At 68.1% G+C, this 57,183-nt stretch carries 52 protein-coding genes and 2 pseudogenes (2 of these 54 cut by a window edge); 26 read left to right on the forward strand and 28 right to left on the reverse strand.

Going from position 1 to position 57,183, the window contains the following annotated elements:
- Positions 1 to 153, reverse strand: the 5' portion of a protein-coding gene (locus ACFXHE_RS37505; protein ID WP_354848500.1) for an argininosuccinate synthase. It extends 1,050 nt beyond the left edge of the window; only the first 153 of its 1,203 coding nucleotides appear in the window; its start codon is at positions 151 to 153; its stop codon lies beyond the left edge, outside the window.
- 253 nt (positions 154 to 406) lie between these two features.
- Between ACFXHE_RS37505 and ACFXHE_RS37510 the strand changes: the two genes are divergently transcribed.
- Both ACFXHE_RS37510 and ACFXHE_RS37515 read left to right on the forward strand, forming a co-directional pair.
- Entirely contained in the window at positions 407 to 1,174 is a 768-nt protein-coding gene (locus ACFXHE_RS37510; protein ID WP_379389453.1) for a trans-aconitate 2-methyltransferase, read from the forward strand.
- Positions 1,175 to 1,322: 148 nt separating this feature from the next.
- Positions 1,323 to 1,475 (forward strand): hypothetical protein, encoded by a 153-nt coding sequence (locus tag ACFXHE_RS37515; protein ID WP_379389455.1) that lies wholly within the window; start codon positions 1,323 to 1,325, stop codon positions 1,473 to 1,475.
- Here the strand turns inward: ACFXHE_RS37515 and ACFXHE_RS37520 are convergent.
- The 7 genes from ACFXHE_RS37520 to argC form a co-directional block, all read right to left on the reverse strand.
- Positions 1,468 to 2,169 (reverse strand): hypothetical protein, encoded by a 702-nt coding sequence (locus tag ACFXHE_RS37520; RefSeq protein WP_379389457.1) that lies wholly within the window; start codon positions 2,167 to 2,169, stop codon positions 1,468 to 1,470. The genes ACFXHE_RS37515 and ACFXHE_RS37520 overlap by 8 nt on opposite strands.
- Before the next feature lie 90 nt (positions 2,170 to 2,259).
- On the reverse strand, positions 2,260 to 2,757 hold the full coding sequence (locus ACFXHE_RS37525; RefSeq protein WP_379389542.1) for an arginine repressor: 498 nt from the start codon (positions 2,755 to 2,757) through the stop codon (positions 2,260 to 2,262).
- Positions 2,758 to 2,786: 29 nt separating this feature from the next.
- A complete protein-coding gene (gene argF, locus ACFXHE_RS37530; protein WP_379389459.1) occupies positions 2,787 to 3,731 on the reverse strand; it encodes an ornithine carbamoyltransferase in 945 nt (314 codons plus the stop codon).
- Positions 3,728 to 4,921: an acetylornithine transaminase gene (locus ACFXHE_RS37535; protein ID WP_379389461.1), complete on the reverse strand. Its 1,194-nt coding sequence runs from the start codon at positions 4,919 to 4,921 to the stop codon at positions 3,728 to 3,730. Before ACFXHE_RS37535 ends, argF begins: the two co-directional genes overlap by 4 nt.
- Complete coding sequence (gene argB, locus ACFXHE_RS37540; RefSeq protein WP_379389463.1) at positions 4,918 to 5,817, reverse strand: acetylglutamate kinase; 900 nt, start codon at positions 5,815 to 5,817, stop codon at positions 4,918 to 4,920. The genes ACFXHE_RS37535 and argB overlap by 4 nt, the downstream gene beginning before the upstream one ends.
- Positions 5,814 to 7,022 (reverse strand): bifunctional glutamate N-acetyltransferase/amino-acid acetyltransferase ArgJ, encoded by a 1,209-nt coding sequence (argJ, locus tag ACFXHE_RS37545; protein WP_379389465.1) that lies wholly within the window; start codon positions 7,020 to 7,022, stop codon positions 5,814 to 5,816. Before argJ ends, argB begins: the two co-directional genes overlap by 4 nt.
- Positions 7,019 to 8,080 (reverse strand): N-acetyl-gamma-glutamyl-phosphate reductase, encoded by a 1,062-nt coding sequence (gene argC / locus ACFXHE_RS37550; protein ID WP_379389467.1) that lies wholly within the window; start codon positions 8,078 to 8,080, stop codon positions 7,019 to 7,021. Before argC ends, argJ begins: the two co-directional genes overlap by 4 nt.
- 13 nt (positions 8,081 to 8,093) lie before the next feature.
- On the opposite strand from argC, the gene ACFXHE_RS37555 reads away from it, so the two are divergent.
- Positions 8,094 to 9,902, forward strand: coding sequence for an LCP family protein (locus tag ACFXHE_RS37555; protein ID WP_379389469.1), 1,809 nt, complete (start codon positions 8,094 to 8,096; stop codon positions 9,900 to 9,902).
- 55 nt (positions 9,903 to 9,957) lie between these two features.
- Here ACFXHE_RS37555 and ACFXHE_RS37560 read toward each other — a convergent pair whose 3' ends face one another.
- The gene (locus tag ACFXHE_RS37560) at positions 9,958 to 10,836 is read right to left on the reverse strand and encodes an RNA polymerase sigma-70 factor (RefSeq protein WP_379389544.1); all 879 of its coding nucleotides are present in this window, start codon (positions 10,834 to 10,836) and stop codon (positions 9,958 to 9,960) included.
- Positions 10,837 to 10,982: 146 nt separating this feature from the next.
- Here ACFXHE_RS37560 and ACFXHE_RS37565 point away from each other — a divergent pair, with 146 nt between their 5' ends.
- The 9 genes and pseudogenes from ACFXHE_RS37565 to ACFXHE_RS37605 all read left to right on the forward strand — a co-directional run bounded on the left by ACFXHE_RS37565 (position 10,983) and on the right by ACFXHE_RS37605 (position 18,753).
- On the forward strand, positions 10,983 to 11,501 hold the full coding sequence (locus tag ACFXHE_RS37565) for a nitroreductase/quinone reductase family protein (protein ID WP_379389471.1): 519 nt from the start codon (positions 10,983 to 10,985) through the stop codon (positions 11,499 to 11,501).
- A 94-nt stretch (positions 11,502 to 11,595) separates the two neighbouring features.
- On the forward strand, positions 11,596 to 12,126 hold the full coding sequence (locus ACFXHE_RS37570) for a TetR/AcrR family transcriptional regulator (RefSeq protein ID WP_379389473.1): 531 nt from the start codon (positions 11,596 to 11,598) through the stop codon (positions 12,124 to 12,126).
- Positions 12,081 to 12,773 (forward strand): annotated as a pseudogene (locus tag ACFXHE_RS37575) (SDR family NAD(P)-dependent oxidoreductase); the annotation flags it as partial. The gene ACFXHE_RS37570 and the pseudogene ACFXHE_RS37575, both read left to right, overlap by 46 nt.
- Positions 12,763 to 13,359 carry an AMP-binding protein gene (locus tag ACFXHE_RS37580; RefSeq protein WP_379389475.1) on the forward strand — a complete coding sequence of 199 codons (597 nt, stop codon included), beginning with the start codon at positions 12,763 to 12,765 and terminating at the stop codon, positions 13,357 to 13,359. The pseudogene ACFXHE_RS37575 and the gene ACFXHE_RS37580, both read left to right, overlap by 11 nt.
- A 186-nt stretch (positions 13,360 to 13,545) precedes the next feature.
- The gene (locus ACFXHE_RS37585; RefSeq protein WP_379389477.1) at positions 13,546 to 13,995 is read left to right on the forward strand and encodes a hypothetical protein; all 450 of its coding nucleotides are present in this window, start codon (positions 13,546 to 13,548) and stop codon (positions 13,993 to 13,995) included.
- 189 nt (positions 13,996 to 14,184) lie between these two features.
- Positions 14,185 to 14,925 carry an alpha/beta hydrolase gene (locus ACFXHE_RS37590; RefSeq protein WP_379389546.1) on the forward strand — a complete coding sequence of 247 codons (741 nt, stop codon included), beginning with the start codon at positions 14,185 to 14,187 and terminating at the stop codon, positions 14,923 to 14,925.
- Positions 14,926 to 15,085: 160 nt separating this feature from the next.
- Complete coding sequence (locus tag ACFXHE_RS37595; RefSeq protein ID WP_379389479.1) at positions 15,086 to 16,645, forward strand: FAD-dependent monooxygenase; 1,560 nt, start codon at positions 15,086 to 15,088, stop codon at positions 16,643 to 16,645.
- Positions 16,646 to 16,765: 120 nt separating this feature from the next.
- Entirely contained in the window at positions 16,766 to 17,641 is an 876-nt protein-coding gene (locus tag ACFXHE_RS37600) for an alpha/beta fold hydrolase (protein ID WP_379389480.1), read from the forward strand.
- Positions 17,642 to 17,643: 2 nt separating this feature from the next.
- On the forward strand, positions 17,644 to 18,753 hold the full coding sequence (locus tag ACFXHE_RS37605; RefSeq protein ID WP_379389482.1) for a GlxA family transcriptional regulator: 1,110 nt from the start codon (positions 17,644 to 17,646) through the stop codon (positions 18,751 to 18,753).
- Here the strand turns inward: ACFXHE_RS37605 and ACFXHE_RS37610 are convergent.
- From ACFXHE_RS37610 to ACFXHE_RS37630, 5 genes are all read right to left on the reverse strand, one after another.
- Entirely contained in the window at positions 18,729 to 19,451 is a 723-nt protein-coding gene (locus tag ACFXHE_RS37610; RefSeq protein ID WP_379389484.1) for a helix-turn-helix domain-containing protein, read from the reverse strand. The two genes, ACFXHE_RS37605 and ACFXHE_RS37610, sit on opposite strands and share 25 nt — an antisense overlap.
- A gap of 361 nt (positions 19,452 to 19,812) precedes the next feature.
- A complete protein-coding gene (locus ACFXHE_RS37615) occupies positions 19,813 to 21,315 on the reverse strand; it encodes an amino acid deaminase (RefSeq protein WP_379389486.1) in 1,503 nt (500 codons plus the stop codon).
- Between the two features lie 99 nt (positions 21,316 to 21,414).
- Positions 21,415 to 21,843, reverse strand: a complete 429-nt coding sequence (locus ACFXHE_RS37620; protein ID WP_379389488.1) for a hypothetical protein — start codon at positions 21,841 to 21,843, stop codon at positions 21,415 to 21,417.
- 126 nt (positions 21,844 to 21,969) lie between these two features.
- Entirely contained in the window at positions 21,970 to 23,022 is a 1,053-nt protein-coding gene (locus ACFXHE_RS37625; protein WP_379389490.1) for a hypothetical protein, read from the reverse strand.
- Between the two features lie 34 nt (positions 23,023 to 23,056).
- Positions 23,057 to 23,566, reverse strand: coding sequence for a PspA/IM30 family protein (locus ACFXHE_RS37630; RefSeq protein ID WP_379389492.1), 510 nt, complete (start codon positions 23,564 to 23,566; stop codon positions 23,057 to 23,059).
- A gap of 389 nt (positions 23,567 to 23,955) precedes the next feature.
- On the opposite strand from ACFXHE_RS37630, the pseudogene rho reads away from it, so the two are divergent.
- Positions 23,956 to 25,062: pseudogene (gene rho / locus ACFXHE_RS37635) on the forward strand (transcription termination factor Rho); the annotation flags it as partial.
- Here rho and ACFXHE_RS37640 read toward each other — a convergent pair.
- The gene (locus tag ACFXHE_RS37640) at positions 25,049 to 25,834 is read right to left on the reverse strand and encodes an alpha/beta hydrolase (protein ID WP_379389494.1); all 786 of its coding nucleotides are present in this window, start codon (positions 25,832 to 25,834) and stop codon (positions 25,049 to 25,051) included. The pseudogene rho and the gene ACFXHE_RS37640 overlap by 14 nt on opposite strands.
- Positions 25,835 to 25,975: 141 nt before the next feature.
- Here ACFXHE_RS37640 and ACFXHE_RS37645 point away from each other — a divergent pair, with 141 nt between their 5' ends.
- On the forward strand, positions 25,976 to 26,125 hold the full coding sequence (locus tag ACFXHE_RS37645) for a hypothetical protein (RefSeq protein WP_379389496.1): 150 nt from the start codon (positions 25,976 to 25,978) through the stop codon (positions 26,123 to 26,125).
- A gap of 353 nt (positions 26,126 to 26,478) precedes the next feature.
- Complete coding sequence (locus tag ACFXHE_RS37650; RefSeq protein WP_379389498.1) at positions 26,479 to 27,930, forward strand: DUF222 domain-containing protein; 1,452 nt, start codon at positions 26,479 to 26,481, stop codon at positions 27,928 to 27,930.
- A 974-nt stretch (positions 27,931 to 28,904) separates the two neighbouring features.
- On the opposite strand, the gene pheT is transcribed toward ACFXHE_RS37650, so the two are convergent.
- Positions 28,905 to 31,406, reverse strand: a complete 2,502-nt coding sequence (gene pheT, locus ACFXHE_RS37655; RefSeq protein ID WP_379389500.1) for a phenylalanine--tRNA ligase subunit beta — start codon at positions 31,404 to 31,406, stop codon at positions 28,905 to 28,907.
- A gap of 32 nt (positions 31,407 to 31,438) precedes the next feature.
- Positions 31,439 to 32,497, reverse strand: a complete 1,059-nt coding sequence (gene pheS / locus ACFXHE_RS37660; protein WP_354848582.1) for a phenylalanine--tRNA ligase subunit alpha — start codon at positions 32,495 to 32,497, stop codon at positions 31,439 to 31,441.
- 186 nt (positions 32,498 to 32,683) lie between these two features.
- Between pheS and lipB the strand changes: the two genes are divergently transcribed.
- The gene (lipB, locus tag ACFXHE_RS37665; protein WP_379389502.1) at positions 32,684 to 33,355 is read left to right on the forward strand and encodes a lipoyl(octanoyl) transferase LipB; all 672 of its coding nucleotides are present in this window, start codon (positions 32,684 to 32,686) and stop codon (positions 33,353 to 33,355) included.
- Positions 33,356 to 33,440: 85 nt separating this feature from the next.
- Here the strand turns inward: lipB and ACFXHE_RS37670 are convergent, their stop codons facing one another.
- Positions 33,441 to 33,665, reverse strand: coding sequence for a hypothetical protein (locus ACFXHE_RS37670; protein ID WP_379389504.1), 225 nt, complete (start codon positions 33,663 to 33,665; stop codon positions 33,441 to 33,443).
- A gap of 28 nt (positions 33,666 to 33,693) precedes the next feature.
- Positions 33,694 to 35,148: an MFS transporter gene (locus ACFXHE_RS37675; protein ID WP_379389505.1), complete on the reverse strand. Its 1,455-nt coding sequence runs from the start codon at positions 35,146 to 35,148 to the stop codon at positions 33,694 to 33,696.
- Positions 35,149 to 35,249: 101 nt separating this feature from the next.
- Here ACFXHE_RS37675 and ACFXHE_RS37680 point away from each other — a divergent pair, with 101 nt between their 5' ends.
- Entirely contained in the window at positions 35,250 to 35,825 is a 576-nt protein-coding gene (locus ACFXHE_RS37680; RefSeq protein ID WP_379389507.1) for a TetR/AcrR family transcriptional regulator, read from the forward strand.
- A 74-nt stretch (positions 35,826 to 35,899) separates the two neighbouring features.
- Here ACFXHE_RS37680 and ACFXHE_RS37685 read toward each other — a convergent pair whose 3' ends face one another.
- The 4 genes from ACFXHE_RS37685 to infC form a co-directional block, all read right to left on the reverse strand.
- Positions 35,900 to 36,724, reverse strand: a complete 825-nt coding sequence (locus tag ACFXHE_RS37685; protein ID WP_379389509.1) for a TrmH family RNA methyltransferase — start codon at positions 36,722 to 36,724, stop codon at positions 35,900 to 35,902.
- 10 nt (positions 36,725 to 36,734) lie between these two features.
- The gene (rplT, locus tag ACFXHE_RS37690) at positions 36,735 to 37,115 is read right to left on the reverse strand and encodes a 50S ribosomal protein L20 (protein ID WP_040807291.1); all 381 of its coding nucleotides are present in this window, start codon (positions 37,113 to 37,115) and stop codon (positions 36,735 to 36,737) included.
- 118 nt (positions 37,116 to 37,233) lie between these two features.
- The gene (gene rpmI, locus ACFXHE_RS37695; protein ID WP_040856904.1) at positions 37,234 to 37,428 is read right to left on the reverse strand and encodes a 50S ribosomal protein L35; all 195 of its coding nucleotides are present in this window, start codon (positions 37,426 to 37,428) and stop codon (positions 37,234 to 37,236) included.
- A 60-nt stretch (positions 37,429 to 37,488) separates the two neighbouring features.
- The gene (gene infC / locus ACFXHE_RS37700; RefSeq protein ID WP_379389548.1) at positions 37,489 to 38,175 is read right to left on the reverse strand and encodes a translation initiation factor IF-3; all 687 of its coding nucleotides are present in this window, start codon (positions 38,173 to 38,175) and stop codon (positions 37,489 to 37,491) included.
- Between the two features lie 330 nt (positions 38,176 to 38,505).
- On the opposite strand from infC, the gene ACFXHE_RS37705 reads away from it, so the two are divergent.
- Positions 38,506 to 38,874 (forward strand): DUF1844 domain-containing protein, encoded by a 369-nt coding sequence (locus tag ACFXHE_RS37705; protein WP_364619634.1) that lies wholly within the window; start codon positions 38,506 to 38,508, stop codon positions 38,872 to 38,874.
- A gap of 61 nt (positions 38,875 to 38,935) precedes the next feature.
- Positions 38,936 to 40,453 carry a hypothetical protein gene (locus ACFXHE_RS37710; protein WP_379389511.1) on the forward strand — a complete coding sequence of 506 codons (1,518 nt, stop codon included), beginning with the start codon at positions 38,936 to 38,938 and terminating at the stop codon, positions 40,451 to 40,453.
- Positions 40,454 to 40,571: 118 nt separating this feature from the next.
- Here the strand turns inward: ACFXHE_RS37710 and ACFXHE_RS37715 are convergent, their stop codons facing one another.
- Positions 40,572 to 41,189: a TetR/AcrR family transcriptional regulator gene (locus tag ACFXHE_RS37715; RefSeq protein ID WP_379389513.1), complete on the reverse strand. Its 618-nt coding sequence runs from the start codon at positions 41,187 to 41,189 to the stop codon at positions 40,572 to 40,574.
- Positions 41,190 to 41,195: 6 nt separating this feature from the next.
- A complete protein-coding gene (locus ACFXHE_RS37720) occupies positions 41,196 to 42,032 on the reverse strand; it encodes a class I SAM-dependent methyltransferase (protein WP_379389515.1) in 837 nt (278 codons plus the stop codon).
- A gap of 127 nt (positions 42,033 to 42,159) precedes the next feature.
- Between ACFXHE_RS37720 and ACFXHE_RS37725 the strand changes: the two genes are divergently transcribed.
- From ACFXHE_RS37725 to ACFXHE_RS37745, 5 genes are all read left to right on the forward strand, one after another.
- Positions 42,160 to 42,861, forward strand: a complete 702-nt coding sequence (locus ACFXHE_RS37725; RefSeq protein ID WP_379389517.1) for an alpha/beta fold hydrolase — start codon at positions 42,160 to 42,162, stop codon at positions 42,859 to 42,861.
- A 329-nt stretch (positions 42,862 to 43,190) separates the two neighbouring features.
- A complete protein-coding gene (locus ACFXHE_RS37730; RefSeq protein ID WP_379389519.1) occupies positions 43,191 to 44,021 on the forward strand; it encodes an LppX_LprAFG lipoprotein in 831 nt (276 codons plus the stop codon).
- Between the two features lie 377 nt (positions 44,022 to 44,398).
- Positions 44,399 to 45,808 carry a fatty acid desaturase gene (locus ACFXHE_RS37735; RefSeq protein ID WP_379389550.1) on the forward strand — a complete coding sequence of 470 codons (1,410 nt, stop codon included), beginning with the start codon at positions 44,399 to 44,401 and terminating at the stop codon, positions 45,806 to 45,808.
- A 137-nt stretch (positions 45,809 to 45,945) separates the two neighbouring features.
- Positions 45,946 to 47,112, forward strand: coding sequence for a type III polyketide synthase (locus ACFXHE_RS37740; protein ID WP_379389552.1), 1,167 nt, complete (start codon positions 45,946 to 45,948; stop codon positions 47,110 to 47,112).
- Positions 47,113 to 47,148: 36 nt separating this feature from the next.
- Positions 47,149 to 49,071, forward strand: a complete 1,923-nt coding sequence (locus ACFXHE_RS37745) for an ATP-binding cassette domain-containing protein (RefSeq protein WP_379389521.1) — start codon at positions 47,149 to 47,151, stop codon at positions 49,069 to 49,071.
- A 154-nt stretch (positions 49,072 to 49,225) separates the two neighbouring features.
- Here ACFXHE_RS37745 and uvrA read toward each other — a convergent pair whose 3' ends face one another.
- Together uvrA and ACFXHE_RS37755 are read right to left on the reverse strand one after the other, a co-directional pair.
- The gene (gene uvrA, locus ACFXHE_RS37750) at positions 49,226 to 52,225 is read right to left on the reverse strand and encodes an excinuclease ABC subunit UvrA (protein WP_379389523.1); all 3,000 of its coding nucleotides are present in this window, start codon (positions 52,223 to 52,225) and stop codon (positions 49,226 to 49,228) included.
- Between the two features lie 202 nt (positions 52,226 to 52,427).
- On the reverse strand, positions 52,428 to 53,261 hold the full coding sequence (locus ACFXHE_RS37755; protein ID WP_379389525.1) for a sigma 54 modulation/S30EA ribosomal C-terminal domain-containing protein: 834 nt from the start codon (positions 53,259 to 53,261) through the stop codon (positions 52,428 to 52,430).
- Between the two features lie 254 nt (positions 53,262 to 53,515).
- On the opposite strand from ACFXHE_RS37755, the gene ACFXHE_RS37760 reads away from it, so the two are divergent.
- Together ACFXHE_RS37760 and ACFXHE_RS37765 are read left to right on the forward strand one after the other, a co-directional pair.
- A complete protein-coding gene (locus ACFXHE_RS37760; protein WP_354846173.1) occupies positions 53,516 to 54,163 on the forward strand; it encodes a response regulator transcription factor in 648 nt (215 codons plus the stop codon).
- A 72-nt stretch (positions 54,164 to 54,235) separates the two neighbouring features.
- Positions 54,236 to 55,966: a GAF domain-containing sensor histidine kinase gene (locus ACFXHE_RS37765; protein WP_379389527.1), complete on the forward strand. Its 1,731-nt coding sequence runs from the start codon at positions 54,236 to 54,238 to the stop codon at positions 55,964 to 55,966.
- 46 nt (positions 55,967 to 56,012) lie between these two features.
- Here the strand turns inward: ACFXHE_RS37765 and ACFXHE_RS37770 are convergent, their stop codons facing one another.
- Positions 56,013 to 57,183, reverse strand: the 3' portion of a protein-coding gene (locus ACFXHE_RS37770) for a beta-ketoacyl synthase N-terminal-like domain-containing protein (RefSeq protein ID WP_379389529.1). The gene runs 26 nt beyond the window's last position; 1,171 of the gene's 1,197 nt are visible here — the last part of the coding sequence; the start codon falls outside the window, past its right edge; it ends in the stop codon at positions 56,013 to 56,015.

Consider the following 57,183-nt stretch of genomic DNA (forward strand, 5'->3'; position numbering starts at 1 on the left):
CGCGCGCTGGCGCACGTCGTTCATGTCCTCGCCACCCTGGCCGAGGTCGATGGCGACGGCGACGACCTCCGCGCCGGTCTCCTTACCGATCCAGCTGATGGCGACTGAGGTGTCCAGCCCGCCGGAGTAGGCGAGTACGACGCGCTTGGTCATAGTCCGTGTGCTCCTCGATTGTTCGTATAGGCCCTCGACCGGTGTGCTGCCCCGCGGTCCCGTCCCGGTCCCTCTGGCGCGCTCCGTCGTCCTGCAAATGATTATGCATGACGATGCAATCCCATTCATAACCGGGGCCCTCGCCTGCATGGATCCGGCCGCCGGTGACCGTCACATCCTTGCACCGGAACCCACCGAGGAATACAGTACGAACGTACGGTTTGGGAAATTCGACGTTCATACGGAGGGGCCCATGTGGGATCCGGACAAGTACCTCGCCTTCGACGACCTGCGCGCGCGACCGTTCTTCGACCTGGTCGGGCGGATCGGCGCGGACAAACCCCGGCGGGTGGCCGATGTCGGCTGCGGCCCGGGCAATCTCACCGCGGCACTCGCGACCAGGTGGCCGGGGGCGGCCCTCGAGGCGTTCGACTCCTCGCCCGAAATGGTCGCCGCGGCAAGGGAACACGGCATCGACGCAACTGTCGCTGAGGTCCGCGACTGGCGGCCCGCACCGGACACCGACGTGGTGGTGACCAATGCGGTACTGCAGTGGGTACCGGATCATCTTGCGCTGCTGCCGGATTGGGTGGCGGCCCTGCCGGACGGCGCCTGGCTGGCGATTCAGGTGCCCGGGAACTTCGATGCGCCTTCACATCTCGCGATCCGGGAGCTCGCGTCGTCGCCGCGGTGGCGGGAGCGACTGGGGGCGGCGGGGATTCTGGATCGGCAGGCGGTGCCCGATCCCGCCGGATACGCCGGGGTGCTGACCGCGGCCGGATGCCGGGTGGATGCCTGGGAGACCACCTATCTGCAGCCGCTGACCGGGGATGATCCGGTACTGGAATGGGTGACCGGAACCGCACTGCGTCCGGTCCGCGACGCGCTCGACGATGCCGCGTGGCAGGACTTCCGGGCCGAGCTCGCGCCACTGCTGCGATCGGCCTATCCGCAGCAGCCGGACGGTGTCACCTGGTTGCCGTTCCGTCGCGTGTTCGCGGTCGCGCACAAGCCGGAGTGAGAGGAACCGGTCACCCCTCAGAGCGGCCAGTCGGCACCGAATCCGGCAAATGCCCGAAACCCACCCTTCGATGCGATTCACGATCACGGCGTACGCCGCTGTGCCACGCTGGAAGTCGACACTTCCGGGTCAACCGAAGGATTCCGCCATGTTCTCGACACTCGCTCAGATCGTAGGCACCCTCGGCCGCGACATCCTGTCCATCGGAGGAGCGGCACTGCAGCTCGTCCAGGATCTCATCTCCTCCGGCGCACAGGGCCAGGGCGGCGCGGTTCCGCCCGGCCAGTACCCGTTCAACTGATCTCGATCGGCATCAGCACCCCGTCGGTGGCGGCATCCTCGCGATGCTGCCACCGATTTCTCTGTCCGCGAGGCTTTCCCCGGTGAGCATCGCGCACGCAGTAGCCCGCATCGTCGGCGAGCCGCACAACCTGGGGCTCACGCACCGGCAGGCGCAATCCGGCGCGATCCAGGCCACGCGGGTCGGGTGGGCGCAGGCGGGCGGCGCGGCCGCCGGGCTCCAGGGGTGGGGTGGGCGGCTGCGGGGGTCGGTCCGGCAGCCGAACCGGTTGCGGCACAGTGATATCCGACCAGGTGATCACGGTCTGGCGTTCGGCGCGGAAGAGCAGGCCGCCGCGAATCCAGTGCGAGGCCAGGATCCGCCCGGAGAGCGCGACCTCGAGGACGGTGAAGCGGCCGCCGTAGGGTTCCGGTGCGGCTTCGGATACGGCGTGGAAACCGCAGCTGCAGTCCTCGTCCGGCACCGCGTGACTCCGGCCGCGCCGGCACTCGGCGATCGCGTCACGCGGGTAGGGCGCGCCGCCGGTCGCCGGAATGAACCGATCCCCGTCGATGTGCCGGGCCACCTTGCGGGCCATGACCACCCAGACCCCGTCGTCGGTCCGGCGCAGGCTGGGCCGGACCACCTCGGGAACGTGAGGCCGCTCCCGCGTCCCGGCTTCGAAGGATCCGATCAGTCCATAGCCTTCGCACATGTGCGTTCCTTGCTCGGGGATGTCCTTCCTACCGAGCGTACGCCCGCACTCGCACCCCAATACCGCAATTATCCTGCGGCACAGTCCGATTCAGGCCAGCTGTTCGATCTTGGCAGCCAGTTCCGCGCCGGTCATGGGCTCGCGGGCGATGACGGCGATGGTGTCGTCGCCCGCGATGGTGCCGACCACCTCGGGCAGGGCAGCGCGGTCGAGGGCGCTGGCCAGGAAGTGCGCGGCGCCCGGCGGGGTGCGCAGGACGGCGATATTGCCGCTGGCGTCGGTGGAGACCAGCAGGTCGCCGAGCAGTTTCGAGAGGCGTTCGGTGCCGCCGGTGACGCCACGGACGGGGCTGCCGTCCTCGGGGACCACGTACACGCCGGCGCCGCCGTCGGCCGCGCGGAGCTTGACCGCGCCGAGTTCGTCGAGGTCGCGGGACAGTGTCGCCTGGGTGGTCTCGATGCCCTCGGAGGAGAGCAACACGGCCAGTTCCGACTGGCTGCGCACCTCGTGCTGGGAGAGGATGGCGACGATGCGGGCCTGCCGGCCGGCGCGGGTGCGGGCGATGGCCGCACCGGACTTGCTCGACACCGGCGCGGCCGTGCGACGTTCGCCGCTGCTCACCTCTCGCCTCGCTGGTATCGCTCCAGCAGCCACACCAGCAGCGCCTTCTGCGCGTGCAGGCGGTTCTCGGCCTCGTCCCAGACCGCGCTGTGCGGGCCGTCGATGACCTCGTCGGTGATCTCCTCACCGCGGTGCGCCGGAAGGCAGTGCAGCACGGTCACATCCGCGGCCGCTCGGGCCAGCAGCCCGGCATTGACCTGGAAGGGGCGGAACGGGGCGACCCGGTCGCGGCCGTCGTTCTCCTGGCCCATGGAGGTCCAGGCGTCGGTGACCAGCGCGTCCGCGCCCTCGGACGCGGCCTGCGGGTCGTGGGTGATGGTGATGGTCGCGCCGGTCTCGGCGGCCCGCTTCTGGGCGGCGTCGACGATCCAGCCGAACGGCTCGAAACCCTCGGGGGCGGCGATGGTCACGTTCATGCCCGCGGTGACGCCGCCGAGCATGAGCGAGTGCGCCATATTGTTCGCGCCGTCGCCGAGATAGGTGAGGTTGCGGCCGCTCAGGTCGGAGCCCTTGCGCTCCTTCAGCGTCTGCAGATCCGCCAGCACCTGGCAGGGGTGGAACTCGTTGGACAGCGCATTGACGACGGGAACCGTTGCGGCGCCGGCCATCTCGTCCAGGCGTGCCTGCTCGAAGGTGCGCCAGACGATGGCGTCCACATACCGAGACAGCACGCGGCCGGTGTCGGCGAGGGTCTCCTCGCGTCCCAGCTGGGTGTCGCGGCCGTCGACCACGACGGCGTGCCCGCCGAGCTGGGCGATGCCCATCTCGAAGGAGAACCGGGTGCGGGTGGAGTTCTTCTCGAACATGACCGCGACGCCGCGCGGGCCCTCCAGCGGCCGCCGCGACTGCGGTGCGGCCTTCAGTTCCGCTGCCAGCGCGAGGATCTCGGCCTGCTCGGCGGGGGTGACGTCGTCGTCACGCAGGAAATGCCGGATGGTCACTTGTTCTCCTTCTGGGCCTGGGCGGCATCGAGGATGCCGGGCAGGTCGGACAGGAAGTTCTCCGCCTGGGTCTCGGTGAGCACCAGGGGCGGAGCGAGGCGAATCACATTGGGCTTGGCCGGATTCAGCAGGTACCCGGCCTCCCGGGCGGCCAGCTCCACGTCCGTGGAGGCATCGGCGGTCAGCTGGATGCCGATGAGCAGACCGGCACCGCGCACGTGGTCGACCAGCGGGTGGCCGAGGTTCTCGATCCCGTCGACGAGGATCTTGCCCACCGTCTCCACGTGCGAGAGCAGGCCGTCTTCGTCGATGGTCCGCAGCACGGCCAGTGCCGCCGCCGCGCACACCGGATTGCCGCCGAAGGTGGTGCCGTGCATGCCCGGCTGCAGCAGCTCCGCGGCCGGGCCCTGAGCCAGCACGGCGCCGATGGGCAGGCCGCCGCCCAGGCCCTTGGCCAGGGTGATGACATCGGGCACGATGCCCGCGGCCTGGTGCGCGTAGAACGCGCCGGTGCGGCCGATGCCGGTCTGCACCTCGTCCAGGATCAGCAGCGCGCCTTGCTCTTTGGTGATGGCGCGGGCCTTGGCCAGGTAGTCGGCCGGGGGCACCACGACGCCGCTCTCCCCCATGATGGGTTCCAGGAACACCGCGGCGGTGTCCTTGTCGACGGCGGCGGCCAGCGCCAGCACGTCGCCGTAGGGCACGTGGATGACGCCGGGCGGCATGGGCTCGAACGGTTCCCGCTTCGAGGGCTGGCCGGTCAGTGCTAGCGCGCCCATGGTGCGGCCGTGGAATGCCTCCTCGCAGGCGATGATCTTCCGGCGCCCGGTGAGCCGCGCCATCTTGAAGGCGGCCTCGTTGGCCTCGGTGCCGGAGTTGCAGAAGAACGCCTTGCCGTGCCCGTCGCCGAAGTGCGCGAGCAGCCGCTCGGCCAGCTCGATGACCGGTTCGCTGGCATACAGATTCGAGACGTGGCCCAGGGTGCCGAGCTGCTGGGTGACCGCGGACAGGATGGCCGGGTGCGCGTGGCCGAGGCTGTTGACCGCGATGCCGCCCAGGAAGTCGAGGTAGCGCTTGCCGTCGGCGTCGTAGACGACCGCGCCGGCGCCGCGCACCAGCGCCACCTTGGGGGTGCCGTAGTTGTTCATCAGCGCGGTGGTCCACCGCTGCTGGATGTCGGCTGTGCTCATGAGATCTCCTGTGCGGGGGTGACCATCGTGCCGATGCCTTCCCCGGTGAACAGTTCCAGCAGGACCGAGTGGGCGACGCGCCCGTCGATCACGTGCGCGGTCGGGACGCCGCCCGCCACGGCGCGCAGGCAGGCTTCCATCTTGGGCACCATGCCCTCATCCAGCGACGGCAGCAACTTGGCCAGCTCGTCGGTGTCGATGCGGCTGGTCAGCGAGGACCGGTCGGGCCAATTCGTGTACAGGCCCTCGACATCGGTGAGGATGACCAGCTTCTCCGCGCCGATGCCCTGGGCCAGCGCGGCCGCCGCGGTGTCGGCATTGATGTTGTGCACCACGCCGTCGGCGTCCGGGGCGATGGTGGAGACCACCGGAATCCGGCCCGCCGCAATGAGATCCAGCACAGCGTCGGGATTCACCTCGGTGACGTCGCCGACCAGGCCTATATCGGTGGCCGCACCGTCGACCTGCACGGTACGGCGGGTGGCGGTGAACAGCCGGGCGTCCTCGCCGGAGATGCCGACCGCGTACGGGCCGTGGGCATTGATGAGCCCCACCAGCTCCCGGCCGACCTGACCGAACAGCACCATGCGCACGACGTCCATGACCTCGGGCGTGGTGACGCGGAAGCCGCCGCGGAATTCGCCCGTCATGCCGAGCTTCTTCAGCATGGCGCTGATCTGCGGGCCGCCGCCGTGCACCACCACCGGGTGCACGCCGACGGTGCGCAGGAACGCCATGTCGGCCGCGAAGGCGCGCTTGAGCTCGTCGTCGATCATGGCGTTGCCGCCGTACTTCACGACCACGATCTTGTCGCGGAACTTCTGCAGCCACGGCAGCGCGTCGGCGAGGATGTGCGCCTTGTCGAGGGCCGAAAGCTGTTTCACCACATCGCTCATGAGCTGTAGGCCGAGTTCTCTTCGACGTAGCCGTGCGAGAGGTCGGTGGTGCGGACGGTGGCCGCGCCGTCGCCCAGACCCAGCTCCACCAGGACCTGGATGTCGGGGCCGGACAGGTCGACCTCGCGGGCGCCCGGCGCGCCCGCGCCGTCGATGCACACCGGAGATCCGTTGAACGACACCGAGACCCGGTTCGGATCCAGTTCGATGGGCGCGATGCCGATGGACGCCAGCACCCGGCCCCAGTTCGGGTCGGAACCGAAGAAGGCGGTCTTGACCAGGCTGTCGCGGGCCAGCGCTCGCGCTCCGATGAGCGCTTCCTCTTCGCTGACCGCGCCCTGCACGGTGATGTGCACGCGCTTGGTGACGCCCTCGGCGTCGGACATGAGCTGCTCGGCCAGGTCGTCGCAGACCGCGAGCACGGCCGCGTTCAGATCCGCCTGGCTGGGGGTGACGCCCGAGGCGCCGTTGGCCAGCAGCAGCACGGTGTCGTTGGTGGAGCAGGAGCCGTCCACGTCGAGCCGGTCGAAGGTGTACTTCGTGGCATTGCGCAACGCCTCGTCCAGCTGCTGCGGGGTGGCGACCACATCGGTGGTGAGCACCACTAGCATGGTGGCCAGCGACGGCGCGAGCATGCCCGCACCCTTGGCCATGCCGCCCACGTTCCACTTGTCCCGGTGGTGGAAGGCGGTTTCCTTCGGCACGGTGTCGGTGGTCATGATGGCCCGCGCGGCCTCGGCGCCGCCGGACAGGCCGCCGCCCATCTCGTGCACGATCTCGGTGACGGCCGGGATGAGTTTGTCCATGGGCAGCCGGTCGCCGATCAAACCGGTGGAGCAGACCGCGATCTCGCCCGCGCCGGTCTCGGTTCCCCAGTTGCTCAACGCCTTTGCCAGTTCCTCGGCGGTGGCGTGGGTGTCCTGGAAGCCGCCCGGGCCGGTGCACGCGTTGGCGCCACCGGAATTCAGGATGACCGCGCGCAGCCGGCCGCCGGTCAGCACCTGCTGCGACCACAGCACCGGCGCGGCCTTGACCTTGTTGCGGGTGAACACGCCGGCGGCCGCGTACTCCGGGCCCTCGTTGAACACCAGCGCCAGGTCCGGCTTGCCGCTCTTCTTGATGCCGGCGGCGATGCCCGCGGCCCGGAAGCCCAGCGGTGCGGTGACGCCCTGGGTCCGCACCAGCTTGCCGTTGTCGATCGTCACGGTGCCACTCCTACGGTGGAAAGTCCTGCGGTCTCGTCGATTCCGAGAGCCAGATTCATCGATTGCACCGCGGCGCCCGCGGTGCCCTTGGTCAGGTTGTCGATCGCGCCGATGACCACCAGCAGCCCGGCGTCGGTGTCCACGGTGACCTGGAGGGTGACGGCATTGGAGCCGAGCACCGAACCGGTCTGCGGCAGTACGCCTTCCGGCAGCAGGTGCACGAAAGGCTCGTCGGCGTAGGCCTTCTCGTAGACGGCGCGGGCGGTCGCGGCGTCCACGGTGGTGGGGGCGGTGCAGGTGGCCAGGATGCCGCGCGGCAGCGGGGCCAGCACCGGGGTGAACGACACGCTCACGTCGGCGCCGGATCCGGTGGCGGCCTTCAGGTTCTGCACGATCTCGGGGGTGTGCCGGTGCGCGCCCGCGATGCCGTAGGCCCGCAGCGAGCCCATCACCTCCGAGCCCAGCAGGCCCACATCGAGTTTGCGGCCCGCGCCCGACGTGCCGCTCACCGCAACCACATTCACGCGCGGTTCGATGATCCCGGCCGCGACGGCCGGCGCCAGCGCCAGGCTCGACACGGTCGGGTAGCAGCCGGGGACGGCGATCCGGGTGGCGCCGCGCAGCTTCTCGCGCCCGCCGGGCAGCTCGGGCAACCCGTAGGGCCAGCTGCCGGCGTGCGGGGTGCCGTAATACTTCTCCCACGCCGCCGGATCGGTCAGCCGGAAGTCGGCGCCGCAGTCGATGATGATCGTGGATTCCGGCAACGCCGTGGCGATCGCCGCGGACTGCCCGTGCGGCAGGCCCAGGAAGACCACATCGTGGCCGGAGAGCTCCTCGACGGTGGTGGGCGCGAGCACCCGATCGGCCAGCGGCAGCAGATGTGGCTGCAGCTCACCCAGGGTGGTACCGGCATTGGACCCCGCGGTCAGCGCCCCGATCTCGAGGCGCCCGCTTCGGTAGGCTGGATGACCGAGCAGCAGGCGCAGGACTTCACCGCCCGCGTACCCGCTCGCACCAGCTACCGCGACCCGCAGGGGCCCGTTCGAGGTATCCACCATGTGATGATTATGCATGACTGTGCAAGCTCATTCACAACCGGGCGGAAATCTGACAGAGAGCGCCGCTTACGGCACACTCGACAGCGCCATGTACGACGACGCCACCCAACCGTTGCCGGTCGTCGGCCCCCAGCCGGGCCGCACCCGCCGGGCACCGGAGACGCCAAACCCGACTCCCCGCCGTTCCCGGCGTGCCGAGGCGGACTCCACCAGCCGGCGCGCGGACAAGCGGCGCACCGCTGGTAAGCGTGATGACACCGATGGCAAGCGCGATCGCAGCGGCGGCAAGCCCGAGCGCACCGCGGCCCAGCGCGAGCGCGACAAGCGCCTGCGCCTCGCCGGACGCGGCATCACGGCCCTTGTAGCCGCGGGTGTGATCGGCGTAACAGGTCTGGTCTGGTACGGCCGCAACGACTTCGATTCCGGCTTCGTCCGCTCGGGCGCGATCGCGCCGGAGGACGTCAATCTCGACGGCGACATCAATATGCTGCTGATCGGCCTGGACACCCGGAAAGACCTGAACGGCAACGATCTACCCAAGGAGATCCTCGACCAGCTGCACGCCGGTGACGGCTCGGAGGGCGGCTACAACGCCAATTCGCTGATCCTGGTGCACATTCCGAAGGATCTGAAGCACATCATCGCGTTCTCCATCCCGCGCGACGACTACGTTCCGGTGCAGGGCATTCCGGGTTACGACCACGCCAAGATCAAGGAGTCCTACGGCCTCAAGAAGTACACGGTCGAGGAGAAGCTCAAGGCGAAGGGCATGGCCGACGGGCCCGACCTGGAGCGTCAGGGCCGGGAAGCGGGACGCGCCAGCATCGTTCAGACTGTGAAAGCGCTCACAGGCGTGCCCATCAACCGGTTCGCGGAGATCTCCCTGGCCGGCTTCTACGACCTCGCGACCGCGCTCGGCGGCGTCGACGTGTGCCTCAATCACGCCGTGGACGACAGCTACTACTCCGGCGCGCAGTTCCCCGCCGGACCCCAGCACCTGGACGGCTCCGACGCGCTGGCGTTCGTGCGGCAGCGGCACGGGCTGGAGAACGGCGACCTCGACCGCACCCACCGGCAGCAGGCATTCCTGACCTCGGTGGCCAATTCCATGAAGAGCTCGGGCACGCTGGCCAACCCGGGCCGGCTCAAGGCGCTGATGGATGTGGCGCACAAGGACGTGGTGCTGTCGGACGGCTGGAGCCTCACCGATTTCGCCACCACGCTGGGCCGCGCGGAGAACCCGACAGTGGAGTTCCGCACGCTGCCGGTGCTGCGCTACGACACGGTCGACGGCCAGGACGTGAACGTCATCGATCCGGTGGCGATCAAGAAGACGGTGCGCGAGGCGTTCGGCGTCTCCACCCCGGCTGCGCCCAGCGCGCCGGCCACCACGCCCACCTCGACGCTGGACGTGGCCAATGCCAGCGGCACGCCCGGCCAGGCCGCCAAGGTGTCGAAGTTGCTGACCGCCAAGGGATTCCCGGCCGGTGACGTCGCCAACGCCACCTACGCCGACGGCACCACCTCGACCGTCTACTACGGCACCGGCGCCGATACCGACGCCAAACAGCTGTCGGAGATGTTCGGCGGGATCCCGGTGAGCCCGTCCACCGAGGTGTCCAGCGGGCACGTGAAGCTGGTCGTCGGCGCGGATCTCGAGATTCCGGCGTCGCTGGACCCGACCGCCGCCACCACCAGCCCGACCACCACCGCGGGCGGCTCCTCGACCAGCGCCGCGGCCACCGACACCACCACGGACGCACCCGATTCCGGCAAGCCCGTCACCACCCAGATCGGTTCGAAGATCCCCTGCGTGAACTGATCCACCTGCGGCCGGTCGCCGAAATCCCCAGTCACACAACGGTTCAGCGGCCGGGTCACCGTTCCAGGGCGCGGGTCAGTTCAGCGGTCCCCAGCTTGTCCGGGTTGCGGATGGCGTACAGACCGGTGATGCGGTCGCCGGAGGTCTCGATCAACTCGACGGTGTCGAGGCGTCCGTCGGCGGTGCGCAGCAGCAGGGCGGGCAGTGCGTTGTAGGTGCCGACCTCGACGGTCATGTCCGCCATGGCTTTCCGGCTCAGCCCGATCAGATAGTGCGCGACACGCTCCGCGCCGATGACCGGGCGGCGCGCCGCACTCACCTTGCCGCCGCCGTCGGAGATCTGGACGACATCGGGGGCCAGCACATCCATGAGGGTCTGCAGATCACCGGTTTGCGTGGCCCGCAGGAACCGGTCGATCACCTCGCGGCTGGTCTCGGAGTCGGGTTCGAAGCGCTTGCGCCGGGACCGCACGTGCGCGCGGGCCCGATGCGCGATCTGACGCACGGTGGCATCGGATTTGCCGACCATGCCGGCGATGTCGACGAGGCTGTGGCCGAACACCTCCGACAGCACGAACACGGCGCGTTCGGTGGGTCCGAGGGTCTCGAGCACCAGCAGCATGGCCATCGAGACCGATTCGGCCAGCAGCACATCGTGACTGGCGTCGGATTCGGTGCGGATGGGCTCGGGCAGCCAGCTGCCGATGTAGTCCTCGCGGCGGCGGCGCACGGCACGCAGGTGGTTGAGCGACTGCCGGGTGACGATGGTGGTGAGGTAGGCGCGCGGATGCTCGATCCGCGCCGGATCGGTCTCGCGCCAGCGAAGATAGCTGTCCTGCAACACATCCTCGGCGTCGGCGGCGCTGCCGAGCAGCTCGTAGGCGATGGTGAACAGCAGCGGCCGCAGCCGATCGAACGCGTCCACCCCGCTCATCGGTCCGGTGTCAGCGCCGATGCTCATATCCGAAGCCTAATCACGAAGCGGGCGAGCACGACACCATCCTTCAGGAGCCACTACGTCAACTCACTGGACACCATGTACATTGAGCCCGTACGACCGCCGACCCGAGGGGACCCCCAATGCCCGGCACCGATTCCGGCCCGCTGACCCTGGCGGGTCGCTTCAACTACTACTCCAGCACCCACCTCGGCGCGGTCGCCCGCTTCTACGCCCGCCTGCACCGCCGCCTCTTCGACCGCTTCGGCGGCACCCGCTTCGCCACCCTCTTCGGCCACCCGGTCCTCGAATTGACCGTCCCTGGCCGCAAATCCGGCCAACCCCGCCCCGTCATGCTCATGCTGGTCCGCTCCGGCGACACCCTCCTGGTCTGCGGCTCCAACGGCGGCAACCCCGGCGCCCCCAACTGGTGGAAAAACCTCCTGGCCGCCGACCACGCCGAGGTCCGCATCGGCCGCGAAACCTTCCCGGTCACCACCCGCGTAGTCACCGACGACACCGAATACGCCACCCACTGGCAAACCCTCACCGCCGCCTACCCCCACTTCACCACCTACCGAGCCCTCAGCCCCCGCCACTTCCCCATCGCCGTCCTCGCCCGCGCCGACGCCCGAACCAACGACCTGGGCGGTAACGGCTGATAATCAGTTCTTGAATCTGGTTCAAAAAGTTGGCTGGGCTGCGGGGGTAGCCGAAGTTGAACGGGGTTCAAAAAGTGGGGCCCGGGCGGTTCAGGTGAATCGGCGGGGGCGGGAGTCTCGGGCGGCGTTGCTGGAGGCGGGGCGGAGGGCGTTCTCGGACCGGCGCTACGAGGAGGTGTCGATCGCGGAGATCGCGGCGGCGGCGGGGGCCGCTGTGGGGTCGATCGGATATCACTTCGGGGGGAAGTACGAGTTGTATCTGGCGGTGCACGAGGCCGTGTTCGAGGACTTCTGGGATCGGCTGCAGGAGTTGCGGGGGTCCGCGATGGAGCGGCTGACGCTGGGGTTCGGGATCTATCTGGATTTCGTGCAGCAGCACGGGACCGCGCTGATCATGACGCCGCGCGCGGGGGCCGACGAGCGGTTGCTGGCGCAGCACGAGCGGCATCGGGACCGGCTGGTGGCGGCGCTGCTCACCGAAATCGTCTCCGCGGGTGAGAGTTCCGCCATCCGGATCGCCATGGACGGGTGGCTGGCTTTCGTGGAGGGCGCCACGGCGCGCTGGCTCACCGAGCCGGAGCCGGATCGCGCTCAGCTGCAGAGCCTGGTGCTCGCCGCCGCCTGAATCTGGCCGAGCCGGAATCGATCTCGGCCTTCGCCGAGGACATTCTCGCCCGCTTCGACCATGTCGACTATCTGATTCACAACGCGGGCAAGTCATTACGCCGCTCGATCCACCTGTCCTACGACCGGCCGAAGGATCTCACCGCCACCTCGACCGCCAACTACCTCGGCCCGATCAGCCTCACGCTGGCCCTGCTGCCGAGCATGCGGGCGCGCCGCAGCGGCCACATCGTGAACATCTCCACGGTCGGCGTGCTCTTTCCGGTGGTCCCGAAGTGGGGTTTCTACCTGTCCTCCAAGGCCGCCTTCGATGTGTGGATGCGCGCGGTGGGTATGGAGGCGCGGCCGGACGGGGTCACCCTCACCACCATCTACGCCGGGCTCATGCACACCCGGATGAGCGCGCCCAGCCGCTGGATGTCCGCGATGCCGGGCCAGTCCCCCGCCGAGGCCGCCACGGGCGTGGCGCGGGCGCTGATCACCAAGCCGCGCATGATGATTCCCGCCTACGGGTATGCGACCTCGATACTCACCCCGATCCTGCGCGTGCCACTGGAGATCGCCTTCACCGCCGTCTACCAGCGGCTCGGCGACACCGACGCCGCTCTCCGCGCGGTGCACGGTAAGGGCACTGGCGATGCGCACTAGTACGCTCTTCGATTGGGGCACGGCCCTTTCCGCGATCACCACCTCCGGCGCACTGCACCCGATCGGCCCGGCGGCCGCGGTGTCGATCGCCCGCGGGTACCACGCCTACGGCCCGTCACTGGGTCTGCTCATCGCCGTCTCCGCGGCCCGCCACCCCGATCGGATCGCCCTGATCGACGAATCCGGCGCGGTCACCTACCGCGAGCTCATGCGCCGCTCCGAAGCCTTTGCCGCAGCGCTGCATTCGCTCACGCCGGACCTGCGCACCGTGGGCATCCTGTGCCGCGATCACCGCGGTTTCGTCGATGCGGTGATCGCGGGCAGCCGTCTGGGCTGCGAGCTGGTCTTCCTCAATACCGAACTCCCGCCGCCCTGGCCCGCATCCTGGAACGGCACGCGCCGGACATCCTCGTCCACGATGACGAATTTCTTGCGGCGCTCGCGGAGGTGGGCTACTCCGGCATCCAGGTGCGCGGCTGGCACGACGCCGAGGCCCGATCCGAGCTGCCGACGCTGGATCAGCTTGCCCGGCAACGGCATCCGTCCCCGCCCCCGGCCCGGCAGCCTGCCCGGATCACCCTGCTGACCTCGGGCACCTCCGGCATGGCCAAGGGCGTCGCCCGCAAGATCGGCCTGTGTCCCGCGCTGGAGGCGACCGCCTCGCTGGCCGCCGCCGCACGCCTGTCCGACCGCGATATCGCGCGGTGTCTCCGTACGCATTCTGCGCGCCGACCGCACCCCGGCCGCGGTCGGCGAGACCGGCACGGTCTTCGTGCGCGGCGGCCTGGGCTTCAACGGCTACACCGCCGATCGCGGCGGTTCCGCCCCCATCAAGGAGGTGCGCGACGGCTACGTCAATGTCGGCGATATGGGCCACCTGGACGCGCAGGGCCGCCTCTACATCGACGGCCGCGACGACGAGATGATCGTCTCCGGCGGCGAGAACATCTATCCCCGCGAGGTCGAGAACGCGCTGTCCGAGCATCCCGCCGTCACCGATGTCATCGTGGTCGGCATCGCTGATCCCGAGTACGGCCAGGTGCTGCGGGCCTATCTGGTGACCACCGACGCCGACCCCGGCGACGACGCCCTCAAACAGCACATCCGGACTCGCCTGGAACGCTACAAGGTGCCCAAGCAGTTCGTCCGTCTCCCCGAGCTCCCCCGCAATCCCAGCGGAAAAGTGCTGCGCCACAAGCTCGGCGAGCAGGCCGCCTCGTGACGCGTCGCTTGCGGCCGCCGGTCCGCGTTGGTACCGTGCCGTGGACCGTGACATCGCGAAGGAGGTGAGACCCATGAACGACGTATCGAGGTGGGTGCTCCCCATCGTGGTCGCGGTTGGGCGTACGAAGTAGCTGTCGCCGGGAGCGCCTGTGTTGCAAGGCATTCCGAGAGGCAGAACATCATGCACCTGAACTTCACCGCGGAGACGTCGGAAAACGGCGTCCATGAACGCGATTTCCTCCTGGGCGAGATCACCGGCGTACTGTGGTCGCCCGAATCCGCGTCCGAGAACGCACCCCTGATCCTGCTGGGTCACAGTGGCGGCGTGCACAAGCGCGCCCCGAACCTCGTGACGACGGCGCGTCACTTCGTGACCGAATCCGGTTACCGGGTGGCCGCCATCGACGCCCCGGGGCACGGCGACCGGCCACGCAACGAGCAGGACCAGCGGTGGGCCGACGCGCTGCACGCGGCGCGGGCCGCCGGGGAACCGATGGACTCGATCATCGCCGAATTCAACATGTCCCTGGCCGAGCGGGCCGTGCCGGAGTGGCAGGCCACCTTGGACGCGCTGCAGGCGCTGCCGGAGATCGGCCCGGACGCTCCGGTCGGCTACGGCGGCATCACCCTGGGCACCGTCATCGGCATGATGCTGGTGGCCGTCGAACCCCGCATCCGGGCCGCGACCTTCAACAGCGTCTTCATGTTCGACGCGCTGTTCGAGGCCGCACGCAAGATCACCATCCCCCTCACCCTCCAGGTCGCCTGGAACGATGAGGAAATCGACCGCCGGCCCAGCTTCGACCTGTTCGAGGCGTTCGCGTCGGAGGAGAAGACACTGCTGGCGAATCCGGGCCGGCACAACCAGATGGCCAGGACCCAGCCCGATTTCGCGGCGGCGTTCATGCGCCACCATCTGGGCCAGTAGCCGAAAGAGTCCATCCGGCAACGGATGACGATCGACAAGGGGAAGCGGTGATCCGCTTCCCCTTGTCAACATATATCGCACCCCCGGGCTTGCGGCAAGACCCCCGGTATGCCGCAGAATCGCTGGCCGTAGCCGAAATCCGTGGAATGGAGTAGCGCGAGTGCGTGTGACGAGTGCCGACGTGATCATTGCGGGCGCGGGCCCGACGGGTCTGATGCTGGCCGCCGAACTGCTGGCAGCCGGGGTGCGGCCGGTGGTCCTGGAGCGCAGTCCGGTGCTGCGGACCGTGCCGAAGGCCAATGGATTCAGCGGGCAGATCCTGCAATTGCTGAGCTATCGAGGCGTGCTGGACCGGTTCGAATCGGCCGGCGCGGCGGTCGCCCCCGCCGCGGCCTTCCCGTTCGGCGGACTGCACGTCGACCTGAGCCCGCTGCCCGATCCCCCGCTGCGCGCACTGCACCTCGCGCAGCCGCGACTCGAGCAGCTGCTCGACGAACTGGTGCGCGAGCGCGGTGGCGAGGTTCGGCGCGGGCACACCGTGACCGGGATCGAGCAGGACGACGCCGGGGCCATCGTGGCGGTGTCGGGCCCGGACGGCCCGTACCAACTGACCGCCCACTACGTCGTGGGCTGCGACGGTGCGCGCAGCAAGGTCCGGGAGCTGGCGGGAATCGCCTTCCCCGGCATCACCTATCCGGAGGTCAACCGCCTGGGTCAGGTCGCCGTCGCAGCCGGGGTGACCGTGCTGGACAACGGCGATCTCGACGTCGCCGGGCACGGTGTCGTCCCCGCCGGTTTCACCCGCACCGAGCGCGGCGTGTTCGCGGTCGGCTCGCTCGCCGCCGGCATGCTCATGGTGCAGACCACCGAGGACACCGCCACCGAGACCGATGACAACGAGCCGATGACCCTCGCGGAGCTGAGCGACAGCATCCGCCGCGTCCTGGGCGTCGACCTGCCGCTCGGTGATCCGATCCGGTTGTCCCGCTACCAGTTCCAGGCACGACAGGCCGAAAGCTTCCGCGCCGGAAGGATTCTGGTGGCCGGCGATGCCGCGCACACGTTCCCGGCCACCGGTGTCGGCCTCAACGCGGGCATGCTCGACGCGGTCAACCTGGCCTGGAAGCTGGCCGCGGACATCGACGGCCGGGCCCCGGACGGGCTGCTCGACAGCTACCACGCGGAGCGCTCCTTCGCGGCGGCCCGCACCATGGTGCACACCCAGGCGCAGGCGGCGCTGCGCCGCGGCGACGATCCGGCGGCCGAGGCACTCCGGACACTGTTCCAGGAACTGCTCACCGATGCACCGGCCCTGCAGCGGCTGGGGTCCATGATCGCGGGCGCCGACATCCGCTATCCGCTGCCGAATCCCAACGGGCACCAGCTGACCGGAGCCTTCCTCCCCGATCTGCACCTGCAACCCGGTGTCGCCCAGTCCCTGCACGGCGCCCGCCCGGTGCTGCTCGATCTCGCCGACCGCGCGGACCTGCGCGAGATCGCCGAGCTGTGGGGCGACCGCGTCGACATCCGGACGGCCGCCACCGACAACAGGCCCGCCGATGCCGTCCTGATCCGCCCGGACGCCCATATCGCCTGGGCCGCAACGGTCGGCGAATCCCCCGCCACCGCCGAACCCGGGCTGCGGGACGCACTGACCACCTGGTTCGGCGCACCGACGCGGGTGACTGTCCCGAGCGCGGGAAACACGGTCAGCGACTGACCGGATCGGCCACACCGCTGATCCGTCCGGCCCGAGCCCTCGGCCCGGATCGATTTCCGGCGTTCAATTCCGGCATGCCGCAAACGCGGCCGGAACGAAATCGCTTGGAAGGACCGGGAAATGACCGAGTTCGTAACGCTCGAGCACGGGCGGATCGCGTGTGATGTGGCCGGGGACGGACCGCTGGTGGTGCTGTCGCACGGCATGGGAACCTGGCGGCAGGAGTTCCGGCACCTGGTCGGGCCGCTGGTCGCGGCCGGATACCGGGTGGTGAACGCCGATATGCGCGGGCACGGCGAATCCAGCCCGAACTGGCCCTCGGTGACCGGGAAGGACGCCATCAGCCGCACCGACGTGGCCCACGACCTGCTGGGTGTCATCCGGCATTTCGGGGGTCCCGCGGTCATCATCGGGCATTCGCTGTCGGGCGGCTCGGCCACCATCGCGGCGGCGGAGGCCCCCGAGTTGGTGAGCGCCATCGTCGAAATCGACCCGTTCACCCTCACCCAGCAGCTGCACATCGGCACGATGATCACCAGCCGCCGGTACCGCCGCGGCATGGTGCGCCTGCTCGCCACCCAGGGATTGCGGTCGTTCCGGTGGTGGTTCCGCTATCTGGAGATCGCCTACCCGACCAAGCCCGCCGACCACGAGGAGTTCCTCGCCGGCCTGCGGACCATCCTGCGGCAGCCCGACCGCTGGGCGGAATTCATGAAGACCGGCGCCACCACCCCGGCCGACGCGCATGCTCGCATCGCCGACATCGGCTGTCCCGCACTGGTACTCATGGGCACCCAGGATCCGGACTTCGCCAACCCGCGGGCCGAGGCCGAGGCGATCGTGGCGGCCATGCCGGCGGGACTGGGCCGGGTCGCCATGGTGGAGGGCGGCGGCCACTACCCGCACGCGCAGTGCGCCGAGCGGGTGGCCGAACTGGTCATCCCGTTCCTCGACCGGCACATCGCCCGCCGCACATCCGAATCGGTCAGCCACTGACCATGGCAGCCGAGCCCGGCGACTGCGATGATGGCGGGATGCCCGCACCCCGCACCATCGTTTTCGTTGTCTACCAGGGCATGCAGCTGTCCGAGCTGGCCGGGCCACTGGATGTGTTCGCGCTCCTCAACGGTGTCCGCGAGCGGCCGCCCGCGCTCCTGCCGCCGGTGCTGCAGGAGCATCCCATCAGTTCGGCGGGCGGCCAGGCGGATTCGGACGGCGCAGCCCTGCCCTACCGCCTGCTGACCGCCTCGCCCGGGGGCCGCCCGATCACCGCGGACGGCGGCCTCACCCTCTCGGTGGAGCATTCGCTGCACGACATCGCCGCCGGCGACGACTTCGACACCCTGATCGTGGTGGGCGGCATGGCCTCCGGGGCGGCCGGGGCGGAGGTGGTGCGGGAGCTGCCCGCCCTGGCCCGCAAGGCGCGGCGGGTGACCTCGGTGTGCGCGGGCGCGCTGCTGCTGGCCGCGGCCGGATTGCTCGACGGCTACCGGGCCACCACCCACTGGGCCTCGACCGACCTGATGGCCCAGCGCTATCCGCGGGTCACGGTCGAACCGGATCGCATCTACGTCCGTGACCGCAATCGCTGGACGTCGGCGGGCATGTCGGCGGGTGTCGATCTGGCGCTTGCACTGGTCGAGGACGACTACGGCCGCGAGGTCGCCGCCATGATCGCGCGGCTGTACGTGGTGTTCACCCGGCGTCCCGGCGGGCAGACCCAGTTCAGCGCGCAGCTGCGCACCCAGCCCGCGCGCACGCCCGCCATCCGCGCGGTGCAGCAGTGGCTGCCCGATCATCTCGACGCGAACCTCGGGGTGGCCGAGCTGGCCCGCCGCGCGGGCATGAGCGAACGCAACTTCGCCCGGGCCTTCCGCATCGAAACCGGCAGCACGCCCGCGGCTTTCGTGGAGGATCTGCGCGTCGAGGCGGCCCGCCGCCTGCTGGAGTCCACCGAGCTGACCATCGGTGCGATCGCCCGCCAGGTCGGCTACCGCCACGGCGAGACCCTGCACCGGGTGTTCGGCCGACGCCTGGCCACCACGCCCGAACGCTACCGGCAGCATTTCGCCACCGGCGCGGCTCAATTGGCGGGGACCAGCGAGTAGATCCACCAGGGGCGTTGCGGCAGTTCGAATTTGAATATCTGCATGCGGTAGCTCACCCACTCACCGGTCTCGGGCGAGCGCACCCGCACGGGCCGGCGGGCGACCTTCTCGGGCGGAACCTCGGTGGACCAGAAGCGATCCCACTCCGGGGCCGCGCGGCAGCGGTCGACGATGGCCGCCAGTCGTTCGGGTGCGTGGGTGGCGGAGGCCATGTAGCGGAATCCGTACACCATGAAGTGCGCTTCGCGTTCCCAGTCGTCGATGACCTCGCGCGCCCGCGGGTCCAGCAGCATCCATTCGACGATGACGTCGCCGGGCTCGAGTCCCGGAAACGCCCGCAGATAGGCGTCATTGGCGGCGACCAGGTCTACCGCGGGCATGGTCTGGAAGCAGGCTGGGTGCGGCATGGCGCGCAGGAAGTCGAGTTCGTAGGGCTCCGGCGGCGTGATTTCGGTTCCGAAGCTGGCCAGTTCGGGCTGCAGCAGGGTGGCGACGTGCTCGCGCACCTGCGCCGGCACCTGCAGCGCGGTGAACAGCGCGCCGAGGGCGACCGCGGTGGGCTGGCGAGTGCCCTGCTCGATCTTCTGGATCAGCGCCTCGGAGACACCGGCTCGCCGGGACAGCTCGGCTCGGGTCAGGCCGGCTGCCTCGCGACGACTACGCAAATAGTCGGCAATCTCCGAACGCGCCGCGGTCACCGATACCTCCAGAAGCCATAAAACGTGTTGTTCCGTCGCACAAGGTACCGGAACACCCGCGGTCGACGCAGCCAGTGAACTGGCGGCCGAGGAATGAGGCAACCCAGCCGCTATTTTCACTGGGACAAATTGGGACAGGAGTTCACCTTGACCCGCACCCGCGCCGATCGGGATGCTTGCCACGCCGTGCGGCGCACCGCACGGCGACACCGGGTGTCCGCGAGGGGACGGCACGAACGCGGACCGCATCGCTGTCGCCGATGGATCGCGCCCGCGCCGCGAGGCATCCGTCGTCGCGGCGGTGGACCGGACCTCGAGGTCCACCCGCCGCGGCCGCAGCGGAGCGGCTGCGACATCCCGCTCAGAAATACGTGTGCAGAAAGTCGACGATCCGCGGCCGCTCGGCGTCGGCGTCATCGATCACCGGGATGAGACGCCACTTGTCGAACGCGGTGCAGGGATGCGAAAGCCCCAGTCGCACCACACTTCCCACCGGCACCTGGTCGTCCGAAGCACCCGGCAGCCGCAAGAAGGCGTGCTGATCGTTCAAGGCCGAGACATGCGCGCCGGCCGGCAGCGAAGTGGTCGCAACCGCCGAGAGCCCGCTGTTCACCGGTCCGGTGATCCGCTGCGGAACAGGTAAACCCAAGTCGTACGGAAGATCACGCTTGCCCGCATCGAGCAACGCGAGTTCCGCTTCCGGACGGGACACACAGCGTGCCCATCCGTGCATCGCCGACCGCAGCGGACGCTCGGCGCGACCATCGGCCAGTGGTGAAATTCCGGAGTAGAACCCGTCATCGTGCACCAGATACGCGCCGGACCGCAGCACCACCACAGTCGGAACTCCGTGCACGCCATCCTCATCCGCAAGTCCGGCCAGTCGCTCCACGACGAGGTCCGGATATGCGCTGCCACCGGCGGTCACGATCACAGGACGGCCGACCCGATCAGTCCGGGAATTCGATCCATCCAGGGCGGGGCCGGCTGGCGCGGACGAATCGGCCGCGGAATCCGCCGACGGAAGCGAGGCTTCCTCCCCGCGGCCGGCTGACCCCACCGGGCGGCCGACCACGGGCTGGAATACGAACTCGTCGTATCTGCCCGCGGCCATCAGCTCCTGGTGCAGGATCGTGAGCTCGTCCAGGTAGTGCCGCACGGCCGCAAGGGCTTCCGGAGAGCGATCGTGGGCGAGTGCGGCCTCGTAACCGCCGACCCCTGCAAGTCGCAGGCGCGGTGACTTGTGGACCGCCTCGGCTACGGCGTGGGCGGCGGCCAGCCCGCGGGCGCCGGTACGGCCGTGCGGGCCACCGAGTTCCACGACGACGTTCAGCTGGACGCCATCGGGCGCGGACTCGAGATGGCGCTCCATCTCCCGGACCGCGTCGACGCCGTCGACCCAGCTGTAGAGCTCGAAATCGGGGTCACACGCTATTTCCGTTGCCGCCCAGTGCAACCCGATCGGATCCACCAGGGTGTTGGCCAGCACGATGCGGTCGAGGCCGAACGACCGCCCGACCTGGGCCTGCCAGCCGGTGGCGAGGGTGATACCCCAGGAGCCGGTCTCGAGCTGTTCGGCCCAGAGCTGGGGCGACATGGAGGTCTTGCCGTGCGGAGCGAGCCGGACGCCGGCGGCGCGCGCCCAGTCGGCCATGACGGCCCGGTTCGTGTCCAGCGCGGAGCGGTCCATGGTGAGCACCGGCGTCTGCAGGTCGTCCAGGTGCGGATTCGTGGCCAGGTATTCGCGGACGGTCAGTCCCCAGGCGGCCGGGGGCAGCGATTTGTGCCGCGGGCCCATGACAGCGTCGCCACAGGTGCGGACGCTGTCGCTGAGGGCTGCGGCGACTTCCTTGTCGAGGGCCACGACGCTCCTTTCGGTCGAAGCAACCTTGCATTGCTCGAGTCGAAGCAATCATGCATGGCACGATCCGCGACGTGTGCACCCGCTCGCGGGCTCGAGGCCCTACTCGACGCCGATGTGCTGGTGGTCGGTGCGGATGCGGCCGTCCTCGTCCAGCGCGAGGACATCCATTCCGCCACCGACCACAGTGCCGTCGGTGGTCACCATCGACCAGGTGAAGGCAATCACCTGCTTCAACAGCACCGTCGCTTCCCCAAGCTGGACGAAGCGGTGTTCGCCCGCTGCCACGAACATCTCGTAGGCCCGCTCCACCCGCCGTTCCAGCGCATGATGCCCCCGCACCTCGAGCGACGGGATCGGAAAGTTCAAGCGAGTGGCGGCATCTCGCATGTCCTCCGGCGGATCGACGAGAATCTGCGCGCCGTCCTCGGCCCACAGTTCGCGAATGAGTTTGCGCCGCGGCCCCGGGTCGGGTTCGTTCCACATGGCCAGGTAACGGTCGGCGAGTTCGTTGATGTCGATGTTCGTCATGGCCTCGAGTCTGCGCGGATGCGATGCGCTGCGCGATTCCCTCCAGGGAATGATCATGTTCTCCCGTCAGGGAATGAAACAGGGCCGCACGCGGTTTCAACATGCGGCCCTGTTCGCAGGACTCGGTCAGTTCCCGGCGAGCACCGCCAGCACCGGCTCGGACAGGAAGAACGGCTCCAGCCGGTCGCGAATCAGCTTGGCCAGCACGCCGTTTCGCTTGGCGGCCTCCACCACGGCCGGGCCGTAGCGCAGGATCTCCTCGGCGATGACCGCCTCGGACAGGCCCAGCTCGGGCAGCATGGCCGCCAGGGTGTGGTCGCCGTACTTCTCGAAGAACACCTCGACGCCCTGGTCCACCAGCACGCCGACGTATTCCTTGTTGCGGGTGGTCAGCGCGATCCGGTGGATGATCAGGGCCAGGTCGCGGAGGTCCTGCTGGGACAGGTACTCGCGCAGGCCGCTGACCGGCTCACCGGCGTGCAGGTCCCAGAATTCCATGGCCGCGTCGTGCACCGGGGCGTCGCGCAGCATTTCGCGAATGGCGTTGTTGGTGCGTTTGAGCGCGAATTGCGCGCCCTTGCCTGCCATTTCGCCGATGAAGGTCCCGCCGGCCTTCTCCGCCGCCTTGCGCGCGGACTTGGCGGCATTGGTGCCCATGGAGACCAGGGAGCCGACGCCGGGAATCTTCGAGGCGATCTGCTTGTTGGTCTCCATCAGATCGTCGACCAGCTTGTCCACGAACTTGGCGGCCACGGTCGCGATGAGGGGGCTCTCGGTCAGCCGCTCCAGGATCCGTTCCTGCGCCTGATGCATGCCGAAGAGCTTCTCCAGCAGCTGCTCGACCGGCTCGCGGTCCACCACGTCACCGAGGGTGTAGTCATGATTCCCGGCGATGTTCTCGTACAGCGAATCGGCCAGCGTGGCGACCATTTCGCCCAGTACCGGGCTGCCGCCGATCAGGTCGATGACATTGGCGACGGTCTGCTTTGCTTGATCGATCTCCACCACGTCGCGGAAGATGATGGTGTCGGCGACACCGATCACCGCTTCCACGTCGCGGGCGATCACTTCGGCGAAGCGGTCACCGCTGACCTCGGCGACAATGAAGTCGACCTGGAGATCCAGGAGCTTCTCGGCGATTTCGCGTGGCGTCCGCGACGGCGTATCGGACTCGGTCAAGGTTCCACCCATCAATTGAAGACGGAACGCCTGATCACTCGGAATCGTTGCCGTGCACCGATTTTCGAATCTGTTCCAGACGTTCCCGCGCGGCCTTCGCCCGCGCATCCCACTGTTCCTCGACGCTACGGCCCACTGGTGTCTGCCGATCGAGTTCGCCCATCCCCTGCGATGTCCCGTAGCGCTGCTCGACCTTATCGCGAACTGACTCGAAAGTAGGGACGCCGCCGGAGGTATACCCGCCAATCGCCGGACCTGCGGGGATACCCGCAGGCGGTACCGGTATCCCGGTGACCACGGGACCCGCTCCCACCTGCCCGGATGCTGGGGCCGTCTCAGACTGCGGATAGCTTTCCATGGGCAGCGTGTCCGGAGTCACATCGATGACATCGGGTGCATGACCCAGGGTGGCCGCCAGTGACTGCGCCACCGCGTGCAGCGCGGCCAGCCCGGCCTTGCCGTCGGTGGCGGCCTCGACCACCGCCGCGAGTTCGGCGTCCGGCAGCTGCGCCAACAACGCCACGAGTTCCTTGGCATCGCTCATGGGTTCCAGGCTACGCATCGCGGGGACCGCGGGGGCCTGGCCCAGCGCGCCGGCATCGGAACATTGCGCGGGATCCTGGGACGGCGTACGGTGGGGGCGTCGCGATCCCGTGGATGCAGGTCGACGCCGAGTCCCTCCCACGCGATTTCTTCCCTCCCCGAGCCGGTTACCCGGTGGCGCTGTGGCTCCCGACCGATGCTGTACCGCCACTTGCGAACCACTCGGATTCACCGGCGGTTTTCTACCGCCCTCGGCCGCATCCGGCCACACCAATCACTCACTCCCGGTGCACAAGTCACCTGATCCTTACAAGGAGAACACTCATGACCACCATCGATCCCACGCCGCGGGTCGCCCACAGCGACGCGACCCCGGCCCTCGAACTCATCGAAACCCTCACGCCCGCAACGGGAATCCTGGATATCCATGGCCAGAGCGGTGTGCTGCGCCGCAGCGGATACCTGCCCGGCCCCGAGGACATCCACGTGCCCACCCGATTGATCCGGAGCCACGGCCTGCGCCGCGGCGATGCCCTCACCGGCCTGGCGCAGCCGAATACCAAGAACGGCAAGCTCGCTCCCCTGGTGCGGGTCGACACCGTGAACGACCTCCCGGTCGCCGAGATCTCCCCGCGACCGCACTTCCAGGACCTGACCCCCATCCATCCCAATGAGCGGCTGCGACTCGAAACCGGGCCGCACCAGCTCACCACCCGCGTCACCGACCTGATGATGCCGATCGGCAAGGGCCAGCGCGCCTTGATCGTGGCACCACCCAAGGCGGGCAAAACCTCTGTGCTGCAGGCGATCGCACACGGCATCGCCGCCAACCATCCGGAGGTGCACCTGATGCTGGTACTGGTCGGCGAACGCCCCGAGGAGGTCACCGACCTCTCGCGCGGGGTACCCGCCGAGGTGATCGCCGCGACCTTCGATCATTCCCCCGCCGAACAGACGGCCCTGGCCGAACTGGCCATCGAACGTGCCCAACGGCTGGCCGAACAGGGCCGTGACGTCGTCGTCCTGCTCGACTCCCTGACCCGGCTCGCCCGCGCCTACAACATGACCGGACCCGCCTCGGGCCGAATCCTTTCCGGCGGTGTGGATTCCATGGCATTGGCGCCGCCGAAGCGGTTCCTGGGCGCGGCCCGCAATATCGAACACGGCGGATCGCTGACCATCATCGCGAGCGCCCTGGTCGAAACCGGTTCGCTCGCCGACACCGTCATCTTCGAGGAGTACAAGAGCACCGGCAATGCCGAGCTCAAACTCGACCGCGGACTGGCGAGCCGCCACGTCTTCCCGGCCGTGGACATCGCCAAGTCCAGCACCCGCCGCGACGAACTGCTGTTCGCCCCCGACGAGCGGCTCGCCGTGGACAGACTCCGCCGCACCCTGGCCGAACTGGACGATCAGCGCGCCCTCGACCTGCTCCTCGACGGCCTGCGCAAGACCGGCAGCAATGCCGAATTCCTCGCCAATATCATCCGGAAGTGAGGCGCTTGGGCGGCAGCACCCCGGCCGCCCAGGTCGCCACCGTCTCCGCCCAGCCCGGGAATCCGATGAGGTCGTTGTGCATGCCGCCGGGGTAGATCACCAGCTGTTTGGGCTCGGGCGCGGCGGCGTACAGGTCGCGGCCCATCTGTACCGGCAGGAGTTCGTCCATGTCGCCGTGCATGATCATGACCGGGCAGGTCAGAGTGCGAATTCGCGGCAGGCTGGGATAGGCGTTGGGCACGAACAGCTTCGGCAGGAACGGATATACCGCGACCGCCGCGTCCCGCATGCCGGTGAAGGTCGACATGAGCAGCAGCGCGGCGGGCGGAAAGGCATTCGCCAGCTCGAGCATCACGCCGCCACCGAGCGACTTTCCCAGATACACCAACCGGTTGGCATCCACACCGGACTGCGCGAGCAATGCCTCCCGCGCCGCCCGCACGTCCAGATACGTCCCACGCTCGTCCGTCCGGCCGGTGCTGCGCCCATACCCGCGGTAATCGAAAATCATCACATCGAACCCGACCGCCGCGAGCATGCCCAGCATCGGCGACCGATCCCCGATGTTCCCGCCATTCCCGTGCGCGAACAGAATGTGCCCCAGCGGCTCCCCCACCGCCGGCACGAACCAGGCCTCGACGGTCTCGCCATCCGCGGTCCGCAGCGACATCTCCTCATAGTCGAGGCCATACGTCTCCGGAGTCTCCAGAATCCGCCGGTCGCCCGGCTGGTAGCTGAGCGCATTGAGGATGGGGGTCGCCGGATGCCACATGGTTCTTTCTTACCTCCCTGCCTCCCCGCCCGCCGAGAGACCTCACCCCCAATTCCCGATTCGACCAGTTCGTCACCTTCGATTCGGACGATGAATTCGAACCGGAAGGTTCTGTCAGTGACTCGAGATATGTTGCGGCACATGACATTCGACGAGTACGACCTGATTCGGACAGACACCCTCGCCGGTCCCGAATCCCCCGACGGCGTGGTCATCCGGTCCGACCTGCCGCCGCCCGGCACGCACGGTTCCAATATCCGCGGCCTCGTGGACCGGAAGATCTCCGGGTAAAAGGCCGGGAGCAAGAGGTCATCGAGCGACTGTGCCGCCTGAACCGCTGGTCCCGCCGGCAAGCAGAACTCGACCTGAACCGCTCGACCGCCCGATGCACCCACCTCAACCGCTTCAACTGGGACCTCGACCTGTCAGCACTCCGCGGCCGCCTGATCATCCACAGCTACCCGACCCTGCACATACCCGCCGCCGACCGAGCCACACTCGGCAATTCCTTCTTCGGACTCCCGCCACGCAGATCAGCTCACCTGAATCGAGCCGATTGCCTGAAACATATGACATTCTGAAACACATTGCATCACAATAGAATTCGCCTTCTACCGTGATCATTTAGGCGGTAGAATTAGCACATGGATTCGAAGGGGGAAACACTCGACACGTGCGGCATCGCCGACCTGGCGACCGCCGTCGAGACCCTGTCGAATTCCGTCCTGCACGGCAACTTGAACCCGTTCTCCGACGGTGATGTCGTGGAGTTGATGCAGCGCCTGGAAACCTGCAAACGTCAACTGTCGGCACTGGATTCACGCCTGATCATCGAGGCCTGCAACCGCTCACTGCCCGAAGGTAGTGGGGCGAAGGACGTGGTGCCGTTCCTGCGGCAGACCTTGGGCCTGTCGAGGTACGACGCGTCGGTGCGAGTGAAGATCACCCGCCAGTGCGGGGAATTCTTCGAACCCACCGGACACCTGCGCCCGGCCACCTTGGCCGAGGCCGCCGAAGCCTATGAGACAGGCCAGATCTCGCGCGATCACGTCCGCAACATCATCGACGTCATGCACCACCTGCCCACCGACATCCCCGCCGAGGCTCGCGTGGAAGCCGAGCACATCCTGGTCGATCACGCCCGTGTCGGTTGGCCCGATGACCTGCCCAAGATCGGTCGCGACATCCTCGCTCGTGTCGCCCCCGACGGCAAGGTCGTCTCCGACACCGACCGCCGTCGTCGCCGTGGCCTGATCCTGGGCCGCCCCGGGGTGGATGGCATGTCGTGGATCGAGGGCTGGATCACTCCGGAGCTGCGGGCCCTGTTGGATGCGGTGTTCGCGAAGTTGGCGCGTCCGGGTATGTGCAACATCGACGACGCCGACAGTGTTGCCGCCACGGTCAGGGTCGTTGATTCGAAGGTGTTGGAGGCCGCCGCCCGTCGTGACCGTCGTGATGCCGGGCAGCGCACCCACGACGCGTTGTTCGCGTTGCTGCAGCCCGGTGTCGACCCCGCCAAGCTGGGGTCGCACCGGGGTTTGCCGGTGCAGGCCATCCTGACCATGAACCTCGCCGACCTCGAGCGTGGGGCCGGGGTCGCGACCACCGCCTCCGGCGGGCACGTCTCCATCAACGAGGCGTTGAAGATGGCCGAAGGCACCCGCCCGGTGCTGGCGGTCCTCGACGCCGACGGGCTGCCGCTGTACCTGGGCCGCTGCGAGCGCCTGGCCACCCCGGCACAGCGCCTGGCACTTATCGCCCGCGACCTGGGCTGCACCCGCCCCGGATGCGACGCACCCGCCTCGATCTGCGCGGTCCACCACATCACCGACTGGGCCAAGGGCGGCCCCACCGACCTGACCAATCTGACCTTGGCCTGCGATCACTGCCATGCGCTCGTCAACGACAGTCCCGAGGGTTGGAAAACCGTTGTCATGGGCAAGGATTCCCCGTATCGGGGGCGTACCGGTTGGATTGCCCCGAAACGTCTTGACCCCACCGGCACGGCGCGGGTGAACGATAGACATCACGTGGGGCAGCAGGTCGCCGCTGCGATCGATTCCAGTTGCCGGAGGTGGGGTGCTCGGGCGGCGTGATCCCCGGACACCCCTCCCATACACGCCCTCCTCTCCGCGCGCCCGTCGGCCGGGTACTGCCCCACCCGGCCGCACCCCGCCACACCGCCTACAACGTCGCACTGCGCAGTGACACCACCGGCGCGGCAACGAGCGGATCGCGCTGCGCCAACGAGACCGTGTCGACCGACCACATCCACAGGGACCCAACGGCACTGGGACTCGCCAGATGATCGGCGGTCGCAGCGAAGGGTGAAGCCCACCAGGCGATGGTCCGATCTCGGACAGCACACCCGCCTCAAACCCTCACCCCGACATCGGCCCGCCCACGCTCACCACGCTGCGCCTGCTGGGAAGTCGATCCCCGGCTTCACAACCGATCAGCACTGTCCCCAACGAGCGCAAGCCATCACGTCGCGACACCAACCCCGTGATCCGAGGGAATACCTCCTGCAGTAACCCCACATGCGGCTTCAAAGGTGAGGGGGCTGGAAGGTGCAGGCGCGGACGTAAGCCCGGCCCCCTCCCTTCTCCAGGCATCTTTTTTCTTTCAATCTTTTGATCTTTTGGGTTTTGATTTTTTATCTTTTGGCTTCTACTGCGCGGGCGGCGCGATCGCGGACTTTTCGCAGCTCGTCTGTTCTTTTGGTTTTCGTTCCGGGCCGAGGCGCATACCTTCGGACTTGTGATCGACGATGCTGTGCTGCAGGCGATGAGTGCTGAACAGCGCCGGGAAATCCGGCGGCGAATCACCGCTATCTACGGGTCGAAGCTGGAATGACGGTGGGGTGCAGACGATATCGGGTTGCGAGGTTCACCTAATCGGCCGTACCACTCGCATCCTGACCGCTGTCGGCGCGGAGATCCCGCTCCGCCTGCCCCTGCTGATCGAAGCCATCGACATCCGGGCGAGCAACACGGCCGAGCTGAACGAACCGCGGAAATGACAACGGAGGCCCCTGGTTCGGAGCCTCCGTTGTGTTTGCCGGTTCGGGTCAGGCGCGGATGACCGCTCCTACCGCGGAGGATGCGGCGGCGACGGCTGCGTCGCGGGCGGCGCTGGCCTCGTCCTCGGTCAGGGTGCGGTCGATGGCGCGGAAGCGCAGGGCGTAGGTCAGGGACTTGCGGCCCTCACCGGCCTGGGCGCCCTCGTAGACATCGAAGAGCGAGATGTTCTCGAGCAGTTCGCCCGCGCCGGTGCGGAGGGCATCCTCCACGGCGGCGGCGGACACCGCCTTGTCGACGCTGATCGACACGTCCTGCAGCACCGCGGGGAACGCGGAAACCACGGGGGTGGGCCGGATTTCGCGCAGCGGCAGTGCGTCGAGGTCGAGTTCCACGGCGCAGGTGCGCGGGGGCAGGCCCGAGCGCTCCAGGACCGCGGGGTGCAGTTCACCGGCGTGGCCGACGACCACCCCGTCGACGACGAGTTCGGCGCAACGGCCCGGGTGCCACGGAAGGTATTGCGCGGCACGACGTTCGATCGCCAGGCCCGAAGCATCGGCGATCGCGTCCACCAGGGCGAAGGCGTCGCCCGCCTCGACCGCACGACCCGCACCCCACGGGCCCCGCGGCTCGCGGCGACCGGTGAGCACGGCACCGATGTGGATCGGCTGCTCGGGCAGCGACTGCAGCAGCACGCCGATCTCGTCCTCGGTGGGACGGCGGTCGACGGGCAGCGGGCCCACCGGCACGGTCTGCTCGGTCGGCAGCGTGACCTGGCCGATGCCGTAGATGGCGAGATCCCGCTCCCCGCGGGAGATATTGCGGGCGGCGATCTCCAGCAGGCCGGGCAGCAGCGTGGACGACAGCTCGGCGCGTTCGACATCGAGCGGGTTGAGCACGCGCAACGTCTTGCGGCGCGAGTCATCCGCATCCAGACCCCAGGTGTCGAAGACACCGCCGGGCATGAAGACCGGCGCGGGCACCTCGACGCAGCCCTCGAATGCCAGCGCCTTGCTCACCGCGCGGCGGCGACGCTGCTGGGCGGTGAGGCCGCGGCCGGCGGGGGCGGTGGGCAGCACCGACGGGATCTTGTCCAGACCCTCCAGGCGCAGCACCTCCTCCACCAGGTCGGCGGGCTGGGTGAGGTCGGGCCGCCAGCTCGGCGGGGTGACGACCAGCTGCCCGTGCCCGGACTCGCTGACGCCGACCTCGATGGCGCAGCCCACCTGCTGCAGGCGGCGGGTGGCCGCGCCGGGCGCGTAGTGCACGCCGGCAGTGCGGTCGGCCAGGTCGATGTCCATGACGATCGGCTGCCGGGCCGGCGTGGGCACGCGCACGTCGGTCAGCACGGATTCGACTGTGCCACCGGCGATCTCGGCCAGCAGCGTGGCGGCGCGATCCAGAGCGGCCACATTGACCTCGGGGTCCACGATCCGCTCGAACCGGCGGCTGGCCTCGGAACCGAGCTTGTGGCGGCGCGCGGTGCGGGCCACGGCCACCGGGTTCCAGGTGGCGGCCTCGAGCAGGATGTCGGTGGAGGTGCCGGACACCTCGGTGCTCGCGCCGCCCATGATGCCCGCGAGCGAGATGACGCCGCTGTCATCGGCGATCACCACGTCCTCGGAGTCGAGGGTGCGCTCGGCCTCGTCGAGGGTGCGCAGTGTTTCGCCCTTGTGCGCGCGGCGCACCACGAAGCCGCCCTGCACCTTCGTGGCGTCGAAGGCATGCAGCGGCTGGCCGAGCTCGAGCATCACGTAGTTGGTGACGTCGACGGCCGGGGAGATGGGCCGCACGCCCGAGAGCAGCAGGCGACGCTGCAGCCACCACGGGCTCACGGCCTCCGGGTCGATGCCGGTCACCCGGCGCACCGCGAAGCGCGTGCACAGCGAATCGGGCTCGAGCTTCACCGACCAGGCATCGGCCTCGTCGTCCGGCAGCAGCCGCACGGCCGGATCGCCGTATTCCAGGTCGAAGCCGCAGGCCAGTTCACGCGCCAGGCCGCGCGCCGAGAAGGCGTAGCCGCGGTCGGGGGTGATGGCCAGCTCGATGACCGTATCGTCGAGGCCCAGCAGTTCATTGGCGTCCGCGCCGGGCTCGGCGGTGCCGGGCTCGAGCACCAGGATGCCGCTGTGATCCTTCCCGATCCCCAGTTCGGCGACCGAGCAGATCATGCCATTGCTGGTGTGGCCGTAGGTCTTCCGCGACGCGATCTGGAAGCCACCGGGCAGCACGCCGCCGGGGAGCACCACGACCACCAGGTCGCCGACGGCGAAATTCCGTGCGCCGCAGACGATCTCCTGCAGCTCGGGATTGCCGACGTCCACCTTGCAGAAGCGGATCGGCTTCTTGAACTCGGTCAGCTCGGTGATCTCGGCGACCCGTCCGACCACCAGCGGGTGCTCGATGTCACCCTGCACCTGGTGCAACTGGTCGACCTCTTCGACCTCCAGCCCGACCCGGACGAACCCCGCGTCGAGCTCCTCCGGCGTCACCGACCACCCGGGGGTGGTCCGCTGCAGGATTTCCGTCAGCCAGGACTGCGCTACTCGCACTTGACGTTTCGCTTCCTCGTATCGGGGTCAGGTCAGGACTGGATGCCGAACGGCAGCGTGAAGCGCACGTCGCCCTCGACGATGTCACGCATGTCCGGCAGGCCGTTGCGGAACTGCAGGGTCCGTTCCAGACCCATGCCGAACGCGAAACCGCTGTACACCTCGGGATCGATGCCGCTGGCGATGAGCACCTTCGGGTTCACCATGCCGCAGCCGCCCCACTCGACCCAGCCGGGGCCGCCCTTCTTGTCCTCGAACCACACGTCCACCTCGGCGGACGGCTCGGTGAAGGGGAAGAAGCTCGGCCGCATGCGCGTGGTGGTGTTCGGACCGAACAGCGCCCGCGCGAAGGAATCCAGGGTGCCCTTGAGGTGCGCCATGGTCAGGCCCTTGTCGATGGCCAGACCCTCGATCTGCGAGAACACCGGGGTGTGGGTGGCGTCCAGCTCGTCGGTGCGGAAGGTCCGCCCTGGGCAGACCACGTAGATCGGCAGCTCGCGAGACAGCATGGAGCGCACCTGAACCGGCGAGGTGTGCGTGCGCAGCACCTGCCGCGAACCCTCCGGCGCGATGTGGAAGGTGTCCTGCATGGTGCGGGCCGGGTGGTCCGGCAGGAAGTTGAGGGCATCGAAGTTGAAGTGCTCGGTCTCGACCTCGGGACCCTCGGCGACCTCCCAGCCCATGGCCACGAACACATCCGCGACCCGCTCGGACAGCACCGAGATCGGATGCCGGGCACCCTCGGCGTGCCGACGGGCGGGCAGGGTGACGTCGATGGTCTCGGCGACCAGGACCGCCGCGTCGCGCTCGGCGAGCAGCTCGGCCTGGCGGGTCTCGTACGCCTGCGACACCCGGCCGCGCGCGACATTGACGCGCTTGCCGGCGTCGGCCTTCTCCTCCTTGGGCAGCGTGCCCAGCGAGCGCTGCGCCAGCGAGATCGGCGACTTGCCACCCATGTACTCGGTCTTGGCGGCAGCCAGCTCGTCCAGGGTCGAGGCCGAGGCGAACGCCTTCTCAGCAGCTTCCGCGGCGGCGGAGAGCGACTCCTCGCTCAACGCAGCGGTCTGCTCGGCACTGTTGTCATCGGCCACGATGGTTCGTCACTCCCCAGGCTGGTTACGGGTCGGGCGGATACTCTTCGGCAGCATCGGTACTGCGTACCCATTCTTGCTGGTCGCATCGTAATCCTTGTAATCAGGCCACCTCACCCGGATTTTCCCAGCTCGAGACCACCCTGTCGGCGCGGTGGCGAGGCCGGCGGTGGTACGAATGAACGTGTGAAGTCCCGGCCGCTGACCCTCATCGACGACACCGACAGCCTCATCGAGTACTCGGCGGCGATGGACCGCATGCAGGAGATGTGGGAGGAGCGCGTCGCCGACCAGCGGCCCGACACCCTGTGGCTCCTGAGCCACGAACCCATCTTCACCGCCGGGGCCCGGACCCCCGAGGCCCACTTCCCCGCCCCCGAGACCGATATCCCGGTCCTTCTGACCCGCCGCGGCGGCCAGCTCACCTATCACGGGCCCGGCCAGCTCGTGGGCTATCTCATCGTCAAACTGCAACCCGGCGAGGGCGTCGTCGACCTCATCCGCGATGTCGAACACCGACTCGTCACGGCCCTGGCCGAGCTCGGGATTCCCGCCGAACGCCGTGACACCCCACCGGGTTCCGAGCTTCTGACCGGCGTCTGGACCCGCGACACCGGCCGCAAGATCACGTCCATCGGTATGCGCGTCGGCCGCAATGTCTCCACACACGGCTTCGCCCTCAATGTCACCGGCGACCTCACCCCCTGGAAGCTCGCGGTCGCCTGCGGCATGCCCGATGTCGACATGACCTCCGTCGAGCGGGAACTCCCCGGGCAAGAGCCGCCGACAATGGACCAGGTGGTCGCCGCCATCACCACCGCCTTCGAGGCCGCCGCTGCTCCGAGCCCGGCTCCGTAGCCGGCGCCAGCTCCCGAGCGCACCTGAATGCGTTGCGCCCCTTCCGGACCGGTCCGGAAGGCGCGCAACGCGGTTCGTGCCGGCGTTACCCTGGCGCACCGGTTGCCAGAGAAGCCGTTCGAGGGGCGGATCGGATCGTCGACGCCGATCCGAGGGTGGCGAACAACGCTACGCCGATGTAGACCAGTTGTTCGGGGATGCGGAACCACAGCGTTGTGGCCGCTTGACCAGCGAAGGGGATGTTGTCCACTGCCGCATGAATGCTTGCGAGGAGCAGCACGACGGACAGCAGGAGCAGCGTCTCGTACATGTGGCACCTCCATTGGGGACGAACCCGGTCAGTGAGCGACAGCCGGTGCACCGGTGGATGATTCGGCGATCGCCTGCCGACTGGGCAGCAGCAATGCGACCAGCGCACCGACCGCGACGATGGCCGCGCCCACCTTGACCGCCGGGATGAGGCCGTCCACGTATTCCTGCGGGCTCAGATACGAGCCGTGCGAGGCGAATACCGACGCCAGCACCGCGACACCCATGGCGACACCCACCTCACGGATGGTGTTGTTGGCGCCGGAGGCCATGCCCTGATCGGCCGGGGCCGCGCTGGCCATGACGGCGGTGGCGGTGGGCGCGAAGGTCAGGCCCATGCCGATGCCGCCCAGCACGAAGGGCAGGACGAAGGAGCCGTAGGAGACGTCGACCGTCGTGATCAGCGCCATCCACAGCAGCGCCGCCGACAGGAACACCTGGCCGATGGCGATCAGCGGCCGCACACCCACCCGATCGACGATCAGCCCGGCGAGCGGAGCCACCACCATCGGGGCCATGGTCCACGGCAGCGTCCGGATACCGGACTGCAGCGGCGTGTAGCCCTGCACCACCTGGAAGTACTGGGCCAGCAGGAAGATCGAGCCGAAGACGCCGACGGAGAAGGTGAAGAGCACGGTATTGACCGCGGTGAAGCTGCGCGACCGGAACAGCCGCAGCGGCAGCATCGGATCGGCCGAGCGGTTCTCCCACAGCACGAACGCCGCCAGCAGCGCCGCGCCGCCGATCAGTCCGGTCAGCACCTTGGCCGAGGTCCATCCGTCGTCCGCGCCGTGGATCACGCCCCACACCACCGCGAGCACGCCACCCGCCGAGAGCAGCAGGCCGATCGGATCCAATTTCCGTGCGCCGCCGAAGGATTCGTTCAGGATCCGGGCGGCCAGCGGAACGGCGACGATGCCGATCGGAACGTTGATCCAGAAGATCCACTGCCAGCTGAGTCCGTCGACGACCGCGCCGCCGACCACGGGCCCGAGCGCCACGCCGAGCCCGGAGATGCCGCCCCAGATGCCGATGGCCGCACTGCGCATCTTCTCCGGCACCGCCGCCGACAGCAGTGTCAGCGACAGCGGCATCACCGCCGCCCCGCCGAAGCCCTGTACCGCCCGCGAGGCGATGAGCATCCACGGCTCGGTGGCCAGCGCGCACGCCGCCGAGGCCGCCGTGAACAGCGCGATGCCCATGACGAACATCCGCCGGCGGCCGATCCGGTCGCCGAGCGCGGCGGCGGTGAGCAGCAGCGAGGCGAAGGACAGCGTGTAGGCGTTCACGAACCACTGCAGGTCGGTGAGCGACGCGTGCAGTTCGGTGCGGATGACCGGCAGCGCGTTGGTGACCACGAGATTGTCCAGCGTGACCATGAACATCGGGATGCCCACGGCCGCCAGGATCGCGCCCAGCGGCCGCTGCCGGGCGGCATCGACGACCTTGTCGGCGAGGGTTGAGGTTTCGAGTGTTTCAGCCATGACCAATCCTTGTTGTTATCGACTGATAACTAGAGAGTATGCATTGACTGATAACATGTCAATAGCACACTGGATCGCCGACGACGAGAGGCACGACAGCCATGACCAGGACCCGGATGACGGCGACCGAACGCAGCGCGGAAGTCCTCGCGGCGGCAACCGCCGCCTTCGCTGAATCCGGTTACGCCGCAACGAAAACCGACGATATCGCGCGCCGAGCGGGGGTCTCGCAGCCCTATGTGATCCGACTGTTCGGCACCAAGCAGCAGCTGTTCCTGGCAGTGCTGGACCAGGTGTGCGGGCGCATCGAGGAGCTCTTCCGCACCGGGGCCACCCAGGCCGCACCGGACGCCTCCCCCAAAGACCGCCTCGATTCTCTCGGCAGCCACTTCGGCGACTATTTCCTCACCGACCGCGATCTGCCCAGGGTCTTCCTGCAGGGCATCGCGGCGGCGAGCGCGCCGGCCATCGGCGAGAACATCCGCGATCACTTCGGACGCCTCTACAACCTGGCCAAAGAGCTCACCGGCGCGACGACCTACGAGGTCGGCCGCTTCTTCGCCACCGGCATGCTGCTCATCGACCTGTCTGCGCTCCAGGTCACCGATAGCGACGACGCCGACACCCCGCCGTGGGCCACTGAGATCCTCGCCAACCTCAGCGAGGACGGCATCTGATCAGATCCGGACCGGCTCGCCGGGTTTCGGCGCCGCACCGGCCTCGACGATGGCGTCGGCAGACTCGGCCGGCGTCACTTGGCGTGCTGGACCCGAGAGCTCGCATAGAGGCAAATGGCCGCCGCGGCAGCGAGATTCAGGCTTTCGGCGCGGCCGTGAATGGGGATCCGGACCCGGTGGGTGGCGCGGGCGGCGATGGCCTTGTCCAGGCCGTGCGCCTCGTTGCCGAACAGCCAGGCGACTGGGCCGCGCAGGATCTCGTCGGCATCGTCCAGGTCGACCTCGCCTTTGGCGGTGGTCGCCAGCACGGCGATCCCGGCGTGCTCGAGGGCGTCGAGGGTGGCATCGATATCGCGGGAGCGGGCCACGGGAACGTGGAAAAGGCTTCCGGCACAGGCGCGCACGCATTTGCCGTTGTGCGGATCCACCGAATCACCGGCCAGCACCACGCCATCCGCGCCGACCGCGTCGGCCACCCGGATCAGGGTTCCGGCATTGCCGGGGTCGGCGATCTCGACCGGGACGGCCAGCATGCGCGGAGACGCGTCGATGATCTCCGACAGCGGCACATCCACCTGGCGGCACACCGCGATCAAGCCGGGCGGCGTCACGGTCTCCCCCAGCATCTCCGCGGCACGGTCACTGACCAGCGTGGTCCGCACCCGTTGCGCCGCAGCGCCGGCCACCAGCTCGTGCTCGCGTTCGGCGGCCTTGGAGGAGTAGAACAGCTCCTCGATCCGCCCGGTATCGAGCGCGGCCTCCACCGAATTCGCGCCCTCGGCCAGGAACAGGCCGGTCTTGCGGCGCACCGGCGCGCGATGGAGCTTGACCGCAGAAACGACCCGCGGGTTGTGCTCGGAGAGCACGTCCGCGGGTCGTTTCGAGTGTTGCGTCGTCACGCAGGCCGAATCAGGCGGCCGGGGCGTTGACGTCGGCGGGCAGCGCGGCCTTGGCGGCGGCCACCAGCTGGGCGAACGCCTCGGCGTCGCTCACCGCGAGCTCGGCCAGGATCTTGCGGTCCACCTCGATGCCGGCGGCCTTCAGGCCCTGCATGAAGCGGTTGTAGGTCATGTCGTTCAGACGCGCGGCGGCGTTGATACGAGTGATCCACAGCTGGCGGAAGTCACCCTTGCGCGCCCGGCGGTCCCGGTAGGCGTAGGTGAGCGAGTGCAGCTGCTGTTCCTTGGCCTTGCGGTACAGGCGCGACCGCTGGCCACGGTAGCCCTTGGAGGCCTCGAGAACGGAACGGCGCTTCTTCTGAGCGTTGACGGCCCTTTTGACGCGTGCCACTTGTCAGTCCTTGATCGAATAAGGGGCGCCGGGTCTTTCGCGTGAACCCGGTGAGTGCGCCCGAGGTTGGTCGATGGTGCGTTCCGCGAACGGATCGCGAGCGGCTGGCTCAGCCGAATTACTTGGCGAGCAGCTTCTTGACGCGAGCGACGTCCGCCTTCGCGACGACCTCCACGCCGTCCAGACGACGAGTCCGGGTGGACGGCTTGTGCTCGAGCAGGTGGCGACGGTTCGCCTGCTGACGCAGCAGCTTGCCGCTGCCCGACACCTTGAATCGCTTCGAGGCGCCGCTGTGGCTCTTCATCTTCGGCATGGATTCCTCAATCTGTCGTGCCGGAGGCGCGCGTCAGCGCGCCACCGGAGCTTCTCGTTATTACTGCTGCGGGGTGGCCGGTTCGGCAGCCGGGGCTGCGGTCTCGACCGGGGCCGGAGCCGGGGTCTCGGCCGGGACGGTGCCGCCCTGGGCCGCAGACTGCTGGGCCTTCACCCGCGTCTTCGCACCCTTGTGGGGCGCGAGGACCATGGTCATGTTCCGGCCGTCCTGCTTGGCCGAAGTTTCGACGAAACCGAGGTCGGCGACGTCGGCGGCCAGTCGCTGCAAGAGCCGGAAGCCGAGTTCCGGACGCGACTGCTCGCGACCGCGGAACATGATGGTGACCTTGACCTTCGACCCGGCCTCGAGGAAGCGCATCACATGGCCGCGCTTGGTGGCGTAGTCGTGGTCATCGATCTTCGGCCGGAGCTTCTGCTCCTTGATCACGGTCTGAACCTGGTTCTTCCGGGACTCACGCGCCTTCTGCGCGGTCTCGTACTTGAACTTGCCGTAGTCCATGATCTTGCACACCGGCGGGCGTGCATCCGGCGCGACCTCGACCAGGTCGAGGTCAGCTTCCTGAGCGACGCGTAGTGCATCTTCAACACGCACGATCCCAACCTGCTCGCCACCCGGTCCGATGAGTCGGACCTCGGGAACGCGGATGCGATCGTTGATGCGGGTCTCAGTGCTGATGGGGCCTCCTAGGTCAAGCGGTTCGTCAACGACCGCAAGCAATAACTGCAACCCCAATTCCAACACGAAAGCCCCGTGCTGGTATTTCACCACCACGGGGCCCGAGTCGACCGATCCGCAATGCAAACAGCTCGCATCGCACCACACGCAGGACAAACCCACGTGCAGAACCCATCAGGCAAATGATGGGCGACCGGACCGCCTGATCTGACCGGAAGGGCCGATCGACGGTGGGAGTCGGGCTCCACTTGATGCCCCGAGTCGGTTGCAGGAACCAGTCCGGGACGGTCGTCGCGGAAGAGTCTAACACTCATAGCCGTGAGCTCCGAATCGACGGCCCCCGCGACCAGCGCCGACCCGCGCGATGGAATGCTCTACCGCATGAGCGAGGCAATCACCAGCGACGAATCGGCCCTCATCGACGGCGAGGTCGTCCGCGAACTGGCCGACATCCCTGCCGTCGAGGTCATCAGCCGCGCCGCCGTCATGCTGATGAGCTCCGCCGCCGAGAAGCTCGGCCTCGGCGAAGCCGATCCTGCCACCAGCCCGCACCTCGACCTCGACGAGGCCCGCCGCGTCATCACCGCCCTCGCCGGCCTGATCACCGCCTCCGTCGAATACCTCGGCCCGCACGCCGGCCCCCTCCGCGAAGGCCTCCAATCCCTCCAGCGCGCCTTCCGCGAATCCTCCGCCTACCCCGACGCCCCCGGCGCCGGCCCGGGCGAGAAGTACACCGGCCCGGTGTACTGAGCCGGCGTTCACCCGATTCAGCAGCCGCCTCACCTGTCGGCCAAGGTGTTAGCCTCCGATCGTGAGCGAGAAGACGGGGGCAACCCTCGCTGCAATCGTGAGAATCGCGGTCGCCGCAACACAATTCGACTGGACCTGGACGATCGCTGACGCCGAGCGCTTCGCCGAACATCTCGGCTGGGGCGCAGCGAGCGTCCAGTACGGCGACAGGCTCGAGGAGCGGCGGCAACGTGGACGGGTGCCACGTCACGTCGAACTCTTCGCGCAGCTGAACCCGCAGTGGCGCACACTGTCGCACGGTGACGCACCCGACGTTCGGCTGATGGCGCTCCTCGGGAAGTCCAACGGGGTCGCGGTTGATATCCCGACCCCCATATCCGACAACGACCTCAACGTCCTCGACTTGATGTTCGAAGAACTCGGCGCCCGGTTCCGGGCGCTGTGGGGCGAGCCTACGGGTGTTTCTCCGGGCACCCCGCAGGTCTGGGTCCATCAGCGAATCGTGGTGGACCTGGCGACGAATGGCAGCAAAACCTTTCTGCGGCTGCAGAATCCGGCGATCTACCAGCGAACGATGAAGAGCCTCATCGACTCTGCCACGAAGGCCGAACGGCTCACCGACTGGAGCGCCTTCCTCTCCGCGATCCCGCTGGTCACGCAGTCGGACCTCGGAACCTGGTCACGTGCCGATATCACCCGGATAGCCGAAACGACGGGCTGGCAGACCAGGGAACTGGAGGGTCTACTCCGGAATCACCTCAGGGTCGCACTGGAGTCGGATCGGGAATGGATTTTTCTCGACGCATCCGACACATCGGACGACCCGGATCTCGCACGATCCGGATTCGGCGAATTCAGCGGCCTGCTGCTGATGCAGCGACTATCCACAGAGGTCGGCGACGCCGCGTATCGGGCAGCACTGGCGGAATGTGTGCGGCTGCTCGGAGTGCCTGCGCGTGTAGGAGGCCCGAGCGCGAGGGCGGTATGGCGTCGACCCGACGTCACAATCACGCTGTTCCGCCACATCGGCAACCTGACGTCTCTCTATCTCCAGCTGGAGCCGACCGCCGCTGTCGAGGACTACAGGCGCAGGGTGCTGGACAGCGACGACGAGCGCAAACCCCACGGCAGTTGGCTCGCCACGCCAGACGACGCCTTGGGCCACCGATGGGGCAACGGACGGCCCGACGTCGAACGCGAAGCGACCACATGGGCCGTGTTCAAGGCCTGCCTGCAGCCGGTCTTCGAGTCACTCGCCGCGGATATACCTGTCCTGCACCCTTATGCGGGCCGCGTCCAGTGGACGGTCGGCCGTCGCGGCGAGCCCGACGGCTGGCTCGTGCGGGGATGGTTCGGGAACAGCGGCTCTCGACTGGAACTTCCAGAGGTTGAAGGTCGGACGCGGATGATCGACTATCTGCCGGGCCGACAGTCCGGGCGCGACATCGCGATGGCGGTATTGACGACACTGCGCGACGAGGGACTCGGTTCACCAACGCAGTTGTGGTGCAACGCCTCCATGCCCGAGCGGCCACCCCAGCTGTCGAGTCTCCAGCTGGGCTTGAACCACCAGCAATGATCAGTTCCGCGCTGGGCTCCTCGGTCCGGTTCCGCCCAGCAGAGTTGGAATGACGGCGTCGACGTCGATTGAGCGTGCCCGCGTGCGGCCATCCGTGGCGACCTGGCCATCGACGCGATCAGTCGGCGGACGGGGCTATTCCGGACAGGAGAGTCGTGACGACTGCCTCCACATCGACGTGGGAGCCGGACGCACCCGGGAGCAGTGCGGTGAGGACGGTGTCATGGCAGATGCCGACCAATACTGCGGTTGCGGCATCGATGTCGGCGGTGGGGGCAATCCGTGCCCGGTCGCGTTCGGCGCGGAGGTAGGCGGCGAGTAGTTCGCGCCAGTCGGCTTCGCGGGCTTCGGATTCGGCGAAGCGGGTCAGGACGGACGGGCTGGACAGCAGGCCGGCGAAAACCGGGAGGACCGCACGGTGCAGGGCCAGACCTGCACGGAGGTAGGTGGCGAGGTTTTGCCGCACCGTCGCGGTGCCGGGGGCCGGTAGGGGGCCCAGGGCGGCGTGGGCGGCGGTGACGTGGGCGCCGAGGGCTGCGGCCAGGAGGGCGTCCTTGTCTGGGAAGTGGTTGTAGAGGACGCCGTCGGCGACGCCTGCGGCGCGGGCGATGGCGCGGACGGTGAGGCCGGGTGCGCCCTGGTCGGCGAGGAGGCGCTGGGCGGTGGTGACGAGGTGGTCGCGGAGGTTGCGGTCGTCGTCGGTGCCGCGCAGCGCCGCTGCCTTTCTCGGGGACATGGGTGGTTACGGTAGCGGGCGGGTCGCGGTGACCAGGTAGGCCGCATTGCGGAGGCGGACGCCGCCGGGGGTGACGAAGGGGGCCAGGGCGGTCGAGATGGCTGCGCGGACTGCGGTATCGGTGGTGAAACCGGACAGCGAGCGGTGGTAGCGCAGCGGGCCCCAGTCGATGATGAAGTCGGTGGCGTCGTCCAGGTCGCGGCCCCAGAGACCTTCGGCCTCACGGTATTCGACGTCGATGTCGCGGAAACTGGCGGCGGTCAACAGGTCTCGAATGGCGTCGGGGTCGGCGAGCGGGCCGTGGGTGTGCGTGATCTCGAAGTCGGCGAGATGCTGTGCGGCCGCGCCGAATACGGTGCCGAGATCGGTGCCGGGCATGGGCGGCATGGTGACGAAGGCGAGCCGGCCGCCGGAGCGCAGGGCGCGGGCGATATTGGCGAAGGCGGCCAGCGGATCCGCGAAGAACATGATGCCGAAGCGGCTCAGTGCGGCATCGAAAGCGTTGCCGGGGAAGGGGAATACCTGGGCGTCGCCTCGTTCGAAGGTGACATTGGGAACGACCTCGGCCGCGGCAAGGGTGCGGGCCCGGGTGAGCATCGGACCGGAGAGGTCGATGCCGGTGGCGGATCCCGTGCCGGCGCGGCGGGCGGCGGCGCGGGTCAATTGACCGTTGCCGCAACCGATGTCGAGGACGTGGTCACCGGCGGAGATGCGGGCGGCGGTCAGCAGGGGTTCGTTGAAGCCGTGGTTCACCGCGTCGTAGCGGTCGTGGTTGCTGGCCCAGTGTTCGCCCTCGTAGCCGTTCCAGGCATCGGACTGAGCGGTATTGACGATCTCGGTCATGATCGACTCCTATATGAACGCTGGTTCATGAACGTTCGTTCATAATGCGCCTCACCCGTCGCTCGGGTCAAGAGCCCCCAGGAGACATGGGGTTTCGACTGTCGGTGGGCTGTGCAATCCTCAGGACATGGCACGGATACTGCTGGTTCCCGGCTTCTGGCTGGGCGCATGGGCGTGGGAGGAAGTGGCCGGGCAGTTGCGGTCGCTCGGGGACGAGGTCGAGGCGCTGACCCTGCCGGGTCTGGATCCGGCGGATCCGCAGCGATTGTCGGCAACCCTGGAGACACAGGCGCGCGCGATCGTCGCGGCCGGCCGCGAGGGCGATGTGCTGGTGGCCCATTCGGGCGCCGGTGCGGTCGCGTACATGGCGACAGATCTAGCGCCGGAACTGTTTTCGCGCGTCGTGTACGCCGACAGCGCACCCATGCCGGAGGGGTTCGTCCTCAACCCGGCCCTGGGGGACGCGGCGGAGTTTCCGCTGCCGGACAACTGGGCCGAGGTGGAGGCCATGGGGAACCGCCTGGCCGGATTGGACGAGGCGATGCTGGCGCGCTTCCGGGAACGGGCGGTGCCGGTCCCGGCCGGCGTGGCGGGCCGCCCGGTGACGCTCGGCGATTCGGCTGCGCGACTGAAGGTTCCGACCACCGTGATCTGCTGCAGCTTCCCCTCGGAGCTGGTCCAGCAGCTCCGCGACGCCGGGGACCCGCCGCTGTTCCGGGAGCTGCGGAACATCGATGCGGAGTACGTGGACCTGCCGACCGGGCACTGGCCGATGTGGTCGAAACCTGAGGAGCTCGCCGAGCTGATCCACGAGACCGCACAGCACTGATTCCGCTGAAATTTCAACGATCAGCTGAAATTTCAAGAATCAATTGGCTAATCTCCAGCGACAGAACTGTGCGCAAACTAGCGGTCACTCGGCTTGCTGCCAGCTCAGCGAAGCTGTTAACGCTCGCCGCCACGTCGGAAATACTGGGTTGCAGGGTAATCGCCTGCGCGGCTGGATGATCTAAAGCTTTGGCGTCACGCAGGTGGTGCTGGTTGGATGCCGGAGTATCGCCTCGTTCGACACGGACGCGGCGAAGTCCTGCATACTACGACGGGCAGCGGCAAGGCTGTCCTCACAACGAGATCGAACGGAATCTTCGGGGGTTGTACATGAATGAACTGATGTCCCAAGGCAAGCGCACCGCTGGACGCCGCGTCCGGCGCAGTGTCCTTCCGATCATGATCGCCGCCGCGGCGGCCGCCGCGCTGGTGTCGGGCTGCTCCTCGTCCTCCAGCTCGGACAGCAAGGCCACCACCTCGCAGGCGGCCCCGCCGTCGCAGCTGCCCGACGGCGCGCAAATCGTCGCCGAATCCGCCAAAACCACCCAGACCCTGCAGTCGGTGCACGTGGTCATGGATGTCCAGAACCTCCCGACCCTCCCGGTCGAGAGCCTCAAGGCCGACGTCACCAACCAGCCGCAGGGCCAGGGTCAGGCCATCGGTGAGGCCAAGGTCAAGGTCAAGCCGGACGCCGACTTCACCGACACCAAGTTCATGGTCGTCGACAAGACCCTCTACACCGGCGACGGCAGCAAGTACTCCCCCGTCGGCCCCGCCGAGAAGATCTACGATCCGGGCGTCCTCCTGGACAAGGACAAGGGCCTCGCCAATGTCATTGCGCAGGTGAAGAACGCGAAGGCCGAGAGCCGCGAGAAGATCGACGGCGTCGACACCGTGAAGGTGAGCGGCACCATCGACGCCTCGGTGTTCGACCCGGTCGTGCCGCAGATCGGCAAGGACGGCGGCACCTTCCCGATCACCCTGTACATCAAGGACGTCGCTCCGCCGAGCGGCGCCGGCACCACGCTGCCGTCCACGGCCGCCTCGCCGGGCACCGGTCCCAACCTGGTGCGCGCCGTGGTCACCAAGGACACGGGCACCGTCACGGTTACCCTGTCCGACTGGGCGAAGCCGGTCCACGTCACCAAGCCCGGCAGCTGATCGCGCACATCCCTGTCATGTGAGTTCGGAGCCGGTTCGGGGAAAAAGCAACGGCGGCAACGTTTGTCGTCCGCCCTCCCCGGACCGGCTTTCGCATTTTCGGCACACGGTCCGAAATACCATTGCTTACAACCAATTCCGGCTCGCTCCGCGAGCTGGTTAGTCCGCAGCTATCTCGGCTGCACGCTTAAGAGATTGTTCAGTGAAATGCAAGGCGCAACAGCGACGATTTCGTCTGAAAGTTCAAACGTCGTGCCTGCGTGTGGAGGGATGAGATGACGATCGAACGACCAGAGGCCAAGGCGACGATCGAACGCCCGGAAACCGAAGCGACGATCGAACGCCAGGAACCCGAAGGGGAGTTCCGCCGGCCCCCGATGGACGGCCCACCGCCGGTATCGAATGTCTGGGTCTACAACGGCAAAGCCTACGACCTCAGCGACTGGATTTCCAAGCATCCGGGCGGCGAGTTCTTCATCGGCCGGACCAAGAATCGCGACATCACCTCGATCGTCGGTTCGTACCACAAGAATCCGGAGGCCATCGGCCGCATCCTGAAGAAGTACGCGCTGGATCGCGACGCCCTGCCGGAGGACATCCACCCCAAGGCCAACGCGCCCGCCTTCCTCTTCAACGAGGGCTTCGACAGCTGGCGCGACACCCCGAAGTTCACCTTCGACAACAAGGACGACCTGCTCCACCAGGTGAAGGCCCGGCTCAAGGAACCCGAGCTGGCCGCCCGCATCCGGCGCATGGACACCTACTTCAATATCGTGGTGGCCACGCTGGCGGTGCTGTACTTCGCGGTGCAGGGCCTGCGGCTGTTCGAGCGCAGCTGGATGCCGCTGCCGGTGTTTGTGATCGCCATGGTGCTGCTGCGCAGCTCGCTGGCCGGCTTCGGGCACTACGCCATCCACCGCGCCCAGAAGGGCATGAACAAGATCTACACGAACGCCTTCGACTTCAATTACGTCGCACTGGCTTTCGTGACCGCGGACGGCCACGCGCTGCTGCACCACCCGCACACCCAGAGTGAAGTCGACATCAAGAAGAACGTCTTCACCATGATGATGCGAGTCCCGCGGCTGTACCGGGTGCCGATCCACACCCTGCACAAGTTCGGTCACACCATCACCGGCATGACCATTCGCCTGCTCGACGTCTGCCGCCTCACCCGCAAGGTGGGCATCAAGGACATGTACGGAACCTGGGGCGGTGCGCTGCCGCACTTCATCGGTTCCTTCGGCGTGCGCTTCCTGCTGCTGGGCGAGCTGATCGTCTTCACCGTGATGGGCGACTTCTGGGCCTGGGCACTGCAATTCGTGATCACGCTGTGGATCTCCACCTTCCTGGTGGTGGCCAGCCACGACTTCGAACTGGAGACCGAGGAGATCGAGTCGAACTCCGAGGACTGGGGCGTCAACCAGATCGAGCAGGCCTACGACCTCAAGGTGGTCGGCAACCGCTACGTCGACTGCTTCCTGTCCGCGGGCCTGAGCTCGCACCGGGTGCATCACGTCCTGCCCTACCAGCGCAGTGGTTTCGCGAACATCGCGACCGAGGACGTGCTGCGCGAGGAGTCCGCGAAGTTCGGGGTGGAGTGGCTGCCGGCCAAGAGTTTCTTCTCCGACCGCTTCCCCAAGCAGATCCGCACCTACATTCTCGCGCCGTCCGACGACGCGGTGGAGCGCAAGTGGGGGTTCGTCAAGGAGCACTTCTCACCACTTGCCCTGAAGACCTGCGCCGTCTACACGGTTCAGGGCTTCACCGGAATCGGAACCGTCTGAACCGATTCCACTACCGCGGTGCGTCCGTACATGCGCCGGCCGCACCGCGGGTCGTCATATCGAAACGAGGGGAGAATTTCGTGTCAATCACCATCGATGAAGGGGGCGCCCGCCCCTCGACGGCGGCGACCCGGCTCGTGGGGGGCGAGCCCGGCTCGGCCTTCCTACACCGGGAAGGCTTCGCACCCGCGCCGCTGCCGCCGACCCCGCCGACCACCGTCGGTGTCATCGAATCCATCGCGACCGGTTCGCCGAGCCAGATCTTCTCGCAGGCCGACGCCGCCGCCCAGGTGGCCGGACTGTTCAGCGATCCGGTGCAGCAGGCCCGGATTCCGCGGATCTACCAGAAGACCCGCATCACCACCCGCCACCTCGCGGTCGACCCGATCGACCCCGAATTCCTGTCCTACAGCAAGGAAGTCGGCACCATCCGGGACCGCATGAACACCTTCTACGAGCACGCGGTGCCGCTGGCCGTGGATGTGGCCGGACGCGCCACCGCGCACCTGGAGGACCGGGCGTCGGAGATCGGCATGCTGGTCTTCGCCACCAGCACCGGCTTCATCGCACCCGGCGTGGACGTGGCCGTGGTCAAGCAGCTGGGCCTGTCCCCCGCCGTCAACCGCGTCATCGTGAACTTCATGGGCTGCGCCGCGGCCATGAACTCGGTGCGCGCCGCGGTGGACTACGTCCGGGCGCACCCGGACATGAAGGCGCTGGTCATCTGCATCGAACTGAGCTCGGTGAACGCCGTGTTCGACGACAATATCAACGATGTCATCATCCACAGCCTCTTCGGAGACGGCTGCGGCGCGGTGGTCATCGGGGCCAGCCAGCCGCACCAGCCGCTGCCGGCCGGCGCGGTGGTCATCCGCGACAGCTTCAGCTACCTGTTCGACGACGCGGAGGACGGAATCGTCCTGGGCGTCAACGACAATGGCATCACCTGCGAGCTGTCGGAGAACCTGCCGCAGTACATTCTGCGGGGCGTGGACCCGGTGGTGACCGGCGTGCTGGCGCGCAATGGCATGACCAAGTCCGACATCGACCTGTGGGCGATCCACCCGGGTGGCCCGAAGATCATCGAGGAGTCCGTGCGCTCGCTCGGCCTCGGCTCCGAGCAGGCGGCGACCAGCTGGGACGTGCTCGCCGAGTACGGCAACATGCTCAGCGTCTCGCTGATCTTCGTGCTCGAGCAGATGATCGCGCAGCAGGCCACGCAGCCTATCTCGACCGGGGTGGCGTTCTCGTTCGCGCCCGGCGTCACCCTCGAGGGTGTCGTCTTCGACATCATCCGCCCCTGATCCGGGCGTAGTTTCCGTCCAGAGAGCCCAGCAGCCATGCAACTCATCAGATTCCTCATCTCCATCTCGTGGATGCGGATCGCCGGCGTCATCGCCTCCGGTCTGGTCTGCGGTGCGGCCAATACCTACCTGGTGACATTGATTCGGGGAGTGGTGTCACCGGAACCGCATCCGAGCGTCACGGTCCAGGCGTTCGTCGCGACCGCGCTGATCATCCTGATCAGCGGCGTGATCTCGCAGGTGCTGCTGATCCGGCTCGCGCAGGAGGCCATCTACCGCCTGCGCGCGGACCTGAGCGCCCGCATCGTGTCCGCGCCGCTCGAACACCTCGAGCGGCTCGGGCAGCACCGCCTCATCGCGACCCTGACCGAGGATGTGCGGTCACTGTCGCAGGCGGTCACGGCCATTCCGAGCATCTGCATCGACCTGGCGACCATCATCGGCTGCTTCGTGTTCCTCGCGATCGTGTCCGGCCCGATCTTCGCCACCACCGTCGCGGGTACCCTGCTCGGAATCGCCTGTGTCGAAACGGTTCTCAAGAAGGTGCGGCACCTGTACCAGGCCGCCCGCGAGAACGAGGACGGCCTGCTGCGGTCCTTCCAGGAGGTGTCGCTGGGCATCAAGGAGCTCAAGCTGCACCGCGGGCGGCGGCGCGACTTCATGGATCGGCAACTGCTCGGCTCCGCCGAGCAGCTCCGGGTGCAGAACGTCGACGCCGGCTCCAAGTTCACCTTCGCCCAGGGTTTCGGCCAGCTGCTGCAGCTGGGCACCATGGCCCTGATCCTGTTCGGCCTGGCGCGCGCCCTGGACCTGCCGCAGAACGTCATGGTCGGCTACGTCCTGGTCACCACGTTCCTCTCGATGCCCATGCAGAACTTCATGCACCGTATTCCCGACCTGCTGCGCGGTGACGTGGCACTGGCCAAGATTCGCTCGCTGAATCTGTCCATCCAGACCGCGCACGACGAATCCACGCTGCCCTACACCGAGCGTCCCGCCGCCACCGCCGCGCGGCTGGAACTCAACGACGTCAGCTACAACTACCTGAGCGAAGCGCCGCCGGCCTTCCCGCCCGTGCCGGGTGGTCCGCCGCCCGGTACCGGAGCCCATCCGGGTGGCGGTGCCCGGCCGCACCCGGGCGGCGGTGGGCGGCCCGGCGCACCCGGTGCGCCCATGGGCGGACGCCCCGGCCCGCATCCGGGCGGACGGCCCGGCGGCCCGCCGCCCGGCCACGGCCCGCGCGGCACCGATCGGCCGGATGTCAACGGCCACCGGTTCGTCGACCACGGCGGCTACCCCGTCCCGGTGGGCGCGCCCATGGCGCCGCCGCAGGCCGACGGGTCCGGCTTCCACCTCGGACCGCTGGACCTGACCTTCTCACCCGGTCAGATCAGCTTCATCGTGGGCGGCAACGGCAGCGGCAAATCGACGCTGGCCAAACTGATCACGGGCCTCTACGTCCCGCAGCACGGCCACCTGTCGCTCAATGGCGAGGCGATCGACCACGAGAACATCGAGTGGTTCCGGCAGAACTCGTCGGCTGTCTTCACCGACTTCCACCTGTTCGAGGACTATCTGGGCTTCGACGAAGGCGTCGACGACGAGGTCCGCAAGTACCTGAAGGAACTCCAGATCGACCACAAGGTCACCGTGGAGAACGGCCGGCTGTCGACGATCGCGCTGTCCCAGGGGCAGCGAAAGCGCCTGGCGCTCTTGACCGCTCTGCTCGAGGATCGCCCGATCTACATGTTCGACGAGTGGGCCGCGGACCAGGAACCGAAGTTCCGCGACGTCTTCTACCGGGAAATCCTGGTGAAGCTCAAGGAACGCGGCAAGACCGTCATCGTGATCACCCACGACGACCGCTACTTCGACTGCGCCGACCAGATCGTGAAACTCGACTTCGGCCACATCGCCGAGGTCAAGGAACTCAGCCCGCCCCTGGCGGCCGCCGAGTAGGCACGAAATACGAAGGCCCCGCACCGATTCCGGTGCGGGGCCTTTCGTCTGCGGTCAGCCGTCGATCTCCACCTCGGCCGCGACGGTGACGCAATAGCCGAGGGGCAGGGTGGTCATGCCGACAGCTGTGCGTGCGTGCCGCCGTCTCTCGGCATCAGCGGAGGGCGGCGGCCTTGCGGCGGGCGGCGGCTGCCTTCTTGGAGGCGGTGGCCTGGGCGTCGGTCTTGGGGGCCGCCTTCTTGGCCGGAGCCTTCTTCGCTGCCTTCTTCGCCGGCCTGGGTTCGGCGAGGGAGGCGGGCTGGGCGGCGAGGACGTGCTTCAGGAACTGACCGGTGTAGCTTTCCGGGACTGCGGAAATGTCCTCCGGGGTGCCCTGGGCGATGACCAAGCCGCCGCCGGAGCCACCCTCGGGTCCCATGTCGAGGACCCAGTCGGAGGTCTTGATGACGTCGAGGTTGTGCTCGATGACGATGACCGTATTGCCCTTGTCGACCAGGCCGTTGATGACCGTCAGGAGCTTGCGGATGTCCTCGAAGTGCAGGCCGGTGGTGGGCTCGTCGAGGATGTAGATGGTGCGGCCGGTGGAACGCTTCTGGAGTTCGGCGGCCAGCTTCACGCGCTGGGCCTCACCGCCGGAGAGCGTGGGGGCGGACTGGCCGAGGCGGACGTAGCCGAGGCCGACATCCACCAGGGTCTTCAGGTAGCGGTGGATGGAGGTCACCGGCTCGAAGAACTCGGCCGCCTCCTCGATCGGCATATCGAGGACCTCGGCGATGGTCTTGCCCTTGTAGTGCACCTCGAGGGTCTCGCGGTTGTAGCGCGCACCGTGGCAGACCTCACAGGGGACGTAAACGTCCGGGAGGAAGTTCATTTCGATCTTCAGAGTGCCGTCACCCGAGCACGCCTCGCAGCGGCCGCCCTTCACATTGAAGGAGAACCGGCCCGGCTGGTAGCCACGCACCTTGGCCTCGGTGGTGGCCGCGAACAGGGTGCGGATCTTGTCGAAAACGCCCGTGTACGTAGCCGGATTCGAGCGCGGCGTACGGCCGATCGGCGACTGGTCGACCTGCACCAGCTTGTCCAGGTGATCGAGACCGTTGACCCGGGTGTGGCGACCCGGAACCTGTCGCGCGCCGTTCAGCTTGTTCTGGAGCACGGTCGCCAGAATGTCGTTGACCAGCGTCGACTTACCCGAACCCGACACGCCGGTGATCGACGTCAGCACGCCCAGCGGGAAACTCACGTCGATGTTCTGCAGGTTGTGCTCGACCGCGCCGACCACCGTGAGCTGCTTGCGCTTGTCGACGGGTCGCCGCACCAGCGGCACCTCGATCTGCTCTCGGCCGGAAAGGTAAGCGCCCGTGAGCGATCCCTTGTCCTTCAGCAGCCCGTCGTACGGACCCGAGTACACCACCTGACCGCCGTGCTCACCGGCCAGCGGGCCGATGTCGACCACCCAGTCCGAGGCGTGAATGGTGTCCTCGTCGTGCTCGACCACGATGAGCGTATTGCCGAGATTCTTCAGCCGCGTGAGGGTTTCGATGAGCCGGCGATTGTCGCGCTGGTGCAGGCCGATCGACGGTTCGTCCAGCACGTACAGCACACCCACCAGGCCGGACCCGATCTGGGTGGCCAGCCGAATGCGCTGCGCCTCACCGCCGGACAGCGTGGCCGCGGCGCGCGAGAGCGTCAGGTACTGCAGACCGACATCCAGCAGGAACCCCAGGCGTGCCTGGATCTCCTTGATCACCTGCGCCGCGATCGCCGTCTGGCGATCATCGAGGGTCAGGGTGTTCAGGAACTTCGCGGCATCACCGATGGACAGATCCGACAGGTCCGCAATGGATTTGCGCTCCGGGCCCGCCGACAGCGTGACCGCCAGAATCTCCGGCCGCAGTCGCGCGCCATTGCAGACGGGGCACGGGATGTCCCGCATGTACCCGTCGTAGTGCTCCTTCATCGCCTCCGATTCGGTGGCGTCCATGCGCCGCTGCAGGAACGGCATCACACCCTCGAAATCGGCGTAGTACGAACGCTTGCGGCCGTAGCGGTTGGTGTAGGAGACGTGCACCTGCTCGGAGCTGCCCTCCAGCACCGCCTTGCGGGCCTTGAGCGGCAACTGATTCCACGGCGTGTCCATCGAGAAGCCGATCGCCTCGGCCAGGCCCGACAGCAGGCGGGTGAAGTATTCGGCGGTCTGCCCGCGCGACCAGGGCGCGATCGCGCCGTCATTGAGGCTCAGATCCGGGTCCGGCACAACCAGATCCGGATCGACCTCCTTGCGGATACCCAGACCCGTGCAATCCGGGCAGGCGCCGTAGGGCGAGTTGAAGGAGAACGACCGCGGTTCCAGATCCTCGATATCGAGCGGGTGCCCGTTCGGGCAGGCCAGCCGCTCGGAGAAGCGCCGCTCCCTATCGTGGGCGTGCTCGTCGCGATCCACGAAGTCCAGCACCACGATGCCGTCGGCCAGCCGCAGCGCCGTCTCGATCGAATCGGTCAGGCGCTGTTTGGAACTCGGCTTCACGGCGAGGCGGTCCACGACCACCTCGACATCGTGCTTCTCCTGCTTCTTCAACTTCGGCGGATCGGTCAGCGGATGCACCACGCCGTCGACCCGGACGCGCGAGTAGCCCTGCGAGTTCAGCGACTCGAACAGGTCCACGAATTCGCCCTTGCGGGTGCGCACCACGGGCGCGAGCACCTGGAACTTGGTGCCCTCCTCCATGGCCAGCACCTGATCCACGATCTGCTGCGGGGTCTGCTTGGCGATCAGATGACCACAGACCGGGCAGTGCGGGGTGCCCGCGCGCGCGAACAGCAGACGCAGATAGTCGTAGACCTCGGTGATGGTGCCGACCGTGGACCGCGGATTGCGGTTGGTCGACTTCTGGTCGATGGACACCGCCGGGGACAGGCCCTCGATGAAATCCACATCCGGCTTGTCCATCTGGCCGAGGAACTGCCGCGCATACGCCGACAGTGATTCCACGTACCGCCGCTGGCCCTCGGCGAAAATCGTGTCGAAGGCGAGCGAGGACTTTCCGGACCCGGACAGACCAGTGAAAACGATGAGACTGTCGCGAGGTAGGTCGAGGTCGACCCCTTTGAGGTTGTGCTCCCGCGCTCCGCGCACCGTCAGGCGATCCGCCACTGGCCATCCTTCCAACGTTTCAGCATCCAGACATACCCCCGACGCCATGCTAGGGGCACCCACCGACAAGTTTGGTTACGCGTGCTGAAACGCTGGTCACTGCCCGCCTCTCCGCGCCTTTAGCGGACGGCTGAGAGCCGTCGGCGTTGGCAACCCGTGCCGGCGGTTGGGTGCCGAACCGATTCTGGACGTACCCGGCGAGTTACCCTCGACTCACGAAATCAGTCGGCACCTCGGGCAAGGATACGGACAGCACGCGCCGCACGCAGCTCGCGATCGCCCGCGGCTGCAGGACCCGATCCCGATCCCGGTCGCGATCGCGCGAGCGGTCCTCGGCGCCGGCCGCTGTGACCAGCGTGAGATCGCCGTCGAAGCGCCGATACAGCAGCCGGCCGCGGCGCGTATCGGCATCGGTGAAGAAGAGATAGGGCAGCCCGCCCAGGCACAGCCGGGCCACCGCCTCGTCTTCGAGCAGGACCGGCACGCCGTCGCGCATCCGGCCCAGGGTCCGCACCCCGAGCGGACCGGTCCAGCAGACCACCGCCTCGGATCCGGTCTCGGCATCGATGAACAGGTGCGCGTCGTAATCCATGGCATCCAGCACCCGCGCCGCCGCAGCGGGTGTGGCCACCTGTAGTCGATAATCCTTGCGCCGCACGATCGGTCGTGGCTCGGTCACCGCGGACAGCGACGGCCGCGCGGGATCCGGCCAGGGCCGGGACAATTCGTCCGGCGGGCAGCCCAGCCGCAGATCCAGCCGCTCCAGCGCGAAGGTGGACGCGAACCGCCCCGGCCCGGCGACCTGCACCCGGAATGCCTTCCCCAGCGTCCGGACACCCGCCTGCACCAACGTCGTCTCGTCCTCGGCGGCGGGCCAGTGCAGGCGTGCCCGCACCGGCCCTGCGACCCCGTGCCGGCGCAGGATCCTGCCCAATCCGCGCACCACCCGGGTCACCTCCCCCGACGGGACGGGCCCGTGCGTGGTCACCACGAAATCCGGATCGATTCCACTCGACCACACATCGAATGCGCCCATAGCCGACCCCGCTCTCCCTGTTCCGACCCGGCAACCCGTCTCCATGGCAACACACCCATGTCACCCCCGACAGTGCCGAAAGTCCCGAACCAGACCACTTTCGGGGAAAATTCTCCGACAAAAATAACCGGACAAATTTCCGGATGGTTCGGGCACCGGAAATTAGGGACCTTCGGCGGTATCCGGGCGTCTTCCCGCGAGATACGTTTGCCACTACCATTTCGCGCGCCCGCGACCCGAGCTTGGAGGCCGTCGTGATCAAAGTCTTCCTGGTCGACGATCACGAGATCGTCCGCCGCGGTCTGACCGACCTGCTGGAGGAGGATCCCGAACTGACCGTCGTCGGCGAGGCTGGTGACGTCGCCCAGGCGCTGGCCCGGATCCCGGCGCTGCGCCCCGACGTGGCGGTGCTGGACGTCCGCCTGCCCGACGGCAACGGCATCGAACTGTGCCGCGACCTGCTCGCCGACATCGACGACCTGCGCTGCCTGATCCTCACCTCCTACACCGACGAACAGGCCATGATGGACGCCATCCTGGCCGGCGCCAGCGGCTATGTGGTCAAGGACATCAAGGGCATGGAGCTGGCCAAGGCCATCAAGGAGGTGGGCGCGGGCCGTTCGCTGCTGGACAATCGCGCGGCGGCGGCGCTCATGGCGCGGCTGCGGCGCAGCACCGAATTCGACGGCCCGCTGGCCGGTTTGACCGATCAGGAGCGCAAGCTGCTGGATCTGCTCGGCGACGGCCTCACCAACCGGCAGATCGCGGAACGGATGTTCCTGGCGGAGAAGACCGTCAAGAACTACGTGTCCCGGCTGCTGGCCAAACTCGGCATGGAACGCCGCACCCAGGCCGCCGTGCTGGCCTCGAAATTGCGTACGGGACAGTCACGTTCGGCATGACGGCCTCTCGGCAACCTCGGCCCGCATAGAATTCCGCTTGCCGTGTCGTATCCGCCGGACCGCAGGACAACCATGCACGACACACCCCGCACCGGTCCCTACTCGGTGCGTGAAACGCTGTCGCAGCTGCGATTACGCGAATTGCTCACCGAGGTCAAGGACCGGGTCGAACAGATCATCGACGCCCGGGATCGCATCGACGGGCTGGTCGAGGCCATGCTCGCGGTCACCTCCGGCCTCGATCTGGACCAGACCCTGAGCACGATCGTGCGCGCCGCCACCATCCTGGTCGACGCCCGCTTCGGGGCGCTGGCGGTGCGCGGGCACGAACAACAGCTCAGCCAGTTCATCTTCCACGGCAACGACGAGCAGACCCGGGTGCGGATCGGCGCGCTGCCCCAGGGCCACGGCGTGCTCGGACTCATGCTCGACAAGCCCGAACCGCTGCGCCTGGACGATCTCGCGCGCCACCCCGCCGCGACCGGATTCCCCGAGCACCATCCGGTCATGCGCACCTTCCTCGGCATGCCGGTGCGGATCCGCGGCGAGATCTTCGGAAACCTGTACCTCACCGAGAAATCCGGCGGGCACCCCTTCACCGAGGACGACGAGGTGCTGCTGCAGGCACTGGCCGCCGCAGCCGGTATCGCCGTCGACAATGCCCGCCTCTACGAGCAGGCCCGCACCCGGCAGGCCTGGATCGAGGCCACCCGCGATATCGCCACCGAATTCCTGGCCGACACCGAACCCAGCAAGGTGCTGGCCCACGTGGTCGAGCACGCCCGCGAGCTGACCGCCTCCCAGCAGGCGCTGCTGGCCGTGGTCGCCGATCCGGACGACGCGCCCGAGGATGTCGCCGAACTCGTCGTGGCGCAATGGTCCGGCCCCGACGGGCCGCCGGACGGACACGCGGTGCGCACGGTGGCCACCGCCGTCGGGCAGGCCCTCACCACTCGCACCCCGCTGCGCTTCGACGACGCCCGCCACATCGATCTGGGCACGCCCATCGCCGATATCGGCCCTGCCCTCGTGCTGCCGCTGCACACCCCGGACTCCACCCTGGGCGTGCTGATCACGCTGCGCGCCGCCGAATCCGCGCCCTACACCGACGAATTGATGGAGCTGATCGCCGCCTTCACCGATCAGGCCGCGCTGGCCATGCAACTGGCGGTGGCGCAGCGCCGCATGCGCGAACTCGACATCCTCACCGACCGCGACCGGATCGCCCGCGACCTGCACGACCACGTCATCCAGCGGCTGTTCGCCATCGGGCTCTACCTGCAGGGCACCGTGCCGCGCGCCCGGGTGCCCGAGGTGCAGAAACGGCTGGCCGACGCCATCAACGATCTGCAGGACGTGGTGGAGGAGATCCGCACCTCCATCTTCGATCTGCACGGCGGCGACGGGCACAGCACCCGGCTGCGCCAGCGCATCGAACGCGCGGTCAAACAGCAGACCACCGCCACCGACATCCGGGCGCTCATGCACATCACCGGACCGCTGTCGGTGGTCGAGCCGGCGCTCGCCGATCACGCGGAAGCAGTTGTGCGCGAGGCGGTCTCGAACGCGGTCCGGCATTCCGGGGCCGACACCATCACCATCGACATCGGCGTGGCCGACGATCTCACCATCGTGGTCTCCGACAACGGCCGCGGCATTCCGGACAACATCACCCCCAGCGGCCTGACCAACCTGGCCCGGCGTGCCGAACAGTCCGGCGGCAGCCTGGCGGTGTATCCGCGGCGCGATCCGAGCGGCGAGGGCACCGGCACCAAACTGCACTGGTCGGTGCCACTGCATTGACTCGCCGAGATCGAGCGTTATCGACTCGCTGAGATCTCGGGTCTCCTCAGCCGACCGGGCCGAGCACCACCGCGGAGTTGTTGCCGCCCATGCCCAGCGCGGTCTTCACCGTGATGCCGTCGACGCCGCGCCGGACGCCGTCGACCAGACGGGGATGCGCGGACGCCACGATCGGGGCGGACACCAGCAGCCCGCGGTCGTAACCCAGTGCCGCGACGGCCACTTCGACTCCGGCCGAGGCGGCCTGGCAGTGCCCGGCCAGCGGCTTGAGCGCCACCACCGCCGGGCGATCGTCGAAAAGCTCCGCCAGCAGCGCGGTTTCGGCGGCGTCGCACTGGGCGGTGCCGGAACCGTGCGAATTGAGGTACGCGACCTGGTCGGGACGGATATCGGCGCCGACCAGGGCGCGGCGCACGCACTCGAAGATCTGGGAGTAGGACGGCTCGACGGAGATCACGTGGTGACCGTCGTTGGACATGGCCCCGCCGAGCATCGCCGCATAGGGCCGCTCGGCGTCACGTGTCGCCAGGAACGCGACCGAGGCCTCGCCGAAACCGAAGCCGCGACTGCCCTGCTGGAAGGGGCGGCAGGCGTCGAGGGGGTCGGTGTCGTCCACCGCCGCGCCCAGTACCACGAACGGCTGCACCATCTCCGGAATCCCGGACAGGTCGGTCGCGACCACCAGCACGTCGTCGGCGATGCCCTGGGCCAGCCACAGCTGCGCGGTGACCAGGGCCACGTTCGCCGAGGAGCAGGCGGCGGTCACATTCATGGCCGGGCCGTGAAACCCGAACTCGCTCATCAGCATCGACACCGGGGTCGAGGGAAGTAATCGCAGATAGTCGCGCGAACGCCGCTGCCCGCCGCCGACGGTGTAGAAGTCCCGCCACTCGTAGGCGTCTCCGAGCACGGTGGCGTGCAGCAGGCCGACCGTCCGGCCGGGCCGCCAGCCGCGTTCGCGCGCATCGGCCACCGCCTCGCGTGCCGAGCCGATGACAGCGCGAAGGTAGCGGCTGGGCGGTAGCTCCGGATCGCCGCCGTCCGGCACGCGGGCGATCCACCCCTGCCGATCGCGTCCGGGCCCGTACCCTGGAAAGAGCCGGGCTGCGGGTTTGCCGGTCAGCAAACCTTTCCAGAGGGTTTCGCGGCCCCAGCCGTACCCGGTGACAGCGCCGATGCCGGCCAGGGTCATATGATCTTGATGCCGACCTGCGGTC

The organism is Nocardia sp. NPDC059229 (assembly GCF_042754165.1).
In the GTDB taxonomy this organism is placed as follows: Bacteria; Actinomycetota; Actinomycetes; order Mycobacteriales; family Mycobacteriaceae; genus Nocardia.

Excerpts from the sequence above, each read along its gene's own strand:
- ACFXHE_RS37715 (WP_379389513.1), bottom strand. The coding sequence starts at position 41,189 with ATGTCCCCGAGAAAGGCAGCGGCGCTGCGCGGCACCGACGACGACCGC.
- ACFXHE_RS37535 (WP_379389461.1), bottom strand. The coding sequence starts at position 4,921 with ATGAGCACAGCCGACATCCAGCAGCGGTGGACCACCGCGCTGATGAAC.
- ACFXHE_RS37680 (WP_379389507.1), top strand. The coding sequence starts at position 35,250 with ATGACCAGGACCCGGATGACGGCGACCGAACGCAGCGCGGAAGTCCTC.
- ACFXHE_RS37555 (WP_379389469.1), top strand. The coding sequence starts at position 8,094 with ATGACTGTGCAAGCTCATTCACAACCGGGCGGAAATCTGACAGAGAGC.
- ACFXHE_RS37520 (WP_379389457.1), bottom strand. The coding sequence starts at position 2,169 with ATGTGCGAAGGCTATGGACTGATCGGATCCTTCGAAGCCGGGACGCGG.
- ACFXHE_RS37600 (WP_379389480.1), top strand. The coding sequence starts at position 16,766 with ATGACCGAGTTCGTAACGCTCGAGCACGGGCGGATCGCGTGTGATGTG.
- ACFXHE_RS37735 (WP_379389550.1), top strand. The coding sequence starts at position 44,399 with ATGGACGGCCCACCGCCGGTATCGAATGTCTGGGTCTACAACGGCAAA.
- ACFXHE_RS37510 (WP_379389453.1), top strand. The coding sequence starts at position 407 with ATGTGGGATCCGGACAAGTACCTCGCCTTCGACGACCTGCGCGCGCGA.
- argB (WP_379389463.1), bottom strand. The coding sequence starts at position 5,817 with ATGAGCGATGTGGTGAAACAGCTTTCGGCCCTCGACAAGGCGCACATC.
- rpmI (WP_040856904.1), bottom strand. The coding sequence starts at position 37,428 with ATGCCGAAGATGAAGAGCCACAGCGGCGCCTCGAAGCGATTCAAGGTG.
- argC (WP_379389467.1), bottom strand. The coding sequence starts at position 8,080 with ATGGTGGATACCTCGAACGGGCCCCTGCGGGTCGCGGTAGCTGGTGCG.
- ACFXHE_RS37765 (WP_379389527.1), top strand. The coding sequence starts at position 54,236 with ATGCACGACACACCCCGCACCGGTCCCTACTCGGTGCGTGAAACGCTG.
- ACFXHE_RS37730 (WP_379389519.1), top strand. The coding sequence starts at position 43,191 with ATGAATGAACTGATGTCCCAAGGCAAGCGCACCGCTGGACGCCGCGTC.
- ACFXHE_RS37705 (WP_364619634.1), top strand. The coding sequence starts at position 38,506 with ATGAGCGAGGCAATCACCAGCGACGAATCGGCCCTCATCGACGGCGAG.
- ACFXHE_RS37650 (WP_379389498.1), top strand. The coding sequence starts at position 26,479 with ATGGATTCGAAGGGGGAAACACTCGACACGTGCGGCATCGCCGACCTG.
- ACFXHE_RS37515 (WP_379389455.1), top strand. The coding sequence starts at position 1,323 with ATGTTCTCGACACTCGCTCAGATCGTAGGCACCCTCGGCCGCGACATC.
- ACFXHE_RS37640 (WP_379389494.1), bottom strand. The coding sequence starts at position 25,834 with ATGTGGCATCCGGCGACCCCCATCCTCAATGCGCTCAGCTACCAGCCG.
- ACFXHE_RS37630 (WP_379389492.1), bottom strand. The coding sequence starts at position 23,566 with ATGAGCGATGCCAAGGAACTCGTGGCGTTGTTGGCGCAGCTGCCGGAC.
- ACFXHE_RS37565 (WP_379389471.1), top strand. The coding sequence starts at position 10,983 with ATGCCCGGCACCGATTCCGGCCCGCTGACCCTGGCGGGTCGCTTCAAC.
- ACFXHE_RS37645 (WP_379389496.1), top strand. The coding sequence starts at position 25,976 with ATGACATTCGACGAGTACGACCTGATTCGGACAGACACCCTCGCCGGT.
- ACFXHE_RS37755 (WP_379389525.1), bottom strand. The coding sequence starts at position 53,261 with ATGGGCGCATTCGATGTGTGGTCGAGTGGAATCGATCCGGATTTCGTG.
- ACFXHE_RS37670 (WP_379389504.1), bottom strand. The coding sequence starts at position 33,665 with ATGTACGAGACGCTGCTCCTGCTGTCCGTCGTGCTGCTCCTCGCAAGC.
- ACFXHE_RS37580 (WP_379389475.1), top strand. The coding sequence starts at position 12,763 with ATGCGCACTAGTACGCTCTTCGATTGGGGCACGGCCCTTTCCGCGATC.
- ACFXHE_RS37675 (WP_379389505.1), bottom strand. The coding sequence starts at position 35,148 with ATGGCTGAAACACTCGAAACCTCAACCCTCGCCGACAAGGTCGTCGAT.
- ACFXHE_RS37745 (WP_379389521.1), top strand. The coding sequence starts at position 47,149 with ATGCAACTCATCAGATTCCTCATCTCCATCTCGTGGATGCGGATCGCC.
- ACFXHE_RS37720 (WP_379389515.1), bottom strand. The coding sequence starts at position 42,032 with ATGACCGAGATCGTCAATACCGCTCAGTCCGATGCCTGGAACGGCTAC.
- ACFXHE_RS37620 (WP_379389488.1), bottom strand. The coding sequence starts at position 21,843 with ATGACGAACATCGACATCAACGAACTCGCCGACCGTTACCTGGCCATG.
- ACFXHE_RS37725 (WP_379389517.1), top strand. The coding sequence starts at position 42,160 with ATGGCACGGATACTGCTGGTTCCCGGCTTCTGGCTGGGCGCATGGGCG.
- ACFXHE_RS37560 (WP_379389544.1), bottom strand. The coding sequence starts at position 10,836 with ATGAGCGGGGTGGACGCGTTCGATCGGCTGCGGCCGCTGCTGTTCACC.
- ACFXHE_RS37605 (WP_379389482.1), top strand. The coding sequence starts at position 17,644 with ATGGCAGCCGAGCCCGGCGACTGCGATGATGGCGGGATGCCCGCACCC.